Origin of the sequence: Chromobacterium fluminis, from assembly GCF_011602385.1 — a bacterium.
GTDB classification, from domain to species: Bacteria; Pseudomonadota; Gammaproteobacteria; order Burkholderiales; family Chromobacteriaceae; genus Chromobacterium; species Chromobacterium fluminis.
In genome coordinates, this window is sequence record NZ_JAAOMA010000004.1 from 104,226 (window position 1) to 161,896 (window position 57,671).

Sequence of the window (57,671 nt, forward strand, 5' to 3'; positions counted from 1 at the left end):
GATTCATGCTCGTAAGGTTGAAGTGGCAGTGGCAGCAGAAGCGCAAGGCCTCATCGTCAACTGTCTTGCCTCGTCCAATGCCATGCCGGTGAAAGGCGATGGGAGCGTGGCACGCAGGGCAGCACTCCTCCATCACACACTGATGATGCTCACAGACGACGTATAAGGCCAGCCTCCACGGAAGGCGATAGTAGGAGGTGGGGGATTGTGCCAAGCACAACGGGCAGAACTGCATGCCAGGCCGTTTGCGCTTGCGGTGATAGACCCCGACCGGTCGAATCCAGGACCAATGGCCATTGATTGGCGTATCGAATAGCCGTCCTTGGTAAGGAAGCAACGTCAGCGTCTGCAGTTCTGCTACAGCATGGCCGGTATGCTGAGCCAGCAGTGTCAGAAGCGCGATAGATGGATCACGATCGGTATCGCGGTTCCAGATTGGAGCGTGGTAGCCCAATAGCTTGTCGTAAAAGGTATGGAGCATGAAGCCATTGGCAAATGCCAGCCGCACCATCCAGGAGGAGAGGATCTCTCCTGGTTGCGGCTGAGGGTGCATCGGCAGCATGGTTTACACATGCGCGGCCAGGCGGGTGCGATCGCTGGGCGAGACGTAGCCGCAGGCATTCAACGTCTCCGCGGTGAGCTGCTCCTCTCCATGACGCAAGGCATAAATCGCTGCTTGGTTCAGCAGTATCGATAGCTCGCCGATAGTGCCTTCCGACATGGCGAGGATCTTGGCGGCCAGCATCGACTCGTGCAGGTTGGACGGCCGCGGCAGCGGCAGCACGCGCTCGAACGACATCAGCAGCTGGCGGAACGCCTTGTCCATCTGCCACTTCGGCAGTAGCTCCGGCAGGAAACGGTTCTGGATTTGTGGATCGACACTGACCGCGCGCAACAGATCGCCGGTGCCGCAGCCGACAATCGAAATCTGCAGCTCGTTGCCCAGAAACTTGATCATGTTGAGGAACTGCTGCTGTTTCACCGATGAGCCGGCCAGCACGTTGTGTAGCTCGTCGATGATCAGCACCTTCAGCTGAATGCCGCGTAGCACGCGAATCACTTGGGCACGCTTGGCATCGGTGGATGAGGTCGGCACGCTTTCGAACAGTGCATTGAGGATGCCTGAATAAAAGCCGGGCTCACTGGGCGTAGGCGGTGCCTGGACGTAGAGCACCGGCGCAATCATGTATTCGGCGCCGGGGTTTTCTTCCGCGGGGTGGCGTTGGGCGAAGTGTTGGATCAGTCGGGTCTTGCCGTTGTTGCTGCCACCGATCAACAGCATATTAGGCATACGTGCCTCGCGGGGGTGATCGACCAGATCTTCCAGCTTGGCCAGGATATCTTGGGCCCGCGGGTAGCCAATCCAGCGCGGTCGTTTCAGCCAGGTGATACGGCTGGCTGCATCCAGTTCGACCTGCTCGGCCGTGCTGGGATGGAGATGAGGATATTTACTCATGATGGGTCTCCTTAGCCGAGCTGGATGTCGCTGAAAGGTTGGATATCGTCGTCATCGGCTGTTGGCTGCACCGGGAGGAGCGGCGCCGGTACTACCGACGCATGCACGCCGACCCAGCCGTTGCGACGCTCCGCCATGCGACGCTTGCGTTTCTCCGTCGCGCGATGTTGCTTGGCCAGGCGGGTTTTTTCGACGGCCTCGGCCTCGATCTCGCGCATCCGGCGGATGCCCTGGAAGATCATCTCTTCGTCGACGTGGCTGACCGGATCCTGTTTCAGCCGCTGCAGCGTCGCGCGCAGCTCCCACAAGCTGATGGCCGGTCGGGTGTTATTCAGATACGGCACCGGGCTGTAGCAGCGGGTTTCCGGATCCAGGAAATACACCACGCTGATGTCGCGCGGGTCGCGTGCAAACAGAAACTTGCGTCCCTTGCCAGTGGCGCGGACTTCGGACTCGACCCAGCGGCGCAAGATCGGCGCGTAATAGTGGATGTTGTCAATGACCACGCCGTGGCGCTGGATGGTGCGCTCGACATAAGGGGTAAAGTCGAGGCGGAAGTTCTCCTCATCCTCGATCGGTGCCGGCAGGCCGATGCCCGGGCGCTCGGTGGTGCCGTGGACGAATTGGTGATACAGCTTGATCGGCGGCACCTCGTTGATGCCCTTGTGCGCGCGGTGGTGGTAGCAGTAGGCCACGAAGACCGTGAACCACAGTTCCAGCTCGGCCAGCGTCATGCAGGCGCGGCCTTCCGAGTCGTAGTTCATCTTGGCCTGCACGTTCGAGAAGGTCGTGCCGGGCAGACTCTGGCACTCCCCCATGAAGGTGCGGAATGCGCGCTCGATGTGAGGGCCGTAGTTCGGCTGCCCCTTCGGGCGGTGTTCCAGGATGATCCCGTGCTGCTCGCAGGCGCGCTTGAGCATCTTGCCGTGGAACTCCTTGGCATTATCGACGTGAATCTTGCTCATTTTGCCGTAGACCGGCCACTCCGCGACGATGTCGCGTTTTGCCAACCAATGTTCTTTACGCATCACCGCGTGGGCCACACACAAGCCGGCCGACAGCGAGCTGGGCGGATCCAGCGTCATCAGGAAGCCGGAAATCATCTTGGTCGCCACATCCAGGGCCACAGTCAGATAGGGGCGGCCGATCGGCAAGCGGTGTGCTTCATCCACGATCACCACATCGACCTTGGTATGGTCGATTTGTACCACCGCATAGGGGTAGTCGGCGCCGGGAAACTGGCCGCGTAGCGGCTCGAGCTTCTCGCGTGCCAGCCGAGGGCTATAGCGCTTGCTCAGCATCTCCCGCTGGTTGATGGCGTAGGCGCGTGCATAAACCGTGTTTTGATTGGGTGGTTCCTGATCCGCCTCCTGGCATGCCAGCTTGATCAACTTGTATAGCTTGAGAACGGAGGGCCGTTCCTGCTTCAGGTAGTAATGCTGGATCTGCAGAGCAATGATCTGCTCAACCTCCTCGGAAAGGCGGCTGCCGCCTTTGTCCGAACGCGGCGTCCGCAGCAAAGAGGAAACCAGGCCGGTCTCTTCGAAGCGGTTGAGCCAGCGGTAGATGGTGCCCAGGCTCTTGCCGGTGGCGTCGGCCACCCGCTGCACGTCCTGCGTGCTGCGGCCGGGCAGATCCAGCAAGGGACGTATGCACTCGTAGCGTTGTACTGCCAGATCCCAGTCTTTGTCTTTAGCCAGTAGGTGGGGGGCTGTAGGATCGGAGGATGAGACTGGGGCAAGGCTGAGGTCACTGACCGCGGCGATTTCGGTTCGGGAACCGTCGATGGTGCGCAGGATGGCATCTGAGAAGCCTTTCAGCTCTAGCACGATGGCAGCTTGATTGCGCCAATAGACCACTTGGCCTGGGCGGATGGTTTTCATATCAGTGCTCCTCCACTGGCCACAGTCGGGAACGCATGGTCAACGGCACATTCAGGTCGCAGCCGATGGCGCCGATCGCCACCAGATGCCAAAGTGTGGGAATCAGCCGGGCGCGATTGTGGGCATCGCGGCAGAGGGCAAACAGCAACATCTCCGGATCGGTCTCATCGAGGTCCCAGAGCACCTGAAGAATCTGCCGGCGGGCATCAGGAGATGGACTCTGCTCCAGGTAACGCCAGAGGAATTTGGCGTTGTCGAGGTAGGGAGTACGAATTTCGCGCTCGGTGAAAACTTCGAAGCGCCACCCCTGATCCAAAGCATAGGTTTTAGCAGCTCGGAACTTGCGAAGCAGGTTGCGCCAGTCCAGGCGGAAATCAGCCCGGTACTTGACCTCATATAATACGGGTTGCGGGGTCTGCGAAGCTGTTGGCTTGAACTGGATAAGACCATCTGGGGTGTAGGTGCGCAGTTTCCCGAGCGGGTCGACATACCCGATAGTGACCGGCTGAGCGGTGAAGTACTCGACACTGGGATCGAAGCGCAGGATCTCCATGAGATCGCGCTCCAATGTTGACTCGTACTCACCCAGCAGGGGAACCATACCGGTTACACTGCGGCTGTTGTAGACGATGTCCCTGACAGGGGTGTATCGCAGGGGGTGGCCCATTTGCATGCTCCGCTGGAAACTCTATCCATTTTTGCATTTATTTGTAGAAATTACAATGGGCTGGGCCAGCGGCGGCGGGAGTTTGGTGGAGGACAAGCTCTACCACCATCTGAAGAAATACTGGCACTGGCGGGTGGCCACCTCGCCGCGCTTCATGCAGCAGGACTGCATGCAGCAACTGAGCAAGGGCGCCACCCAGCGCAGCGCGCGCGCCGACAAGCAGGACCTGGAAGACATGCGCGCCAGCGAGCAGGATTGGCAAGGCGATCTTGGCAAGGCGGAGGGCGAGGCCGGCGGCGAGGCGGCGGAGCTGGTGCGGCTGCAACTGGCCGCGGCCAAGCTGACGCTGCCCAAGGAGGTGCACGACTTCTTTGACCAGCACGTTCACGATTCCCACGCCTCTTTCTACATGATAGGCCCCACCACCGCCTGGCAGCGGCAAAAGCGGGTGGCCGCCGCACGCAAGGCCAAACGCCAGCAGGGCGGCGGCCCCAGCGGCCTGCCGCTGAGCGGAACCAGCCCGTATCAGCAGAAGGTGCTGGACAGCGCGCCCGGCAGTTCGGAAGACCCAAGCCGCATCGACGCCTCCAATTTCCCGGTGGTGAGCGACGACGACTACTTCAGCCTGGTCAAATCCGACGGCATGCCCGGCGTGATTGCCGCCACCATGACCAATACCCGCCGCGAAGTGGGCGGCCACGGCCACCAGCGCGCCACCTTCGTGGGCAGCAAGGCGCGTTATGGCAAGGCCCAGGGTAAAGCGATAGACTTGATCGCCCAGAACTCCGCCCGCATGCGGCAAGACCAGTTGGCGCTGGACTACGCTGAGCAGGTGCGCAAAAGCAAACTGGTGTTTGAAAACCAGAAGAGCTTCCTGCAACAGCAGGGCCTGCCCACCCATCACCTGGAGCGGCTGCACCAGCAGGATTTGAAGCAGATAGGGGAGCAGTTCCGTAAGCGTATCGGTATCTAGCTCAGGCAGATAGGAATGGCAAGAAATGATATTGCTGAGTGTATTCCAGAGCCGAAGAACAGCAGCAATGAACTGCAGAGCTTGTGAAGCATTCTGGAGGAAATTAGTTTTGTTACGCATTTGACATCCCTCGTGGAGTTGGCCTGTATGGCATAGGCCAGAGGGTGCCGTAGCCACTCAGCGGGGAGTCATGGGGGAATCAGGGCCCAGGCGATCCGGACACTCTTCCACCTGCAATTCCAGAGATATCGCGCGGACCAGTCGGTGCAGTTCGTCAATGTTGACGTGCACAGGGATCAGTGCGACAACAGATTTGATAAAGATATGCAGAGGGCCTGTGTGATCACCATGCTTGTCAGTCCTCCGGCCAAAATTTATGCGTTCGTTGCCGTCATGACATACCAGCCAGGCATGGCGTATTGCATTTGCTAGCGCACGCCTAGCACCACCCTCACTGTATGCCTTCCACCTCAGAGTTTCTTTGATTTTGTTTCGAAGCGCTCTTGCGTTATTGATCCGCTCTACCGATAGCTCCCCTTGGAATTGCCTCATAACTTCTTGTTGTTTTGAGCCATCCGGGAATCCCGTGGCAGCTACCCAGTCGCCTTTAAGTGCCCGATCCTCGCGCCAATACACTTCATCCTCAGGATTGTACTTAGCATCCGGAATACATTTTCTCTTCCGCAAACTGAATTCAGCAAGAGAGCGCGCTAGATAGCGCGTTGCCGCACTGCATTCGCCTGCAGTGCATGTGGAATTGTGCTCTGTAACTGTCTTACGCAATATCTCCTCGACACGTGGGTAAAGGGAGGCTGTCTCATCAGCCATTTCCGGGCTGTGACGTAATTTCATGCGGGTATGGCAGGCTTTTTTTGGTGCAGGCATAACTGATCCATCTAATAAATCTGCCGTTCCTTACCAGGATGGCGGATTAATACCTTATAGGTTTGAGCGAACGGACTCTGGTATGTGCTTCATTGCCTCGTCGTGCCCAACAATCACGTATCTTTGCCCACCACTGATTGCCCATTGCAGCGCAATGGCCGCGGCTTCACCTGCATTCTGAGCGTCCCTTCGGATGTGGCGGGAATTTAACCCAGCCGGACCATGCACCATCCAAAGCCTATTTTGGAATTTTTGAATTGTAAAGACCTCTGGACGTGACATGAAGGGTTCCGGTTTGGGGTTGCTTACACGCCGGCGAGCAGCTTTTGAACTGGCATTGACGCCGACGCCTTCGACGTATACGCGGACAATTTTGTTTTCGTCCAAATCATAGTAGGCCCGGCCCTTGCCAACAATGCAGTACTCCTCCACCTCATCGTACGCCCCCTCTGCAAGCCAGCGATCTTGTAGCACTTTCGCCTCAGCTTGTGATGTACCGCGTGGGAATTTGTGGTGATAGCGGCGTGAGCAGATCACAGTCCCTGTTTCCGCCTTTGCATACTCACTGTCCAGCGAGCATTCAAAAAACAGTTTCCCGTTTTCCGCCACTCCATGCGCAGTACCAATTCGATTGTGAACGAGGCGAGCCATGATCAGGCTTCAACTTTTACGAGTTGATGGAATAGATCATCTCCGGACACCTGTTCTAGTCCCCGCTCTGGTCTAAGATAGAACTCCCGGTAGTAAAGCTCGTCAAGCGCGCTCATCAGGCGCCGGACTAAAGTTTTACGCTCCTCGCCGCCAGCAACAGGTACTGCGTGGTACTCGAAGATAGTCGCGCACTCGACCAACGCATCGTACAACTTGGCGCGTTCTACCTCACCCACTCTACCAATATCAAAGCTTCCTCGTTTTTCGCTGAATTTTTGATTGCTCGCAGCAACATGCAGCGCATCTAAGTAAGGAGTTGCGACTTCTTCCACTGCTAAAACTAGGGTTGTGTCTTCGCTCGCAGGCCAGAGGTGTTCTCCGACTTTTGGATTGCTGCGGCCGCTATAGGGATCCAGCAGCAAAATCCGGTTTTTCAGCGTTGTTTTCAACATAAATCCGCGTTGCATCGAGCCTCCTTATATGGAACAGTTCCCTTATGAACAACTACAGCATGGCCACATGACTGGCTCAAACAGTCGCCTATCAAATCACCTCACAAAATGTACGCGGTCATTTTCTATCATCAGGTTGAGTTGCGGGCCACACTCAATTATGGCAGCCCGTATAACATCAGCGTTAGCCGCTCCAGTAACTGCAAGTTGCCGAGAAAGATTTTCATTTTCTGACAGCTCTGCCAATAGATCAAATATTGCCAGCCCATCTTCGCCAGCATCCTGACGCTTCATTTCTTCTAGTATCCAATCAACAATGTACTTTGAAAGGGCTTCAGTATTTTCCCTATGAATACTCGAGACATTACCTTGCAAGCTATTTCTCAAAACGGCAAGTTCGATTACTAATGATTCCACCCTTGTAGCCAGCGCTCGTCGATCTGAATCAGCGCTTTCAAACTGCCTCTCTAACAACTTGGTCGCCGCTTCAAGCTTGGCCACTTCACGATCTCTATCTGCTATTTTGAGACGATAACTATTCTGTGCAAGTTCTTGTTGCTGTTGAGCTGTCGCAGCGGCGTGATTCGCTGACTCAAGTTGACGACGGTACTCTTCACGTTGATTATTGGTTTCTTCGTACAAAGATTTCCGTACACCTTCAAGCCGCTCATAAGCAAGACGTTCACGTTCAGCCGCATCGACACGCGCTTTGTCAACGGCCATAGCGCATTCAGCTCTAACACCGGCTAGTTCCTCGCGCATCCGTTCTCTCTCTGCCTCAAGCTTAGTCTCAGCACATCGTACGGTTTCCGCTGCGGCCTCACGGACACGCTGACACTCCAGACTCATTTCCTGAGAATGGAATTCAGCAGCCTCCCTTCGGCCTGTTTCAGCATTCAGTGCTTTCAAAACTTCCTGTAGTCGCTGATCGGAGGCCTCGCGAAGACGAACTTGCTCATCCACAATCTGAAAGGCTTGGGCCTTGGCCTGCGTGGCATCATTCAACCTTTCTAATGCTTCATCACGCTCCAATGTTAAAGCCTGGCGAGCGCCATCGAACCCGCGAGAAACATGCTCATAGAGGAGGGAATACAAATTCTCGAACACCTGAATCAATGGTCCGTCCCAAGCAGGTTGTTCTGGAGCTCTCCCGCGAAGCGTCTGCATCACGCCGTCACGCCACCGGTTCAGTTCCTCATTGATAGTCGTGTTCGAGCCCGTTTTGGTGACCTCTCGCACATTCGATTGATTTGGCCAGACCCCTTCTTTGACGAGGTCGCCGATCGCGCTGCGGATCTTGTCCCTGATGTTCATAGATTCCCAAATGCTTAATTTTTAGACAACATGCCCAAAAGACTCTACCAGCGGGGTTTGCGCTAGATATCCACAGACTTATCCGCGTTGGTATGGGGAAAAAAGCCAGCCTCGTTAAGATTGCATGCAAGTCAGAGCGAAACATATCCAGCACGAGGATCAAGAGACTGAAGTAGAAATCCACAGCTTTGACTACCTCACCCGAACCATCACTACGATTGCCGCGCAGTAGAGTCACTATGCTTTATCGACCTATGGGTGCTCTCGCAACGCCTCCAACATCTTCGAAAATAGATGCTTGAATGCCGCAAGGTATACGGCATCAAGTGTAGCCTCAGCCCTCTTGTTGATCTCGTCGACGTCGAACACCGGAACCGTAATCGAGAAGAAAGGGATCTCGTCGATGGTCTCAAATGCCATCACTTGAACCGATTGGTCTTTCAGAAGATTGATTTTAATCTGACCGGTCGGCAAGTTGCTTCCTGCCAAATCTCTCAAGTTCATTTCCTATCCTCTCAAGTTCAAAACCCATGTAGCAGTGGGAGACTGAGACCATTTTACGGGTTTTCATACGCATAATCAGTCATCTAGGGGACTTTGGGTAACATTTCTTGAATCAGAGGGTTGGCAGGGATTCGAATCCCTGTCGTTCCTCAATCAGAAGCAACCTTTCAGCATTGGCATTGGCTTGTTATCCAGGGCTTATTCTCGGTCCCATGCGTGAGCCTCACAAAATTGATTCTTCCTCTACCTGTCGACTCTCAGCCAAGACCCTGATCTTCTGTCAGTTTCGGAGCAAACCATCCCATTGCTACCCAGCCAAGGGCGGCGAGGATACCCTCGCTAAGGGTAAGTTTCACACTACTGAAGTAGAGCGCTCCTACCGCCGCAGCGAGGGCTACTAGAGTAGCCAGCCCTCGCACCGAAACAGTTATTCCTATGACGGTTTTCGACTTTGTGCGAAGCGCCACAACGTGGGCTAGAACAAACACCATTGGTGCAGCCCAGTTAGCCATAGGCACATAGCTCAGAACGTTCATATCTCTCTCCTTTACCTTGGTTGTTTGCATATGCTGCTTTGGGGGCTCTTTCAAAATCAATAAGTTAAATTTTATAGCGCTGAACAAACCCAATAGCTTGCCTTCCACCCTAAGCCCGCGATACAGGGTTTGGGCAGTGCTTTGCATGACGAAAATCTTGTGCATTTTCCGTTCCATTGCTTCCCAAACCTCAAAACTAGCCACAAGAGTGGATTTCTAAAATTTCATTTGTATTTATACACCATTCTGTGATGTAAACAATACAAAATGTGATACATTTTCAACATTAGGATTCTAATGTTGAGTTAATTTGGTTGCATTGGCAGAAGTACGCAAGCGAATCGCAGCAGGGCATGGGTGCTCGCTGGCGAGATGATTGTATGGTGGGCCTTACCGGAGGATTGGTGTCAGCTATACTTGACACTTCGACATCGGCGTATCGCTTACCTTTGTCCCCGCCGGAGTAGGGATGAGCGATGACGCCAAGATCACCTTAGATACTTGAAGGAGCGAATTTGGGATGGGAAGCCTTCTTACCAAGAAGAAGCCTTGCGAGCTGTTAGCACGCCTTGAAAGCCTTGGCTGGCCTGTTGCTGCCGCGGCCGTATTCTTGGACTGCAGCAGGCAACATCTCTACGACATGATCAACGATCGTGCGCGTAAGCGGCATTGGGATATTGCAATCTGGAATCTACCGAAATACACCTCGGCCCTTGCCAAGGAAATTGCTGCCATCAAGCCGCGCAAGAGAACCACGCCGGCGACAACGGCCATCACACCCGGGTATCGATTGTCTGGGGAGTTTGTACCCGGCTTGCTTGTTGTCGCTGAGAAGTATATTGGGGAGGTGGCTGATGAAGGGGCGGAAGGAATAGTCCTGGAGGTGCGGGACAGCGGAGACTCTGAGGAGTACCTGATTCGATTTACGGGCGGGTGCGATTGGTTCGGCCCCGATTTCATTGAGTCTCACATTGCCAGCACCGGTAAGGTTGTGTCGCACTGAACGCAAAGTTAAGCACAATACTGCTCTCAACATACTCCACGTGTTGGGAATTAGCGAATAGTCAGAGCGCCGGGGGATGCATGCCTGGGTCAGTTGTGTAGAACAGGGCCCCTGTTGGGGCGCTCATAGCTGAAGCCCAAGCTTTACGAATATGGGAAATCGCAACCGGATACAGGGCGTTTTCAGCTATGTAATTTGTCATCTGGCGAAGCAACGCCCGAGCGCCTTGTGGTCGAACTCGCCCAAGAAACACATCGTCTATCTGTGGAGATTGCGGCCACCGTCCCTTACCTTCACGCGGTTTCCCAATCCACGTCTCACGGTGGAATGTCTCCATTGTGCAGCGTCCACGCGAATCAACTCTGGCCCATAGCCATCTCCCATCGGCACGGTGGCATTTAATAGTCGCTACCGGACATGATTTTGACAGATCGATTTCAACATAATCGACCTCCCACCCGGCTAAATACATTGTCCGTTGGAGAGCTTGGATACAAAGACCTGATGAAGAAAGTGGCGCCACATGTCCTCCGGCGCTTGAGTATGACTTGGGTGGTAATTGGAAGGTATTCAATTAAGCCTCTATTTCACATAGAACCACGTTTAATAAAAAAACCTCAACTGTAGAGTCCAAATTGCATTCCTAATTGGTGATTCATTTCGGTTGCAACCACAGCACCTTCGCCTTGAAGTTGATGAAGGATACAGTAACATAGACAGATCAAACAAAAAGACACCAAACCATGGACTTCCCCGCCATCCTTAGCGAATGCGCATCACCACCTCTGGAAAGTCGACCAAGCGAGGTTCTCATATCCGCCAAGGATGATGCACAAGCCATCCTAGTGTGGCTTGCTGAGCATGCCGACTCAACCAACACCTTATCGTCCTACCGCAAGGAGTCAGAGCGTTTTTTGCTTTGGCTCCGAAGTAGGGGACTCGGACTCAACAGCTTTTCCCGCGAGGATGTCCTCGATTACCGCAGATTCTTGGCCAACCCACCAGAGCATTGGGTAGGGCGTCGGCGGAAAAGGACTCATCCTGAATGGCGTCCATTCGCTGGTCCGTTGAAAGCAGCATCCATCCAGGCAGCGAACGACGTTCTGTTGGCAATGATGAGATATCTTGTGGACAGCGGGTACGCAAAACGAAACCCTTTTGCCCTTAAAAAGCTGCGTATCAGAAAGGAGAGTTCGTCGATTGAGTATTACCTAACCAAAACGCAGGTGAATGTGCTTTTCGACTCACTAAATGCGATGCCTACGACCACGCATCTCGAACGGGAACATGCCGCTCGTTCCAAATGGGTGTTCAAACTACTCTATTTATCTGGTTTGAGGAGGGAGGAGGCCGTAACAGTTACAATGGCCGATTTTTGGGAGAAAAACGGTCGCTGGTGGCTTTCGGTTCTTGGCAAGGGTAATAAGCGCGCAGATATTCCTATTTCTGAAGCCCTCATTTCGGAACTGATGGCTTTCCGGCAGCACTTGGGACTGCCACAGATGCCTGGCCGGCACGAGTCGGACATTCCATTGATACCTAAAATCCGACGCACTCCTCAATGCTCAAAGATCGCTTCAATGTCTTGCAACGCGCTCCACCGTATCGTTAAGCAGTGCGTTGAAAATGCCGTAGCATATGCGCTGGATCAAGGCGATGAGGAATCTGCATTAGTGATTAAAAGTATGTCTACTCACTGGCTAAGGCACACATCTGCCTCACATCAGTTAGACGCTGGAATGCCGCTGGATATCGTGAGCAAGAATTTGAGGCACAGCAAGTTGCAAACGACAAAGCGCTACCTTCACCGCGAAATGGATGCCTGGCACGACCACGCGAACAAATTCGGAAGTTGAACTATCTTGGAGAAATAGGTAGATTTTAGTGTGATATACCTACTACACCATGTAGAAATTTGATGCAGAATTTCACTGCCAATCACAACCGGCCAAAAGCAGGACAAGAAAGCATTGCCGTGTTTGCAGCGCTTGTGCCCTCTAGAAATTTCGGTCTTTTTTGAGATGATCTGTTCATCAATCAGTGGTGAACATCATGCTTAAAAACCTTGCTTATACCCTGCCGACTGTTGGTCGCGTTGTGATTGGCGAACTCGTCCAGGAGGACGGAAAGCGCCATCGTCCGCAAAAGAACAATCATTTCTCGGTTACCAGCCAAGTCAAGAAAAATGGCGCATGGGTTCCTCACCCAGTCGAATCCAAATTGGCATCAGACAAATCGAAGCTTCGCTCTATTCCAATCAAGGTGGTCTTTAACGAACCCAACCTCAGTATTCGCGACAGCTACGCTGCATTTGATAATGAAGGCCGGCAAGTTTGTGCTGGAGACGGTGCCATCGCCAAAAGACTCAATGAAGATGGTCAGTTTATCGAGGAGCATTGCCCTGGAAGCCAGTATTGCAGCTACGGCAAGCGTCTACATTGTAAAACTCTTGGCCGGTTCGTTTTTGAGATCGCCTTGCATGACAAACCAATGGAGCTATTTATCCTGAGATCCTCCGGTTTCAACACCATACGCGCTCTCCGTTCCCGCCTTGTTGCATACCGGGCATTATTCGGCAGCCTGGTAGGGCTCCCGCTGAATTTGGTAATGCGCGCAAAGTCATCGAAAGGGAGCCATCAATCTACCTTCTACTATTTGGATATTGAGCTGCAGAAAGACCTGGTTTCTTCTGCCAAGGCAGTGCAGGAATACCGCACTCATATGGCTGACGCAGGGCTCAATCAAGATGCGTTTGAAGAGGCTTGTGTCTCATTATTAGAAGGCAACCCCGTTGAAGAACTCTCCGAAGACTCCCTAGAGCTAGAAGAGCTTGGCCTAGGTCAAAATGGGTTTGTTGATCCTCCCTTAGGTGGTAGTGGGCTGGATATGCCATCAATGAGTGAGATGGAATTGCCCCCCCAAACGCGCGGGCCAGGCTGGCTAGATGATACTGAAGCACTTCAAGCAGCGGCCAGAGCCGATCACCATCAAGCTCGACCGCTCAGCGAGGCTGTAATGCTTTGAAAGAAAGGCCGCAGTGCACGCGGCCTTTTTCAAGTAATACCCATCAGCTTCAATTCGTGACGTGCGTAGGCATCCTCCAAGCGTTTGACTAGCTTTGCCGCCTCCGGCATGGCCCGTAGTTCCTCGCAAATCAACTTCACTTCCTCCGGCTGTAGGGTCGTTCTGATTCCTCCACGATTCTTGATGCTCTTTCGGTACTTCTGGGCTCTTTGAACATCAGTCATAGCAGAGGTCGATTTTTTTTTCGGTTGACCGCTCAATTTATGACTCCATATTTCGTGAGGCTCACACAATCATATCAGAACACAAGTGAGGCTCACAACATCACGCCTGTGCTCATGGGCAAAGCACTAAGTGAGCGCCGGCGCCGATAACCGCTGGACCTGGCGAACAATCAATCCGTTCGACTTGGCCTTCTCGACGGCAAGGGCAACAAATCCTGGCGTTGCCTTGCCAAGCTGCAAGAGGTGAGTGCACATACTCACAAGGCACTCGACTCGATGGCCTAAGCTATTTGATTTACCTCGTCCAGCGTCATGACAGAGCTTGGTGGGTATGTACCGAGCCCGCGCCCATGCCTCCACCTTCAACTCAAGATAACGAGGACCTCCAAGAGCAACATAGTCGGGGCGTACTCGGCAAAATGCCTTATCCAGTCCTTCTCGGACCTGTAGTGAGTCTAGGTCCTTTTGCCCGACAACCCCCGCTACAACGTATCCGGAAGCTTTTCTATCGATCAAACGAGCCACTACAGCCTCATACACTCCAAGCAAGTCCACCCTCCCTAAAAATGGCCGTCGTAAGGCATTGCTCACCCTCGACGGCAGACTCACTTCGTTCGCGAGGCCTGGCAACTGATCCAACTGGAATAGGAGACCGCACGTCAAAATTGATGGCAAACGCTCCACATAGCTGGCATCAAGATAATCGCCAAATTTCAAGGCCAACGAATACGCCTCTTTGGGAGAGGGCATATTGAGGATCAAGGCTCTAATGTTAGGGGTACCTCTAAACCCCTCTGCCAGTATCCAATGCATTACGCTCATGCAGAACTCTGGACTGCCATCATCCTTGCGGTACGTGAAGAGGCCACTCTTCATGGCTGGGGCCAACGGGAAATCTGTCCAATTGAGAATAGGGTGAACAACCATGGTTTCCTCCTAAAGCCATGTTGCCCTACTTCCCAAAGAGCGTTTCTCTGTAAATAGCCCAATTTATTGCCCTTTTACGTCAGAAACATACCTCACAAAGCAGGCAAACTTGTAGGAATGGATCACAGTCGACGCACATTTCTCAAAACCATGCTTGTGGCGAGCTTTGCTGTACCAGCGCTCTTTTCCCCACAGGCTCTTGGGAATGATTTCTGGAACAGACCCCGGACTCTCCGGCTACGCCGAGCCGAGACCGGTGAGACTGTATATGAGACCTACTGGGCAGATGGTCGCATCGTTCAACCTGGATACGATCGAATTTGCCATTTGATGAGAGACGTGTCCGCCGGCGTCCAGTGTGGAATGGATGTAGTGCTTCTCGACATTCTGAGAGGTATGCAGGGATGGTTTCTTTCATATGGACAGGACCGAGTTATCACCATCAACAGCGGATATCGAACTGACGCTACAAACAACAGGCTTGAAGGTGCTGCGAGGAACAGTTGGCACAAAAGGGGAGGGGCCGCTGACGTCCGAATAGAGGATGTTCCCGTAGATTACATGGCTCAACTAGCTAGATACCTCCGGGGTGGAGGTGTTGGCATCTACCAACAGAAGAGGTTCTTACACGTGGACCGAGGAAATATCAGAACATGGAGAGGTTAACAATTATCATGCTGCTCACTCTTACGAGCAGCGCTTATGCCCAAGCAGTAACTCCGTCAATCATGAGCACGAGCAAGTCCAGCTCGGTGCCATCTCGACTGGATCCTTCTGGCCAATTAAACACCGAGACAGCACCGGCTCTAGGCCCCAGCACTGTACAGAACCCGATCGCTCCTACCTCTACCCCAAACGACGCTAGAGGCCCGTCTAGCGTACAAAATGGCCCTCAGCAGAGATCAGAGAAGCAAGTTGGCGCACCTAAAGCTTCAAATACAGATAGTGGCTTCAAAGCGCACTATCTTCCAAAGCGCCTTGGCACTCTACGTTATACGGTTCAGGTAGCCAGCCCTCACATACAGATCATGATGTACACGGGTCTTTGCCCAAAAAGCACACTTCCCGAGTTCAGGCAGATGGCAATTGATCGAGGACTTGAAACGAGGCGCCGGAAAGTTGTTCGCGCGGCCATAGCTAACACTGAGAGCGGCCGGTCGCAGGGGTGCTGGTACCACGACCCGAACACCGGCAGTGTACAACTCCAACTTGAGGGAGGATTTGGCGAGGAATTTGCACTTGAGCAAATTGATAGAGTTCGGCCTGGTTATTGATTGCGGCGACGATGTGTAGGCCAAAACCCTTCATCAATTGGAGACTCATAGCCTGGCCACTTATCAGTCGCCAGGCACTCGGCGTACCTGTGGATTGCCTGCCGGTAGCGTCGATGGCCTTCTTCAAGCATTGCTTGAGGAGCGGTGTATATACAAACAGCGTTTGCACATTTTTCCTCAACTGCAATGAAATTGAATGGCAGCTTAAGACCAAGAACTTTTTCGACGCCATCTCGGTACATGGCGGCCTGCACATCATAGTCCATGTCAAAGCAGTGGTACCCGAACGGCACTCTCCTTGCATCCTGACATTTCTTGATGTCGCCAATAAACGCTCTATTGAGGATATCCAGACGGATCTTGCAGGGGACTCCTGTTTCGGCATCCACCCACTCAAGAGTCTTCTCACGCTCGGACATGCTGATGACACAACCAAGGTCAAAGGCGGGGCGGGTGGGGTCTTTAAAGGACAATACAGCATCGCGCATTTTGATAACCTTGCCGTAGTCACTTGCGGTCAAAATCCGCATATGTGGGTGGCTCGCGACAAAGTCTTTGTACTCTTTTGTCCCCCTATCGCCCTTCCCGCGGTAGACCGCATAGAGGACCTTGAAGCGGTCAGGCTCCAAAACTGCAGAATGCAGCGCAGTACCAAGGCGCATCGCATCGGTTTCCTTACGAGGGCTCTCGAGCATATCCTTCAAATGAGCGCCGGACCTAAGAATGGTCTTGAGCTTGGTGCTTGTCGCAGTCCTTTTATCCGCGTGGTACTCGATATCGGAGATCTCCTTAGTCTCGGCAAGTTGTGCCGGCGTCAATCCGCTCCGACTGATGACGACCTTTTCCGGCGCTGCGGACACCTTGGGGATACCAATGGGAACAGTCAGATCATCAAGCCGGAGCACTTCCTGCGCTTGAAAGCGCGACCCACTAAGTATCAATCTGCTCTCAGCGCTTGTGCTAAGGCGCAAGCCAGGTTGGCCGGATGGTACAGACAGCTTAAGCGACCTTGCCTCATTCATGACTCCCATCTCTTCTCTCCAGTATCCCATTCCCTCGACACTACCCGAGGAACTTCGACATTCAAGGGGTGTAAATGACACCGAGCCAATTCACACCAAGCCTCGACAACAGTTACGCTCGTGTTGCCCAGGCCTTGTCAAATGGAGAGTTGCAACTCGCCTTCCAACCTATCTTTTCTGCCAGCTCGCATAGGGTTGTCGCTGCGGAAGCGTTATTGAGATGGGCTCACCCAACGCACGGGACACTTACGCCAGATTCGTTTTTGAAGCACATAGAGAACACTGATATTGAGCTTCCGATTTGTACCCTGGTGTTTGAAAAGGCGTTACAAGCACTTACCTTATGGTCAGCAAAGGGGTTCAATCTTCGGATTGCAGTCAACCTTTCTCCAGCATTGCTTCGCCCTGAACTGATTACAGTTCTCTCTCATCTCAAGGACAAGTATGGCCAGTTGCTCTCGTCTCTTGAACTCGAAATAACAGAAAGGTATACGCTTGAAGATGCGTCGTGTGCCTCGAAGTGTGTCGGCCAAATTCAGGAGAAGGGGCTACGTGTCTCCCTTGACGATTTCGGGACTGGCTACAACGGGTGGGACATCCTCGCCAAACTCAATGTTGACGCGCTGAAGATCGACCGCGCCTTTGTGAGCCAGGTCGAAAATGAACGCGGATTGGAAGTTGTCAGAGCCATGACACTGCTGGCGCAGTGCCTGGGCCTTGAAATTATTGCTGAGGGAGTTGAGAAGGAAAGCCAGCTGGCACTCCTGCAGGGCCTGAAAATTCACTACTGGCAAGGATATCTCGGGTCTAAACCTCAAAGCTATGATGCATTCACATCATGGCTGGAGGATCACCGGCACGGGCGCACGGCATTGCATGGCCAGTTGAACGATACAAGAGACCGGGCGGGTGGATCATCTCATTTGCACTCAGCTTGCACACAAACCCGCTAGTCAAGGTTACTGCAGGAAGGGCTCTGACGAATTTGTAGTGGAGTCCTTCGTCATCGACCAACCAGTCGTGAATCGGCAGGTCCAGAAATCGACCAATCACGGCGCCAAACGTTACTACTCTCGACATAGGATTCATCCATTCTCCAGCACTTAGTAGCCGGCCTGATTAAACGGAAACATTGGAATTAGGCAGAAAAAGGCCCGATTCACAACGAATGTTCTGTTGCGATTTCCGACAAGATACTCCATACCAGACCGCGTTCAAGTCATGACGAAAGGAATTTTTATGTCGCAAGCCGCAATTTCCCCGCGGATCGTTGAGCACGTATTTGATAAAGAATGGCGTAACCGCGTCAATGGGTTCTACCAAGAAAAGCAAGTTGAGTTTGGATCTCCGGTGGTTTCGCAGATGTTCAAGCGAAACTACATTCTGAGCGTGCGCAACATGCACTTCATTTCGATCTTCGCTGAACACCTGATCAAGGATGCAAAGCAGGTCGCTGAACTTGCCAAAATCCTGCAGAACTCTGTCTCAAAAGCAACTTCGCACATCGACAACGCTTTACAGCATGTTCAAGCCATTGCCGCTGATGCAGACATCAGCCTGGCCGGCAACCATACGAGCAAGTTAGCTGCGTCAGCTCCATTTACTTCACCTGTGGCTTACTCCCTCCTCACCATGTTTGAGAAAGCGGATCGCTACCACGACTCTCTAGTAGCGGCCTGGATCCAAGGTGAAGTACCGGACGATGAGAAGCGCAAGGCCGAGGAGGACCTAAAGAAAACCATCCGCCGAGTCTTCGAGACCACCCGTACGGTAATGGGAACAGCTCTTTCCCGTATCAAGAAGGAAAAGGAAAAGGCTGGCGCAGAACTGAGCGATGAAGTTCAAAGCGCGGTTGCCGATATCGAGTTGGAAGCTGTCGTAGCCGGCGACCATGAAGAGGCCGACAGTGTGGCAGTTGCTGAAGCCACATTGGTACTCGGGTCGGCTGAGGCAACCGATGTAGAGCAGCCAATTACCACGCCTACTGAAGAAGTAGTGCTGGCTTAAATGCTAAATCCGGAACAGCAGGCGGCCGTCCTCGAGGATGGCCACACCCTCGTAATCGCCTTGCCTGGCTCCGGCAAGACGAAACTGTCCGTCGATAAAATTGACCGCCTGCTTTCTTTGCACCCGACAGCACGGGTTGGAGCAGTAACATTTACCCGTGATGCCGCCAACGAGCTGCAGAAACGCATCAGCAAGAAGGTTGGTGCCGAACGTGCCAAGCGTGTTGATGTTGACACATTCCACCGACACTCCATCAGCCAATTGCGAGCTGCCAACCGCATGCCCAATTTGTTATCTCCAGCACAACAATTCAACATGGCCTTGCGTGCTCGTGATGCTGCAGGGTTTCCAGATCTTCGGCCCGACCAGGTTTCCCGAATAATCGAGAACGTAAAAAGCTCCATTGATCTGACGGCGGAAACGCTAGCAGATGAGCAGATTTATCGCGAGTACTCAAAACTCCTAGATCGCCATAACCTATGCGACATGCAAGATCTGGTGAGACTTTCCCTAGACGGGATGCGGCAAGGCACTGTCGAACCTTTGAATGTCCAGTTCCTACTAGTCGATGAGTTTCAAGACACTGACCGTGTGCAGTTGGAATGGGTCCTCGAGCATACAAAACGCGGGATCATTGCCACGGTGGTTGGAGATGACGATCAATCCATCTATGGCTGGCGCCATGCTTTAGGCGTTGATGGAATGAGTCACTTCCGCTCCCAGGTGAAAGCCCGCCTTATCACACTATCGACAAATTACCGCTGCCACGAAGAAATTCTTCAGAGAGCGGGAAATATCATTGTCAACAACCCCTCCCGTATTAGTAAAACTTTGCACTCTCATAAGGGGCGAGGTGGCAAGGTTGAGGTAATCAAAACCATGAGCCGAGAAAGGGAGGCAGAGGAAATTGCAAAGCGTATCCTGGCATCTGACGGTAAGTGGGTTACCCAGGGTACTGGCCCTGACGAATGGCAAGAATGGCAAGTTCCACCAGAAAGCTTTGCTGTACTGACGCGGAGCAACATTCTTCTCCGTCTGATCGCTGCAGAGCTTGGAGCCAATTCGATCGCGTTCACGCTTGGCACAAGTGCCAAAGATATCTGGGCAATGCCGCCGTTGTGCCACCTTGTTGGACTCCTCGATTCCTTGGCCAAGGGCACAACTCTCGGGGTAGACAATGCGCTTGCATGGAGAGGAATTTCAGAAGAAGGACTTCAGCAAGTTCACCATGCTGGGGCAGGGTCACTGAACAGATTGCTGGCCAGCCCTGGCCAGATCCATGGGCTGGAGAAAAAAGAGCAAGACTCGGTTATCCAATTCTTGTCCTTACTTCAGGGCTGGAAAGCTCAGCTAGAGCACGGAAGAATCACACTTGTCATTGGAGGTATAAAAAACTGGCTCGAAGCAACCACAAGCAAGAAAGACCTGAATGACCTATGTTACGGTGCCGAACTTCTTGGCAAACGACTTGAAGGTCCCTTGGCCAGCCGACTGCGTGTGATTACAAGGAAGCGAGAGAAGACAGACGGAACACCCGATAGTGCGGTTCAATTGTTGACCATGCATGGTTCCAAAGGACTTGAATTTAATTCTGTCTGGATTGCGGCCGTTGATGACGGAACGATCCCCTCATCATCGAGACAGGGTGATTCACCAATCGACGAAGAGCGACGGTTGATGTACGTTGCCATGACTCGAGCTAGGCAAGGCCTGACAATTTCCTACGCCACAACCCCAAGCTTTTTCCTCAAGGAAGCGGGTCTGATCGTGCGTGATAGATAATCGCTCGGCCCGGGCCAGCCTTGCTGCGTCGCCTCTTGCGTGTTTTTCATGTAGTGCAAGTTCTCGCATGTCTTCATGTGGCCATAGTTTCCTTCTGGTTCCGCGGGCATAGACATTGCGCCCTTTTCTTTGAACAATCCTACCGGGTTCTAAAGCATCAACCCCCGAAGAGAACAACACCTTGAGCTTGAACGTGTGCTGTTGCTTCTCTTTTCCATAGGACTCAGACAAAATCACACCGTATATCCACCGTTTGCCTGTTGGTGTCTGTTTCGGGTAAACGCCCTTATACACAACCTCCTGATACCGGATTTCATCCCCAGCAACACAATCTCCAGTGCAATCGATCGGATAGGACCGTTTGCAGAAAACCTCTGCTGCAGAGGCAGCTATCTCAATGTTGCTCATAGAGTGAAGCCTTTTTTATGGTTTTGTTGCCATCCGGGTGGTTGTTTTTCACTACCGGATGGCTGTTGATGTTAGGAATTTACTGCCCGAAGCAAAGGAATGCCGAATAGTCTCGCCCATGCTTCAATGTGCTGACGCTGGAGTATGTGCTCGTCTTTTGAAGCCCACCAGCCATTTACAATGGAGAGTATGGCGACAGGCTCCTCAAGAGCCATTGTTGTAAGAATTGGCCAAACAAGAAACTCTTCAAAACAGAACACCACAGCAACAGGCTTCATTTTTCCTTCGACAGGGGCTGGAGCGATATTTGTCTTGAACCAGTCAATTGGATAATGCTCACCTTGGGCCCACGGTCGCCACATCGCAACAGGAACAGTTTGCCGGGCGGTTACATACCCAAGTATTTTCCCTTCGGTTGCAACCATCAGAGCATTGGCCACGTTGCCTTCTCCGTCGATAGGCTGTTCGACACCTACCATAAGAACCTGCTTCCCAGACCAGGGCAGCCTCGGCAGCTCACGGCGCCAAAGCTCCACAATGGCCATGTCTTGGTAGCCTCCAACTTGTTCAGGAAACAAAATCAACTTTGCGCCCTGTCCAAATCCCTCCTTGGCTTGCTTGAGGAGTCCAATCTGCCTCTCTACTTGCTTGCCAACCTGGGAGGGATACTTACCCAAGTTGGTATCAACTGCATACCATGTCGCAGGTGTCGGTTTGTTTTTTTCCATCAGATGGGCAGCTACTACAGATGCAATGATCACAACACCCACCACCCCCGTGGTCCAGGCGGGTAATCGGTGTAGGGCCCATGGGCTGATCCAAAGAAAAAGAACAAGCGACAGCCCCCCAAACCCCCAGCCTGGGAAAAGGGATGATGCGGATAGAAGCGGGTTTAACCATCCAATCAGGCCAATGGGTGGAAGAGAAACCAGGAGAAGGGCACCAAACAATCTCCAAGGAAACCGCGATCTACAGTAGGCCTTTGCAGTCCAGAGCCCTCCCCACACAGCGCCTAGGGTAAGGGAAGAAGCAAACCAAAGCACGTAGCCTTGAAGAGCAGTTGCTGCATCACCAAAGAAAGCAGCAGCAGAGTCGGGGATCACCCTTGACCCGACTAAATAGTAAGTAACAGCTGCAAGAAACGCTGCTCGTCTGGTTCCAGCGAACAGCCAGACAAAAGGGAAAGCCACAGCCACCCCTGTAAAACCTGAGATCCAAGTAAAGTAGGCCAAGGCTCCGGCCATCAAAATTGCGGTAAGGTCCGAGAGTTCAACTTTTGGGGGTTGCATTGATTTGGTTTGCCATTGCACGAAGGGAGGTTAACAAAACAGTCTCGCTGACCATCAGCGATTTACATAGAAGCGACTGTAGCACCGCCGAAATCCAGAAACAGTCTGTGAATGCCATCTTTACTGAGACATTTCCACGATTCTTCTGACGAATGCTGATAAAAAGGTGCGAGCTTTGGTTCTCTATTGTGAAACCCTTATCTCTTTGTGGCCCGTGCGCGGCCCCCTCAACCTTGCTCAATAACCCGAGCAACACTCCGAGCAACATTGGTAGCTCAGCGTTGTTCAACTGTATGTTGATCTTACTGTTCCAGTCGTAACTTTGGGCGCTCCCACTTGCCCCTTCAAGGTTGACCCGTAGTCCGTCTTTGTCCAGAGACAGTGAGAAGCACGCAGCGCCAGAAGCCCCATATACATGGTATGACTTGCGTAGCACCGCCTCGGCCTGGCCAACTTCTGGAGACGCAGGCCTTGTGTTCGAGCTACTCCCGGTCACTGGTTCCTCCCCAGCATTCAGTTCAGATTGTCCAGCTGAGCCATGGCCATCTGCCAACACTTCGGATTCTTGTCGAGCTGATTCCGGCAGGCTCTCCTGATTTTCTGGGCTTTCCTCCGCAATGCCATTTTTCAGTGTTTGTAACAGAGTGCACAACTGCGCCTGACTTGCGGCAACCCCACGTAAAGCGGGTTCCAAGCAACTTTTGAACGACCGAAAAGTCCCGTGGCTATCTGCAACCAGGGGCAGCGCATCAATACTTGATTTCATCCCAATCTTCTCTAGCCCGTCGACGGCCAAAGGCGAACAAGCAAAGGTCAGTGCCTTGAGATAGCCCAGGCTGCTAACAGCGGTCTCTTGGCCTTTGTGTTGATACGCAGTCGATATGGTTTTGCGGATTTTGTCGCCGCGGAGGGCCATCATGTTACGAATGATTTTTTTTGACGGCTCGGTTAGCCCCAAAGCCTTGATATAGGCCACCAGCTCAGTCGGCCGGCTTATTACGACGTCTTTCATGAGGTTCCCCTAGGATCATTCTCAGCATACGGTACCCATTGCAAGGCTGATTTCAAGAGGCCATTTATTGACTTTGCCAACCCGAGCCATTAATCTGCAATGGCTTGACAGGCATGTTGGGCCAGCAGCTGGGACTGTCCTTTCCGAGCCGTGATCTAGGGGCAAGAAAAACCCCTCCTGTGACCCACTCCCAACCCGATCTAAAGACAATCCTGACTACCTCATCGTGCGTGATTTTACGGTGAGGTACACAAGGTTGTTTTCCCCAGTCGTCCTTTCGTGGACGTACTGCTGGTCTTTGAATCAGCATTTCAACCCTCTTGTCCTCACTCGAAGCGCTTCTGCTTCATCTCTAATTTATCTACGGGCTTGCCTGTAGTTAATACCGCCCGGTGGGCATCTCCACCCGGGCGTCGCGCACCGGTCTGGAGAATTCGTCATGCGCGTCGTCTGGAGAGTCTCATGAAATTAGCTCTTGTGGCCCTTGTGGTCGTTGGCGTTTTGGCATCTCCGTTTGTTGCAGGCTTTCTAGCCTCCTTCATTCTGATGCCAATCAACGCAGCCCTGAAGGCGATCGTTCGCATTTTCAAGAACGGTGTCACTGTGGTAAACGCTCACACTGAAGCCTCCAAGACTGCTCCGGTTAAACCGGCTGCTGTTGAGGAGTCAGCCGCTGAGCAAGTAAACGAAGCACCTCAAGAGGTCGCTTCTATTGTCACTCGAAAAATCAAGGGAGGTTGTCTTACCCTGTGGATCTACAGTGACTGCATCAAACGTTCTGTTTGGTTAAACAAACGTAAATGCGATCTTGCTAAAGAACAGGAGAAAGCAAAAGCGGAGGCCGATCATGCACGTCGTGCGCTGAGAAAGTCGAATCGTGCTGCAGCTCCAACCGAACGTGTTTCGACTAAGTCCATCAAGGAAAAACAGGTATTAAACCGTAAGCGCTATGCGCTTCCGGACCTGCCGTTGATGTCCAAGGAAGACGCAATTAAGAAATCTTTAGTAGAGATCGAGGATATCCAGGCCAAGCTTGAGGCACGCCAGAGTCCTCGGACAGAGGTGAAATCCACTGTGATGCCTGAACTGCCTGTTGTTACAACCCTCTCGTCCTCTGAAACTTCAGTAGAAGTTGTTCCTGCTACGGAGGTTAAGAAGGTTGATGCTCCAGTAGAACGGGTGGCAAAAGTAGTACCGATAGTTTCCCCAAAGGCGAAGCCAAAGTCGGAATACACCGGATACTTACTTGACGCTCGCCAGGACTACAACACGAATCTGAAGTACCAAGGATTCCGGGTACGCCTCCATACGGATATGGGGGTGGAAGAGGAAGTCTGGGGAAATGATCTCGAACGAGCTTTAGAACAGAGTGGCGCCCAACTTGGAGACAAAGTTGTGGTTTCCTTTCTCGGAAAGCGCCTTGTGCCCATTGCTGCTTCGGATACAGAGGAACCAGTAATGAAGCCGAAGAAAATTTTCGAGGTTCGCATTGCTTAACACATACCGAAACCTGGGCAACCAGGAATAGGTTGCTTGATAAAGGACCCCACATGACTTGTACCAATCAAGTCTCACATTAATTGTACCCACCCCCTGCCGGGATCTTTCCCGGCAGGGGAGGTCTCCGGCTTAACCTGGAGACCCTCATGGTTGGACAAACATGCTTTCGGAGTCTTAAGGTATTTAATGCCCTCCAAACTCCGATCGACCAGGGTTCGCCCTGGCAAATCCCCCCTGATGCTGAAGATCGAATCCGCGCAACCAAGCTACTTAAAGCGGAAAATCGCAAGCGTATCGATGAAAAAATTGACGCCCTGTGGAAAAAATTCCTCAGTCTTCAGCTTGAGCTTGAGTATGACGTTTGGAAAGACCATGAAGTCGACTACATCATCGGCTTTGTCCTGGACCAATCGTTATCGGCTCTATCAACCCGTGACCCTCAAGAAATTGAGCTCGTCATCAACTGGATGTTTGTAGGGGCTGAACGTCTTATGCGGGATGGCTCCGGTGCTATTTACTGGGCCCCTACGAAATTGGTTCCTTTCAGCTTTGAATTCTGCTGCCGGTACATTGGCTATGATCCCGAGACGTTGAGGGAGCAAACGCTGATTGATGCATTGGCCTTCCAGCAAGAACTATGGAAGGAAATTGTATCGACAGGCGGCAACCATACTCCGGTTGGTCGCAGCATCAGCATTATCAAATCTGCTCTCGATCGACTTTAACCCCATGGCGGGCCTCTCCCGTCAGGGGGAGGTCTGCTCCTTAATTAGGAGATGTAAATGACCTTGCAAGCTAATTCCTGCGTTGTTGATGCCGCGGCAACCCAACCATCTACTCCGGTTCGCAAGGACTGGACACTGAAGGAGGCTTTCGGCATTGATGTTCCGTACTCGGTGTCTGGGTTCGCTCAACACGACTGGGCTCCTGTAAAAGACCCCAATTACAAGTTCAATAAGGAGAATTTGTCAGATCTTCTGAACTTTCATGCGAGCGGTGAAACAGCATTTCTTGCTGTTGGCCACAAGGGAACAGGAAAGACCTCGATGGTCGAGCAATTTCATGCCTCTCTTTGTTTGCCTCTTCTGATTGTCTCCTGCAGTCGAAACATGACAGAAGATCAACTGGTCGGTCAGTGGTTGCTTACTGAAGACAAGTCCATGAACTTCAAGCTCACTGGCGTCGCCCTTGCTGCACAGCTGGGGATGTCAGTCTTGCTGGAAGAATATAACTTACTCCCCCCAGGCGTGGCTTCTGTGCTCAACCAGCTCTTGGAAGGGAAACCGTACGACGTTCCACAGACAAGCGAGCGCATCATTCCAGCACCAGGGTTCAAGGTTTTCGCAACCATGAACCCGAATGACGGAATGAACTACCGTGACCGCGAGGATCTGGACTCTGCAAATGAAGACCGATTCTTCATCGTGCAGGTTGGCTACCTACCCGAAGAGGATGAAATCCCAATTGTCGAGGGAGCACTTGCAGCTATCACTGACTCTGAAGTTCGAAAGAACATGGCTAAGGGGATGGTTGATGTTGCAAACAAGATCCGGGCTCAGTTCATGCAGACATCTGCGGCTGCGCTAACAACGGTTATGTCTACACGCACGTTGCGGCGTTGGGCAAAGTTCTCCCTGATCTACCGCTCGGCCGCCAGCAAAGGTAAAAGTCCCTTGCATGTAGCGCTTAGCAAAGTACTCACCAATGCACCCAGTGTGTCGGCTGCCGATCGCCAGGCTATCCATGAGATAGTCGTGAGCGTTTTGGATCAAGAGTACAGGGTCTAATCAGAATGAACAGTCTGGTCACTCCCTCTGATTTGGAGGATTCGACATGTTAAACGGAGAATTTTTCCAGCTCGGTCCATGCCAGGTTTTTCTTGCAAAACCACGTTGCGAATTGCAAGAGTGGAGACAAAAGCAGAATCAACCATGGAAGAAGGAAGATCTCCCGCCCAGCACCAAAGTTCAGACTTTGGAATGCAGGGTAGAGGCTCTTCTTCGCATGGGCTATGAATGGGTTGGTTCAGCGGAGTTTGATGAAACCACATTGCAAGTAATTGCAGTGTTGGCTACATCCGCTTCTGCTGGCCGCTCACCTGTACAGCCAGATTTTTTGGTGGCCTCTAGCATCACGAGTTCAAAACAAGGAGCAATTGACAGGCTAACTCAAGCAGGAATTGAGTTTGCAAAAGCAACCGATAGTATCCTCGTCGGAACAATGACGATTATGGTTGCAGAAGTCGGAGGGGTTTGTTCTCTGACATCCCGGATTAAGGCGTCGAGCACCGAAGCCTTGATTAACGCCCTTGTTGTAGCCAAGTTGCTTGATATGCAAACAACCGAAGTCGACCGACCCGATGCCGTGTTCCCATTCGTTGATACCGGCGCCTGTCGGCAACGATTGTCTCAATGGGCAGAAGACGGGATAGTCAACTCGAACTGCATTGATCTGGCTGAGGAAAAAAATTTGTTGCCGAAACAGATCAACTTTCAAAGGGATATAAGCCTATCTGTCCCGTCCTTTAGCCTTTAGGGCGTGTTCATATTGTTTTACCACCCTGTTTCCACCCCTGCGGGCCTACCTCCCGCAAGGGAGGTGTGCCTCCACTTTGGAGAGCATCATGGAACTACTCATCTCTGACGAAGCATTTTTCTGGTTGTTATTTACAATCCTGATGCTTGGCTGCCTCGTTATTGGAGGGATTTGGGCAGACCACCAAGACCGGAAGCAAGATCAGCAGCAACGCGTTTCCCGTCACCGTCAATTTTAACCCTTGGCCGGGCACTCCCTGCCGGGGGAGCCTGGCGATTACTGGAGATACTCATGATTCCGATCGTCGAACAGGTCTTATCCGAAATTATCTGCATCCAGGTGACATCGCATATCTGGAGCGGTCGAAAGAAGTTGGTTCCTTCTGATTTAAAACTGTCTCAATCAGAGTTGCCACCAGCGGACTTTGCTTCGCTGGGCAGTAAGAAAATCTGCAACCCTGCATCTTTGACCATTTTCAATACGCTTCGTAAGCGTGCTGATACGTTCATGTTCAAGCACGGCGTAAAGTTCTTGGGTGGTTATGCAATCCCGGTAGCCAAGGCCCAAGAAGTTTGCAAAGAGCTCGATAAAATCCGCACCGAGTTTGATGCAAAAACTGATAGCTTTATCAATTCATTTGATAAGGAAATCAATAGCTGGGTCACGAAGCATCCAACATGGGAAAGTTCAATCCAAGCGGCTGTTCCTCAAGCCGAGTCGGTCAGAAAGGCTCTTTCGTTTGATTACCAGGCCTTCCAGATCAAATCGGCGGACGTCGCTTCGGTCAGCGGGCTCGAGCGTGCAGCAACCGGTCTGACGGCTCAGCTCTATCAGGAAATTGCCCAACAGGCTTCCCTGTATTGGGAAAAAAGCCTAGCAGGTAATGACAAGGTAGGGCCGAAGGCCATACGGCCATTGCTTACTATCCGCAGCAAACTTGAAGGTCTAAGTTTTTTGGACACTCGAGTTCTACCGCTGCTGGACAGCATTGACTTCATCCTCTCAAGGATGCCTTCTAGCGGGCCGATCCAGGGGCAAGACCTACATGCTTTGACTGGGATTGCCCTGATTCTTGCCGATGAGGGTCGTATCATTGCCCATGGAGATAAGATTCTTGCAGGGCAGTCGATTGATGGGCTGTTGCTTCCTTCAATTTCCAATTCGTCTACCAACGAGGCTCATGTCACAAGCGAGGCCCTGGTTGATAGCGAATTTGGAAGCAAACAGGAGTCAGTCATGGAACATCAAATCAAAGAGCCGCCGGTCCTTGAAATTGCTGACTTTAGTAATTTCGAGGTTCCGGCCGCAGTACTTAACCCCTTGACCATCGGCATCGCTGCCGGCAGCAATGTTGCCGCGGAATCAACTGCCGAGCAAGAAGCCGCACCTCAACCTGTAGTCAGTTTGGCTCAGGGCAACGTAGGAATTTTCCTCTAACTCTTCAGGCTGCCCCCTACCGGGGGCACGCCTGTTCTTTACTTAGGAACTAACATGCACTCATCTTTAATACAGGCTCTACCAATGGTTGCACAAATGCTGGCGGACGACTTCGGCATTGAAGTAGAAATTGGTGGAAACCAGGCGATGGTTATTGACCGAAAAGTGGTGCTGCCGAGCCTGCCTGCCGATGATCCTGATACGGCGCCATTGGCGTTTGGCTATCTGGTACACAAGACCGGCCACATAAGGCATACAGACACTTCTACATGGGAGGGCATCTCTCCGATTCAACATGAGATGGCCATGATTCTGGAAGATGCTCGCATCGAGCATCGCATGGCTCTTGAATATCCCGGTACTCGTTTGCGTCTGGAGGCTTTGAACCGCAAAGTTCTAGGCACTGATCGGGCGGTCGCAGCACAACCTGCAAAGTTGTTGTCTGACTACCTGCAAACGCAGGTGTTTGCTTTTAATCTGGGGTATGACTGGTTGGTGCCGGATGCTTTAATGCTTCGTGACGCAGTAAGCCGAACTTTCAGCCCTGGCCTTGTCACCTCGATCGAGGGATTGACTGCGGATGTTCATCACCTTCCATCCTCCTACCACGTTCTTCTTGTCGCCAATAGGATTCAACAAGCGCTGTTGGATGAGGGGGAGAAGAAGCGTAATGAAGAAAGCAACCAAGCCCAACAGAATGGAGGCGAGGCAAACCGTGCGGCACACCAGGATGAGTCTTCGGTTAACAAATCCTTGTGCGTAGCTGAGCAGCAGGGTTCCCCTGCTGACCAGCATGGAAATACGACATCGATCGTTATCCAATCGCAGTCTGGCCAAGCGGCTGGCGGTGATTCTGCCGGCGTAGACAACAACAATGCTTTCGAGCAAGCCTTGCAAGCAACAGCTGGCGATTTCGGTGAAAAACACGGAGATAAGGCAGCTCGCCTTCTTTCCCAGGCGGCGAAGGAGTGTCGCTCGGAACGGTTAAGCGTGATGCCACGGAAAGACATCGCTGAAGCAGTCATGCCGTTGTCGAGGGTAGCTGATGTAGCACGTGCAACGAACGCACTCAAAGCTAGGCTTCGTGCCTTGCTGCTTGCCCAAACCAAGATTCGAACGGTTCACACCGATAGAGGCCGTCTCAACCCTAACCGTGCCTATAGGATTAAATTCGGCCAGGTAGATGTTTTTTCCTCCAAGATCAGTAATTCCAGTGTCGAAACTGTCATTGAACTGCTTATCGACACGAGTTCATCGATGAGGAGAAATGACCGACTGAAAGTAGCAATGGACACGGCTCTCGCAGTTGGCGAAGCGCTCAATGGCTTACAAGGTGTTTCTTTTGCAGTCAGCGCCTTTCCACTTGGCACTGCTGCAGGTCTGGGGGTTGTTAAAGACTTCCAGGAACGTTTGATTCACTCGATGAATCGCTTTGCCTCTCTGGGGCCGGCTGGCAGTACGCCACTTAGCCAAGCAATGATGGCTAGTGGGATTCGTCTTTTGCGAAGGAAAGAGCCTAGAAAGCTCCTGCTTGTCACAACGGACGGAGAGCCAGACTCCAATGACCCAACCAGGCTTGCCATTCGAACTTTATCTTCTTATGGCATCGAAATAGTCGGCATTGGCATTGAAACTCGTGCTGTCCACGGGCTCTTCAAGGATGCCATGACTATTGCGGACGTTTCCCAGTTGCCAGGGGAGCTATTCGCCACATTACAACGCCTCTTGACTAACCCACGTCGCGCTGCGTAAGCTAACGACATACCAGTCGCCGGATATTCCGGCGGCTTTCCAATAACGAACCAATCGCTATCGGAAAGCCGCTGGCTTAAACAAACTCTTCGTGCCTTTGTGCGCAAGACGCAGGCTTTACCTGCCTTTCAACCTCCTTACATCTTTTTTCAACCCTCTGGGGCAACCTTGCCCTGAGGCATGGTTGTTCCAATTTTATTGGAGTCCACCATGCTTAGTTCCCTTCTAGCGGTCATTTTGACCACTTTGGCCATCCAGGCGCCCACTGCATTGACTTCACCCAAGGATTCACGTGTTGAGATGCCCTGTGTCACGAACACCTGGCACTCCTCTCAAGCACGTCCTTTGGCGATTCATCACTCGTGTGTGTATCAATTGCGCGCACGCAGCATTTTCAACCGGGCCTAGCCCACTGTTCACAGCCATCTGACCTCCCGCAGCGGGGGCCCCCCTAACGGCCAACCGTTAGGCGGGCTCCTGCGCGGGGCATTCTTCATAAAGGAGTGTGTATGAGTACCTTGGTCGATGTTAAGGACTTAGCCCGTGGCAAGTGGGACCAAATCCTAGTTGCCATCGGGATTGGACCTGACTTGTTGGACGGTAAACACCACGCTTGTCCTATATGTGGCGGCAAAGATCGTTTTCGATTTAACGACAAGTTCGGCAATGGCGAGTGGACGTGCCACTCACATGGATTTCGTCCTGGTAAAAAAGTCGGAAACGGAAACGGCATTGAGCTCTTCATGGATTTCATGCGGATATCGAAATTCCAAGATGCTGCGAATGAGGTCCGGAGGCTGCTTGGGGCTGGCCTTCCAGAAATACCTGAGTCAACACGGAAACCCAAAGACCACCAGAAGAGTTCTGAAGAGAATCAGAAGTGGATAAACTGGTTACTGAAAACCTCCAGGCCGGCAAAACCAAAAGGATTTGTCGAACGTTACTTACGTAGCCGTGGATTGGCTGTCCAAGTTCCACAATGCCTTCGTTTCAAGCCTGACCTGAACTACTACCATGATGACGAAACAAGAGAGAGGATGCGGGCTATGCTCGCACCTATAACCGATGTTCATGGAAATACTCTTGGAGTCCATCGAACCTACCTTCGTCATGACTGTGCCGGCAAAGCAGATGTGCGTGTTCCAAAACGCATCGCTGGAAACGGTATTTCAGGTGGTTCAATCAAGCTCTACGAACCCGTAAACGGCTTCATTGCCCTTACCGAGGGGATTGAGACCGCGATCGCGGTTCATGAGCTCTATGGCTACCCTACTTGGGCAACCATAGCTACAGGATTCATGATTGATGTGGTGCTGCCCGAGGATGTTACTCAGGTTGTCATCATGGCCGACCATGACCCTATAGACCCCCAAAGGGGCGTTAAGCCTGGCCTCGATGCGGCGCTTACCCTAGGAAAGCGTCTCAGAGAGGAGGGGAAAACGGTCAAGATCCAGATGCCGACGAAAGAAGGCTATGACTACCTTGACGTTCTTCTTGAAATTAAGGGCCTTAAATAAACAAGGCCAGCGCTAGACGCTGGCCTTGTTCTCTATCCTACACCATCTGATTCCCTCTTGAATTCCGTCTAGGAAATGCAAGAATCGCGTACGAAATGAAACCTATCAGAAGAATAGGTTTTTTACTCGAAATCAAACAGGCAATACATGGGTCAGAAATGCTCTGACTCGCCCTTGAAGCTCTCCATAGTCCGGGATTTTTCGCACAAATGTCGGGATTTCGTGTTGGTTGTTTTCATCGTCTATCAGGATTACTCCTCCTGCAGGATTAAGCTCCATTTTGACGAGCTCATATATGCCGTGTCGAATGATGACATGGATCGATTCATGCACTAGGTACTGGCTGTACTCAGATGGGTCCACTAGACAGAGGCACTCATCTGGGAGGGCAAAGATAAATTGACAAGTGCCCTCTGTCTTTAGGTAGTAGCTCAGACAATGATCAGAATCGAAAGTGTCGCTTACTAGAGAATTAAGACACTCAGAAAGAACTGGCTGACCCAGGATGCCACTGTCGTCAGAAAGCAACTCCTGGGGGCTCGGGTCCAGCAGCCAGAACTCTACTTCTTCCTGGGTGCCGACGAAATCGGCCACTGTACGTAGGGCTAGAAAATGTTTCATAGTGCGCTTTTGATGAAACAAAGTTGCGTTTTTACCACATAATTAGCATATACAATCACTAAATCTGGGCCAAGAGGGGGGGGACAACATTTGATTCTATGGTGTGTCGTAGCTTCCGCATAGATGATAAGTAAATTTACGTATTACTAGACAACTAGCATTTGATTAATATTTTTTACAAATCGAGGGAAAAAACAACGTGGACGCACCAATCTGCCAATTTGACGGCGACATTGCAAGACTCAACCGGCTGTTCTTGGTACTGGCAAAAGAGACGCTCCGGGTGAGTGGGCCGGCTGTGGCACAAGACATCTTTGGACTTGATGGCGGGGACATCGAGTTCCTGAACGATGCTGATTTGAGCCAGTTAGACCTAATGTCGGAATCCAAGTCTCTGCTCTTTAAGCCCGTAGTGTCATTGTCTATTCTGAGTGACTCGATTGCAGAAGGAACCCACCATTGGCTAATGAATTTAGCCGCTGACCAATAATAAACAGGCCCAAAAATGGCTTTAAAAGAAACTGGACAAGGCGCCCAGTCCGCGCGCTACAGTAAAGATGTAATGGATGGCATTGTTGATTTGCTTTCCATTGGCATACGCAACACGATGGTTCCGGAAATCATGATGCACCATGACGGCCGGTTCAACGTCAGCGAAGGGCTTGTGAAGCAGATTGGTGAGGCAAATGGGCTCACCAATTCGAAAAAGGGTGCTCATCCATTCTCTTCATTCAAAGATAAGGTCCGCCGAGCAGAAGCTACCATTTTCCTCAGGAAGTTCGATGCTCTTAAAAAACGCCACCCCGACACTCCAGACTGGCGTAACTTTATCAATGCATATCAGCTTTATGAGCGGGTCGCCTCGCAATCCCGTTTCATGCTTAGCTCTGAAGTGTGCTGGTGCGTCGCAAAAATGTTTGCTCATCGCTCCAAAGCCGTTCTTCTTGACAAGTGCCGCGAAGGACACATTGTTGCCCGTTTCAACGATGAGATTATCGAAGGTAATTGCCCTTTATGCCATCGCACGCGTCTCAGCAAGCAACGTTTGGCGCTCCCCCAGCCTGCCGAACTGCCTAAGATGGCAAAGGTGATTTCCCTCAGTCCCGCTACCGCCTCTAACGTGCCCCTTGCCTTACCTCATAAGAGTGGGACTGCCTAGACTTCTGAATTAGCCATAAAACAGGGCGATAAGCGAGGAGTCTGTTTTACCAAGTTCATGCAAAATTTGCACATGAACTGGAAAATTCTCCTTCGCAATATGCTGGGTACACGACCTACGCCTGCTGTACCTGAGGAACCTAGCAGTCCGATACCTCCGGCCAAGCCGCCAAAAGCGCCGCGGCCTGCTGCTATTACACACCGCTATCCAGCCATTGATGCTGGCCTTGATGCAACGTTAACGATCGATGAGCTGCTCGAAGGTCAGAAGGATCTCCTTAGCGGCATCAAGTTGGGAGCGGGAGGCGGTCAAGCATTTCATTCCCTTTTCTATCCAGCGATAGTTGATCTGACTTCCTGGATTCATGCACTTCCAGCAAATGAGTCAGGCAACCACTTCGGTGCAGGGGGCTTGTTACGGCTCTCTCTTGAATTGGCATTCCATTGTCTGCAAGTTGCGGATCAATCCTTGTTTGCTAGGTCTGAGCCTACGGAACGGCGCCGGCAAGTGGAGCCATGTTGGAGATTTGCTGCGTTCTTGGCTGGGCTGTATTCGGAGCTTCATGTCATCCCAATAAGGATGCATATTACTGCTGACAATGGGACTGTTTGGCCATGCCATACTACCCCCTTGATAGAATTCATTGAGCAGCAAAAAACTCACGCATACTTTGTGAGGTTCAAACCGGCGGATCACTCAAACCGAGAAATGTCTGCTTTGTTTGCTCACCGCCTGATCAGCCAAAGTGCATTGCAATATTTGCAAGATGGCCATCACATGATTGTACCTACTCTGATGGCGGCACTTGGCGGCAAAACCATAAGCTCTGAACACCAAAAGCTCCAGGAAATTCTAGAGAGTGTACGCCTGAAAGTGATTAGAGCTGACTTGGCTCGCCAACCGTCTAGCTATGGGAAAGTCAAAGTAGGGGTCCACCTCGAACCATATCTGCTCGACGCCATGCGTAGCTTGGTTAGAGAAGGAGTGTGGCGGATCAACGAGCCTAAGGAACGCCTCTGGTATACACAGGAAGGGCTTTTCCTGTTTTGGAAGACCGGCTTTCAGGAGTTGCTCACCCAACTACAAACCCAAAAAATTCCAGGCGCCCCAATCAATCCCGAAACAGTCGCTGAAATCCTCCTGGCTGAAAGAATCATCGTACCGGGCCCGGATGGCCGGGCATACTGGCCGATTTCTGCACCAGGTTCAGACCGGGTATTTGACGGACTAAAGTTTGCAGATCCCCTAAGCCTGCTCGGCGATACCGAGATACAGCCGATCAAAGAATCAGTAACTGGGCAGAGAAAGCCCGCGCCCAGGAAAAAAAAGGAAGAAAAGCCAAAGTCGGCAGATCTGTTCAGCGAAGATCCGGCAAGCAGCCCATTAATGCCGGCGGTGGAAAGCACATCAAAAACAGGCTCTGTTGCTTCTGGAGCCCTCCCACATGACGATGACTCATCGATTGTTTCTGAAGAGCCACTCCAGGGGGAGTTAGTTGAAAGGGACGCCGTAGTAGATGAGTCAGATCTGACATTTCGAGCTGCCGAGTGTTCTATTTCCGAAGAGCTACCGACTACGAGTGAGGAAACTTTCTCCCAAAACCACTCTGGTCAGGTAAATGAACCTCAGTCTTCAATAGAGAGTTTGCCCGTCGTAATGAACCCTAGTGTGACCGCTCCCTCCGGTTTCACTGCAGCGGCGTCTGCCTCACCAGTCTCGCTATCTGTATCAGAGCATGCCGAAAAACTTCTCCGCCAACTTGGCGATGAGACGATAAGCGACTTCTTGCGAGCCACGATCATTGACATCGAGAAGGGTACTATATCTGACTCTGTTCAAAATTCATTTGGTGTAGGGATTAAACGCAGTCTCATCCCCATGTACGGAGTAGAGGAAAGTACTGTGCTTTCGTGCCTTTCATCTGTTGGTTGGTTGGCAGTAAATCCTGAAAAGCCAAACGCCAAATATCACAAAATAGAGATTAACGGTACTTCGACAATGTTCCTTCTACTGTATCCAAAAGTTGCTGCTGGCTTGGGCCTGAAAGGGCATATCAATGTCTGATCGCGGTGTCAAACGTTTTGAAATGCCCTGGCGTCCAACTTTTGAACTTTACAGTGCATTGGGCTGGGCGGGGTCACTAGTAAGCACTTTAGGAGTAGGCGCAGCAGCAGCTGTACCCTCGAGCTATACGGCGTATATGGCCGGCCTATCCCTTGCGGGACTGGCCTACCGTGGTTGGCAAACAAAAAAGCACCTGGAATTCAGAGTAGCACTAGCTGGTACTGAGTTTTTTACTATCCCCATGCAAGATGTCAAGGAAGTCATGGAGGAAGGACAGTTGTGGATGGGCCGCGGTTGGGAGTGGCAGCCCATGCATACGCAGCGATACTATGAAGCCTCTAAACGGGTTGTCGGTGACATGCTGCCGCCGGCATGGTATCTAAAGCTCAAAAAAATTCCACCATATAGGGACGTTGTTGGCGCCCCTTGGATCCACGGTCTTGACGCAGAAGAGGGTGACATCCAACTGCCCTTAACCGCACTTGAGGGTCATACAGGTGTGTATGGGACAACTGGCTCAGGCAAAACTCGCTTCCTAGAGACACTATGCACACAAATCATATCTGACCCCAAAAACGTCATTATCATCATCGATCCCAAAGGGGATAAGGAACTCAAGAACATCGCAAAAGAAGCCTGCGTGCGAGCCGGGCGCCCAGATGCATTTGTTATGTTCCACCCAGCATTTCCTGCCGATTCGATTCGACTTGACCCCCTCAAGAACTGGACTCGCCGGACGCAGTTGGCTTCTCGCATCTCTATGCTGCAGTCCACTGACGGGGGTGGCGACACTTTTCAACAGTTTGCATGGCGGACTATCAATACCGTAAACGAAGGCCTGCTGTATATAGGTATCCGACCAAACCTAAAGAGCATAAAAAAACACACGGAGTCCGGTATGGATTCCTTGATGGAAAAGGTACTAGTACGGTTCTTTGAAGAGAACATTGATGGGTGGGAGTCAGAGGTAACCGCACTAATTGCTCAAGCCAAAAAGATCGAACACTCGCTCAACAAAACGGCCAGTAAAGAACTGATTGCCTACGTCGAATTCTATGAGAAACATATTCCGGAAGAGGTGAAGAAGAGGGAAGAGTTCATCGATAAGATGCTCGCCCAGACCAAACACAGTCGAGAACACTATGGAAAAATGATTCTCAACATCCAACCTCTGCTGGACATGCTGACAGCAGATGATTTGGGCAAAATGTTGTGTCCTGACGCGGAGGACATGTCCGATACCAGACCCATCTTTGATTCAGGAAAAATCATTGAAGGTGGCTACGTTCTCTACGTCGGGCTTGACTCATTATCAGATGCTACTGTTGGTAGTGCCCTAGCCGGCATCCTGTTAGCAGATCTAGCGGCAAAAACAGGCGAGATCTACAACTATTCGGATAAAGCTAGGGTTCATCTCATCGTGGATGAAGCGGCCGAGGCTGTTAACGATCCACTGATCCAGCTACTCAACAAAGGTCGCGGTGCCGGCGTGATCTGTTGGCTCCTTACCCAAACCTTCCCTGACTTCGTCGCAAAAATGGGGAGCGAGGCAAAGGCACGTCAAATCCTTGGCAACCTCAATAATCTAATCGCTTTACGAAGCGTCTGCCCAGTAACACAAAAATACATTTCGGAACAGTTTGGAGAAACAGACATCAGCCAAGCGTCCATGTCCTTCTCCGCGGGTTCTCGATCCGAAGACTCTGGATTGAATCAGCAGGGTTCCGTCTCACAATCTCTCTCCGAGAAAACCGTGCCGCTGATTCCACCATCCCTGCTAGGGGCCCTTCCGAACCTTCATTACATTGCTCGGATGGCCGGTGGCCGCGCCATCAAAGGCCGCCTTCCGAAAATTCTATAAGAAGAAGACACCACATGACTGTCCTGACTTTACCTGTAAACAAAACACTTCGATTTCAAATGGATCCCCAGGAGATACGTCGGCTGGACAAGAAGCGCGCGCTGAAACTAGTTCTACGACAATGCAAAGAGCAAGAATTCATCCGAAAAGTGTTCAAGCGCTTCGACCGTCTTGAGAGTGCTGCGGCAACTTTCGCATTCTTGTTAACAGAGCATTTTCCTCATGATGAGGATGGCAGCCTGGTTGCATTTACTTTGGACCAGGCAGCTGCGGCATGTGGACAAGCGATTAACACTGGGCATGACCCAGATGCTAAAGAGCGTGCTTTTTTGTTGAAGCTAATCGAATCAGCCGAACATCTAAACCGCTGGAAAATTATTGGCAGCAGCATCATCGGAGGAAGAAAAATGGCCTGGCCCGGCATCGACATCCCAATCATTGCATGGATGAAATTGCATGGCCTCGACATGCTTGAATTCCATCCACAGACGCACATCAGGCCCAAAGAACTTGACATGTCTGCCATCATGGCTTTCAAGCTACTCGCGTTGCCTGAAATAGATCTTCTTGCTAACCAGCTTAAAGGAAGACTTCTCCATGAAATTACTTCCACCAGTGGTGCGAAGGAAGACTGATGAAACACCAAACTCACTTCAAGGGATGGTTCATCATCATCATCATTGGCTTCTGGCTTCTTCCAATCTTCATAAGTGAGGAATCGGCTAAGACAAGAGTACTAGAAGAGATCGGCAAGGTACAAAGCCAATTTGGTGAGGTTGCTTCCAATCATGTTGTAGAAGGAGCAAATTCAACCTTTGACTTCATGGTAGTAAGAACTGGACTCCTCGAATGGGCTATGCGCGGAGAAGTCTCGAGGGAGGCTCAAACACAAACCGAGCGGGTCATGGGAAGGGTGGTCTCCACCGGTACCAGCTTCACAAACCGATATGTTCGTGGTGCCATCGCAAACGTCTATGGTCTGTTCTTCCGTCTGCAAATGCTTTTGGTGTGGATGCCTCTGATGATTCCATTCCTCATAGCTATTGTTATTGACGGGTATGTCGCCAGAAAAATGAAAATGTCCAGTTTTGGCTACTTCTCGCCTGCGGCCTTTCAGTTGGCAAACCATACCCTTATCTTCATGATTATGCTGCCGGCCGCCTACTTGGTATTGCCATTCGTTATGAGCCCTATGTGGGTCCCATTTTTAGCGATTGCAGCAGGCTTTGCGATGCGTCTTGCGATCAAGCACGCCCAGCGCATGATTGGCTGAGCCCCCCCCGCACACCGAAATTTTTTGCGTGTGTGCGGGAATTAGCCAGAAAAACCCCTTATTCATCGCGAACCTCCGTGCTTCCGATTCGTTATCCTGACTTCGTTAAAAATGGATTCAGGAGAGATAGGTGGCCACCCCCAATCAAGTCCATACCCTCGCTTCATTACGGTCCCTACTGAGCGACATCTGGCGCATCCTTGATGAAGAAGGTGTCCAAGAAGTGATGATCAACCGGGAGAACGAAGTCTGGGTTGAGCGGCACGGGGTGACGCGAAGAGAATCCATCTGTATTTCCAATAGGCAAATCGAGTCGGCCATTCACCTTATGGGCCGGTTGAACAGCCGGGATGCCAAACCCAACACCAAGGACTCGCTCATTGATGCCAGGTTGGATGGCATTCGTATCGCAGCAGCTCTCTCCCCAATTTCGGTATTTGGATCCAGTATTTGCATCCGTAAGCACAATCCTTTGCTGCTCACTCTTGACGACTATGTCGCTTCTGGAACGCTGACCGAGGAAGCAAAGATAGTAGTCGAGGAACTCATTGATAGTCATCAGAATATTTTAGTGGTGGGTGGCACTTCCTCTGGTAAAACGACGTTCTTAAATGCAATGGTAGATCGAATTGATCCAACCGAACGGATTCTCACCATTGAAGACACTCAGGAACTAAAAGTTTCCGCTCCCAACTGGGTGGCATTCGAAGCAAATAAACAAGTTGGAGTGAATTGTGGCGATCTCCTGAAACTCTGCCTACGGTATCGACCGGATCGCATTCTCGTAGGTGAGGTGCGAGCCGCGGAAGCCTACGACCTCATGCAAGCGGCTAACAGTGGTCATGATGGAGTGATGGCCTCACTCCATGCAAGTTCGGCAAAAAAAGGGCTGACTCGCATGGAAAACTTAGTTCTTCAGTCAGATGTCAACCTACCTCACCAAGCAGTCCGCCAGTCAATTAGTGAAACATTTCACGCAGTAATTTTTCTTGCCCGGCGCCGCGGTATCAGGCGCGTGGAGCAAATTGTCTTAATCGACGACTACGACATCGTCAATCACCAGTATGTCTTTAAACAACTGTATCAAGCTAAGGAGTTAAGTAATGCAAAAATTGAAGTCGCGAGCGCTGAATCTGTGGAAGAACGAGAAATTGCGTAAAGATACTGCAGACTGGGTCAAGGCCATTGGTTTGACCGCATTTTTGGCAGCGCTGTCACCTGCGGCCCTGGCATTTAAACTCCCTGTCGAAGGAATCGTTTGTGATGTGGCGTCATCCCTTTCGGGACCTGTTGCCACGGGTGGGGCGGTGATTCTTATCGTGGTAGGTGGCCTATCCATTGGCTTCGGCGAGGCCGCATTGTGGAAGTGGTGTGGTGGTGCAGTTGCAGGTTTGTCTATTGCTTTGCTGGCCGGCCAATGGCTTGGAATGTTTAACCGCGCAAGCGCCTGCATCGGGGTGTGACGTGCAAGAGTACACCCCTCGAATCAACACACTCCATCGAAGTCTAAACGAGGTAAAGATGATCGGAGGGGTGCCTCGGGCTCTTTTCATTCTGAATATGATTGCAGGCACAACAGCGGTGCTTGCACTTCATTTTCTGCCGATGATTTTACTTACGTTTATGGTCCATCGGTATTTGAAATACGTGGCCAGCATTGATCCGCTTGAGGATGTGACATTTCGGAAGCGCATCAAGCAGGGCGATTACTACGACCCTTGGGTCAGGGTCTCAGACAATGTTGGTCCCGTGTATCTACGTCCTGGACGTAGACCTATTGGGTATGGCAGGGGAGTTTTATGTTAGATCTCAAAAGCAGAACCAAGAAATATCAAGAAGAACGTTCGCTATCAGAGTTGCTCCCCTGGCTTTGCGAATTTGGCGACAACCTCACTCTCGACAAGGATGGGGCAATGCTCGCCTGCTACGAACTAGAGGGCGTCGATGCGGAAGGTCGAACTCAGATAGATATCGACACTTACGCGCGTCAAGCTGAGCTTGGCTTTAGGGAAATGGGAGCACAAGCCACTGTCTGGTCGATAGCGCACAGGCGCAAGACAAAAGTCTATTTAGATGGAGCGCATTTTACAGACTCTATCAGCCAATTTGTTGATGCAGAGTGGAAAGAGGCTCTCGAGGAGAGCCAGCAATATGAGAACAAACATTACGTCTGCCTCCTGCTAAGCCCCAACACTGGCACTTACGGGTACTTCGATCGGGTCGGCCAATTACAAAAGCAAGGCTTAACAATGCCGAAGGCTTTGATAGAGGCAGCTAGATCGATGCTCGACAAAAACAGCTCGTTTTTGTACGAGGCAGAGCAGCTTCAAAGTTCGGTAGAGGTAATGAACCGATATCTTGGAATGCTCGAAACAGGGCTGGCCGAGTTCAATATCAATCGGCTTAAGGGCGATGCCTTGCGTCGTTTTCTCCACGATTGCTGTTCACCGGCTTCAGAAGGCCAAGACGTAAAATCCTCAAGGGTTAGTACCTACCTTGACACTTACCTCGCAGATAATCAATTAAGCGTGTTCAAAGACGCGCTTCATTTTAGCCATGTAGGTGATCGGTGGGTTGCTGCCCTTTCGATAAAAGACTGGCCCGCGGCGACTATGCCCGGAGCAATCGATAGTATCCTCTCAATTCCTGGGGAAATAACTGTTTCCCAAATCTTCCGCTTCGTGGATGACTCAGAAGCAGAGGCATTTATTACAAAGGCGGAGAAACACCACAGGTCGCAAGTAAAATCCCTTACCACTCTTGTAAGAGAACAATTCACCAAGCAGGAGTCCGATCAGGTCAACACCGGTAAGCTAGAACTAGCTGATGACGCCGGCGACGCGCTTCGCGAGTTGACTGCGGAGAGGAAAAGGTACGGCTACTTTAACTTGACCGTACTGTGTTATGGAGATACGCGCACGGAACTTGAAGAGTGCGTCCAAATGACGGCCCAAGCGCTAAAGAACTGCCAATACATCTCCATTCGTGAACGAACACACTTGCAGTCGGCTTGGGCAGGGACCATCCCCGGTCAGTGGGGGGCTCTCGTACGCTGGCATTTCGTGAACACCGCCAATCTTGCTGACCTGGCCCAATTCCGTACATTTCTCACTGGCCCGAGGCAAAACAACCATCTGACGGAAGAGATGGGCTCTCATCACCCATCTGTAACAGTTCTACCAACAGAACTTGCAACACCATATTTTTTCAATTTCCACGTTGGTGACCTCGGACACTCCTTTGTTATCGGTCCCTCCGGAAATGGTAAATCAGTCTTCACCAATTTCCTAGTCAGCCAATTTAGGAAGTACCCGAAGAGTAACGTTTACATTTTCGACAAGGATTACTCTTGTCTTATCCCAACAACTCTCCAGGGTGGAAGGTTTATTGACCTACTAGGCAGTAATAATTTTGAGCTTCGCCTTAATCCACTTCGATTCTTGGACTCTGAGAAAAATTGGGCATGGATTAAATCTTGGGTCGAGATTCTACTTTCATTTCGAAACATTGAGCTTACCTCAGACGATGATGAATTAATTTGGGAAGCTATCAAGAGAACTGCAGATCTTCCTAGGACTCAATGGCGCCTTCTGACCTTAGTAGACTTCCTTGATGAGCGCTTAGCAAAGGAACTCAGAATCTGGGTTGAGGGCGGTCAATATGCTCGCTATTTCGATAACGTAGATGATGATTTTCAATTGTCGGATTTTGTTGCGATCGAGATGGGGGGGCTATTTGACACTCCGACGTTAGCCGTAGCATTTCTTGAATATGCATTTTATTCGATCCTGTTGCGGCTTGACGGTACACCGACATTGATTGAAATCGAAGAGTTCCGGTTCATGCTAACCTTCCCTCATTTCGTTAAAAAGATTCAGGACTGGTTAACCACCTTCCGAAAGAAAAATGCACTGGTTGTGTTTGCAACGCAGTCCCTCGACGAACTGGCTAAGTCGACAATATTTGCAACTATTATCGACAACATGCCAACCAGAATATATTTACCCAACCCCAATGCCTTGGCTCACTACAATCTATACAAATCATCATTCGGTTTAAACGACGAACAAATTGAGCGCATACGACTTGGGATTCCTAAACGAAACTATTACATCGTTCAGCCTAACCGAAGCCGAATGATTGACTGCGTTTTTCCGAAATCAATTCTGGCGGTTATGCGCTCAAGCGCAGACGCCATCAATCGCTTTTGGAAGCACCAGAAATCTGGAAACCCTGACTGGAAAATTAACTATATTGAGGAGATTTGCGATGCGTAAACTTCACTTTAAGCACGTGATTGCTTTAGCGATTTTTGCAATGTCGTTCCAATCGCCTGCGGGTAGTGTTGGCGGAACGGGAGGTTCAACTGAAGTCACTCAGCTTTTAAACAACCTTGAGTTGGTTCAGAACACAATCAATACAACCAAAACTGTGATGCAAGAGATTCGACAAGTTGAAATCTTGGTTCAACAGGCAAAAAGCCTCTCCATTGATGACTTAAAAAACATAGGCCGCGATGCTGCAATTGATGCGGTCGGTCTTACTGGTTTCAAAAATAGTGTGACGACCCTTATGGGAGATCTTCAGAACTCGAAGCAAGCCGCAGAAAATATCTTCCGAGACATGAGTCTGAAAGGGCTAACACCAACTCAGTATGTTGATCAAATAGCCAGAAATCATGGTAAGGCAAGGCAGAACATCCAGTCACTCTTGCAAGACGTCAATCAGAGCATCTCTTCTGTAGGGGATACCTATAAGCAAGTCCAAGCTTACCAAGACCGGATACCCGCTACCGAAGGCGTTCAGCAATCCATGCAGCTGCTTAATAGCCAAATAAACACCATGCTCGTTCAAAACGCCAAAATGCAGCAATCAGTCGCTGCGAACTTAAACAGCACCGCTGCTGTTGAAGCACAGAAGAATGTCAATAAGGAGGCATCCGATGACGCATACGCTCGCTTTGTTGACCAGCGTCGTCGAGATGCTGACACGTTCAAGAATAGCCTGAGCAACTAATCCGTCCGCTAATAAACAATAGGAATACGAATGCCGGCGCCCTCCACCGTACCTGCTACCGATCTTCTGTCACAGCTTATCGATGGCATGAATACAGCAGCAGGCTCCATGACTGGAGCCTTGATACCCGCAGGCACGTCCCTGATGGCCACGCTGTTAGCTGCAGTGATTGCTTATCAGGGACTGATGATGATGCTTCAATACACATCTGCGATGGAGGTTGTGGCAAGCTTTATTCATAAATCAATTTTCTTCTCCATTGCGGTCTTGCTATTCGATAACTATGAGACTCTATTTGGTGTACATGGAGCACTCATGCAAACCTTTGACTCTATCAGCGGTCAGTTAAATAACGGTCTCATTTTCCGGAATCAACTTAGCAATGTTGGTGTAAAAGTCATTGAAACAATTATGGCTCTTTTCAATGACCCCCCCGAAAAAACTTCCGCCGCTGATAGTGGCTTTTGGGACTCTCTTACTCAAGCATTCGACACCATTAAAGTTCTTCCTCTTATTACAGGCTTAGTGGCATTCATTTTTAAACTTGTTGCAGCATTTTTCATGATTATTGCAGGTGTGGTGTTGCTGGGGCAGATGATCTTGGCCAATATAATGATTACATTGGGTGCAGCCCTTGGCCCAGTGCTGATCCCCTGGATAGTCTGGGAGCCTGCCGCCTTCTTGTTCAGCGGCTGGATACGCTTCATGATCATCGCAGGGATGTGGCAAGTCGTAGGTTCCGCCATGTTCACGATAGTCCAGGGGGTCTTCACAAAGTCCGCCACAATGATGAGCACTGCTGTAGCCTCAGGGGAGCTGATGACTATCTACTCGGTTGGTAGCGCCATCATTTTGATGGCGATGATCTCAGCTTACTTGATGATGAAGATTCCCGACCTGGCACAGGCAATCATTGGGGGAGGAGGAGCTGAAGGCCTCTCAATGCGCTCATTCCATCCTGCTTCCGCGGCCGCCGGCAAAGGATGGGGAGCAGCCAAAGCGACTGCTGGTGGCAGCAAAGCCGCAGCAGGCTCCACATATCGAAGCGCATTTAATGGATATGCTGCAGGAAATAGGGGATTTAATGCTGGCATGAATATGGGCAAATCTGCCATGGCCGGAGTACAGAAAAGTGTAGCTGCTGGTCAGTTGATCGGGGCAGCAAGCGGTGGCGGTGTGCGAGGAAAATTGATTGGGGCAGGCGCCAGTGCCGCGATCGCAGGGGAAAAGGCGGGCAGGGTAGTGGGCTCCGCCGCAAAGTCAGCAGCAGTTTCGTCCGGTCAAAAGGCGGTCAGTAAAGTGCGTGCTTTCCATAACAACATGATGAACCCGGGCAGCGGCAAGAGCTAAAGCCTGTCCGCATAGGAAATCAAGTGATGGCCAATCCTTTCCAACTACGAATCGGCCCCCAAGATAAGAAGGAACTGAGGGAGGCCCTTCTTCGTCGGGGGAAGGTTCATGAATCTCTCCGCGGCCGTTTCGTTCCACCTATCATTGTAGATAGGCACCTTGGTGCTGCATTCTGGTGGATGTTTCATGTAATCAATCAAGATCGCCCCAAAGCAGTAACTATCCAGCTGATTATCCTTCTTCTCTTGCTTTCTTTTAGTATTGGGAAACGAATCTTTGGATAGTAGACCCCCTTAGCGGGGGTTCTACTAAATTGGCATACTTCACAAAACCGTATCAATCGCAGCAGCTACATCCTCCAGCAAGATCACCGGACTACCACCAGTAACCTTTCGATTGATCACAACGTTGACAACCTGCTGCAAGACAGCCTCAATGTTTGCTACCGAGAGTCCTACAAGTGCTTCCGACAGCACGCTATCGGTTACATTACCGGCGACTGGCAGCTTAAGATTTTCCCGCCACCGTTTTATAACAGTTCCAGCCTGAAGCTCATCAGCCAGCAAGAACTCAACCTTCTCTGTAAACCGGCCACCACGGAGAGCTGCTGGATCTATTTTCTCAGGAAAGTTGGTTGCGGCGACTGTGAGCACATCACTGCTCTTTCCTCTGGCGCCATCCATTTCCGTCAAAAATTTGTTTGTAATTGACGCATGGTTTGAATAACTCCGGTCCGCCAACACATCATCTGCTTCATCAATGAATAGAACGCAGGGCCGGAGATCAGCAGCCTCTTTGAATACTTTTTCAATCCTTTCTGGATTCTTCAGGAGGTCCATGCCTGTGACTGAGAGGAAGGCCCAACCTGCAGTCTTAGCTAGCGCGATAGCAGCAGTTGTTTTACCAGTGCCCGCAGGCCCTTTGAACAAAACGCCGGCCGGAACTGTCCCCCCCAACTCTTCAATCTCTACAATCTGTTGCATACGGGTAGCAATCCCTAGCAGGGCCTCCCGAACTGTTTCCGGCTGTGAAAGCTGGGCCAAAGTCAACGCATCTGCGCGGAGCTTGCCTGATCTACCCTGCGTGAGTCTCAACGCTTCCATGGCCAGCTCGAAAGTTAGCTCCCTTTGCTCTTTGCCCTTGAGCATACGGACAAGCTCTTTACCCACTGCATCGATTCGTGCCGCGGAGAATCCATCCCAGCGTTTCGCAACAACATTAAGCACCTGCATGTCCACATGAACTCCGGTTGATCCGGAAACGCGGGTGACACGTTCATTCTTATTGTTGATCCCACGCATGCCTTTAGTGATTGCAGCGCTAAGGATTGCCACTCGTGCTTCTAGATCAGGGCTGAGCACCTCCACCCGGAAGTCAAACCTACCTTCTCTGATTACTGCCGAGTCAAGCACTTCAAGATGATTGGTTGCAGCAACCACAACCACACCCGACTTACGAATATTAACCAACTCAGTCAGGATGGTGTTAGTCGTACCAACGGTCTCACTGTCACTACTCGAAGCCTTGCTGCGGTCCCTTGCAAGACTATCAATTTCGTCAATAAAAAGAAGGCAAGGAGCTTGTGCTTTTGCTTCCGCAAATAAGCGAACAACCTGCTCTGTCGTTTGGTTAACCCACTTGCTGGCAACATCCCCGAAAGAGGCTTTAATAAATGGAAGCTGCAGTTCACCAGCCAGCGCTTCTGCGAACATGGTTTTGCCATTGCCTGGGTCACCAGATAACAAAATACCGTTACGTCCGTCGCCTGAGTCATCGACGATCTGAACAGCAGCCTCTTTCAAACGGCTTTTCAGTTCAGACATGCCAACCACATCTTTGAAGCAAATTCTCGCCTGTTCAGCTTGATACATGACAGACTGAATCTCTCGCGTGGCAGTAGAACTGCCAACTGTTGTTGGTACTTGTCCTTGTGCTTTCAGCTGCTCGTCTTGCTGTTGCACACGCTTGACCATCTGCCAATGCACATCCGGCTCTCTGAGTCTGAATGCGGTATTGTAGATCGTGTTGTACAGCCAGTAGCTCATCAGGTAGATCACCGGCACCATGGCCGCCACTGTAAAGTAATTCCAGCCTCCCGCCTTCCAGAGGAGGTAGGGTGCAAGCAACAGAGGTGTACGGAATAGGGTGGCCAGTGCGCCAGTCAAAATGTCTGATTGTCCAGCCGCCTCAATGCACATGATTGACAACGGGTACAGCATCAAGATGAGTAGACAAGAGTAGTAGTTCCCAAATGGAGAGAGCCCCCCCCAAGCCCAGAGAGCTATGCTCAAATAGATACTGAGCAAAACGGCCGCAGCAAGACGTTTTCCGCGAAGCCATAGGTCAAAGCGGGAATACTGAACCACGAAGTCAGGTGCCTTCATCATGCGCCCTTTTTCTTAGGAGTAGAAACCACCAGGTTGACCACCGGCGGTTCGACCATCAAGACAAGCTTCTGAAGCTTGTCAAACCGTTTATCTGCCAAGCTCTGCAATTCCACCCCAACACCTTGGGGGGAGTGTCCTGCTCTTTGGGCTTCCTTGACGTCAACATCAACTTGCCAAGCTTGCCGGAAGTGCAGGCCATCTTCAGTCACATCTCTTCGCTTAGTTACCGTCACTTTTTGGCAGCCAACAATCCCCTTGCAATATTCGTCAACTGGATAGTCAACCAGATGCGGCGCCGAAAGTGGGATAGCCATCAATACCATCGTGAGTAAGCCAACCAGGTACTCAACTCTTATGCCAGCAACTCGCTGGGGTAATGGTCTCATGTTTGTGCACTCCCTTTTGATGAGTAGAGCTTACCGAAGAGATCCCTTTTAGCAAGTCCTTTGAAATAGCCATTTTTTCCCCCGATTCGCGAAGAACGCTGACTGCCTGAACGTGGTTTCATCTTAGGTATGTGTCAATTCATCAATGGCGACAGAAATGCTCCAGTTCTGGAAACGTAAGAAGACCACTAAAGGTGGGGCGGCCCAGGTGCCATCCGCATCGCCTCCTCCAGCTTTCCTTAAGGATCTCTCCCAGCAACGGGCCTGGTTCGAGCGATATGGCCACCACTACGTCGAGAAAAACAAATACTTCACCCTATTGGTGCTCATGAGCGGAATTGCCCTCAGTGAAGGGGTAGCTATTAATCTGATGCTGCCATTGAAAGAGACTATCCCATATGTCTTGATCGTGAATAAAACGACTGGGGAGGTGGAGGCAAACAGAGTTTCAGCCCAGCGATACCGCCCAGGTGATCCAGAAAAGATGTTCTTCCTTGGGCAATATGGTCAGAAGTTGATGGAAATCGACAAGTCCAAGTCAGAGGACAACATGTACTATTTGGCCGATCGGAGCATTGACAATTGTGCACAGGAGTTGAGCGATTTCAGGCGAACAACCAACCTCTTTGGCAGGCTTGCTGAAGATGAAACTCTTACCAGAGTACCTGAGTTGAACACGGTTACTCCGCTGAAGGACTCTACAGCTCTGGTTCGAATCAATACTGTCGAGCGTTCGAAAACCTCAACAATTCCGACCAACAAGTCCTGGCTTATCACTATTCATTACAAAGTGATTCCACCAGTCGACGAAAAAGAAATGCTGAAGAACCCGCTGGGGCTTTACTGCACACACTTCGGCCTCCAGGAGGAAACCGCGAAATGATTACACGTGTTTTGGGCCTCCTCTTGGCAGGTTCTGCCCTATGGGCTACTCAATGCTTGGCTGCTGCTCCTGTGGTTGGACAGGCGCCGATATCAATGCCAGCGGATACTCGTCTGGTGGTCTTTCCTTTCGATCCGAACAATAGCTTTACCATCATTTCTCGCCCTAATGCGATCACAGACATACAACTTGGCCCTGATGAGCAATTAGTGGCTTTAGCTGCAGGGGACTCCACACAGTGGACGTTCCATAAAACTGATGGCCATATCTTTGTCAAACCGATTCGAGCCGATCTTTTTACCTCGGCCACGCTTGTTACTTCCAAGCGGACTTACCAGCTAACTCTCCGCAGCGTTTCAGACCGGGCAAAATGGTACCAGCGCGTAAGCTGGCAGTACCCCGATTTAGTCTTACTCGGTGACCCAAATTTTAAGGCACCGAGTAGAGCCATGCCCCCCGATATAGATTTTCAATCTAACAGCTCGGGATCTATTGGCTCGTTTGGTCAGTATTCTTCAGCTCCTTCTCAAGGGGGAATGTATGGAGAAAAGCTTAACTTCAACTATGCAGTCAAGGGCTCAGCTGACTTCGCGCCGAAGCAAGTATTCGATGATGGTAAATTCACCTGGTTTCGCATTGTAGGTTCTCAGGAGTTTCCTGCTGTTTTCATGATCAATGCTGATAGTGACATTGAAAGGGTAAATTGGCTTGTTAAAGGAGAGTTTTTGATAGTACAGCGCTTAGCTCCTGCTTTTCTCTTGAAAATCGGCAAAGAAGAAGTGCGTATCGTGAGAAAGGGCTAAGAAGATGAGAAAAAAAATTCTGGGCCTTTTGCAACGTCAAACGAGAACGGTTCCTGAGAGCTCCGTGCCTGAAATAGGGGAGTCCCAAGCAGGCATCCAAGTTAAGGAGTCCATCTCATTTGAAAAACCGCCTCGCAGCATCCTTATCATCCTGATCTTGGTTGTGACTTTGGGCTTAGCTCTGGCAGCTGCATTCCGAACCTCCCAAACCCAAGCAAAACAAGCCGAGCAATCGGAAGCCAAGAAAAAATCGGGAACTACTTTAGACGAAATTGAACGCAAACGAAGGGCCGCGGCGGAGTCTGCTCGTGCTGACATCGCAAAACAGAAAGAAGATACCGAAAGGAAGCGTTTAGCCAAGGAAAAAGCAGATAGAGAAGCCTCAGCAGCAGCCGGAGAAGTTAAAAAGGATGCAGATGCAGCACGTGGCCAGCGTCCTGCCGGCGGCCCCTCCCAACAAGTCGCCTACTCGGTTGGTCAACCCGTACAGGGTGTACCCCCTACCTACTCGCAACCGGGAGGTATGAAATCTGTGGATGGCAAGGACCAGAGTCTTCCCCCTCCACCTCCGCTACCTGGCACACCATACAAGCCTACCCCTGTTACCCAAACACACATCACCCAGGGGGCAGACAGTGTCAAGGTCCGCTCAAGCGATTTGATCGTGCTCGAGGGAGATAAGGATGTTGCCAAGTCGAATAGCAAGTCGCAGCCTCAAGACGCTTCAATCAATTCCTTTGGGCTAACCACCCTCAAAGGAGGTGTGTACCCTGCTAATATTCAAAGTGACTTACTCGATGAAAAGATGCAGCAGCTATTGAAAACACAGCAGATGTTGAACAAACAACTCAGTCAGCAACAGCAGGTGAGCCAACCGTTTAATGCAACTCAGCTATCCCCGGCTATGACTGGCTCTGTTCCACAAGAGCGAGACGCTCGACTGACACAAGTTCAGCCAGATAATAAAATTCTTCTGCTACAAGGCAGGATAATTCCTGTCGTTTTGCAGGATGGCATAAATACTGATCTTAAAAGTGACCTGCAGGGTGTAGTCAGTGAAAATGTTTACGACTCTATTCGTGGAGACATTTTACTGATCCCTCAAGGATCTACTGTTATTGCCAAGGTTGACTCCGATGTTGTGATGGGCCAGGAAAGGGTTCTGATTCTGTTCTCACGACTCATTCTTCCCAATGGTTCCTACGTGAACCTCAAAGATATGCGAGGGGTGGATGGTCAGGGCTATAGCGGCGTCGGCGCTGATGTAGATAACCATTTCTTCAAACAGTTTGGCGCCGGTCTTCTCATGGCAGTTGTCACATACGGCGCAGAACGTGAAGCATCTAAGAACGTAACTGTCAATGTTAATGGCTCAGGCAACACGAACCTTTCGACTGCAGTAGGTGATGTCCTGAAAGATGTTACTGGCCGCATCCTCGATCGGTATAAGAACCTTAAGCCAACCCTACTTGTCGCTCCAGGTGAAAAAATTAAGGTAAAGGTCAACCAAGACATGATCATGACACCTTATCAAATGTGATGAAATGCCCCCCTCGCAGGGCTGAGCCTTGCTTGAAAGTGCTTCGTGAGTCAGGACCTTCCGTAAATAGCCCAAAAACACCCTGATTCGCGAAGCATTTTCTTTCCCTATTCGCGGTTAAATGTACCAAGAACCAATCCATGGAATCTTGGGATCCGCGCATGAAAATGACTCTTCTCTCCCGGTTGCTGAGCCAAGCGATGGCTGTCGTTGTTGCGGCCCAGCCAGCTCTGGCGGCATCAACCAAATTCACGTTTGACTACAAAGTCACCGGTCAGACTGTTCTGCAGGCTTTCGATGACGGCAACATGACGTACCTACAGCCTGCTCGCGGGAAATCTATTCAGAGTGTTTACATCTTCCAGCAGGATGGAACCCGCCTTCCAGCATCCATAAATGCTGCGACCCCATATGTGACTGTCTCCGGTGTTTTCCCCGCCATTGAGGTTGTGTCTGAGGGAAAGTCAGAGCGTATCGAATACGTGGGTAAAGCACGGATCTCTGTCCAACCGCAGTTGCCAGCAGCGCTCAGCTATGCATCTCAACAAGCTGCCCAAGTACCAGCAACACCACAGTACATTTCGGATGGGGGTGTGGCTGGTCCTATCGCCGAGCTGAAACCGTACTCCCTGGACGAATCCTCGGCACCAAAGAGTCAAGCATTGGCGCTGGAGTCATCCATGGAGCGGCGACTGGCTCCGATTCCATTTGTTGCCGGGAAAACTACTCTTGGACCTAAGGGCCGTCGCGTCGTCAAGCAAATAGCAGAGACATCCAAAGGCAACCCACTCAAGATTGTTGTCCAATTCGACAAAGGCTCCACTATTGAACAGGCACGTGAGCGGGGCCGAGTTCTCAAAAGTGAGTTCCTTAAATATGGCATCACCAATATCTCTTGGCTGAATGGAGGGGAGCGATCGAGTAAAGGGCCGATATTAGAAGTTGCAGTCTCTATTGGTGGGAAGCCTTCATATAGCGAGCCGAAGCCCCCTATCGTGCAAGCCCGCAGAGAATCGTTAGCAGATCCTATCAATCCGCCGCTTTCAGCACCATCCGGGGTCCAGAAAACGGACCCTGTCTCCGTAATGCCTCCCACAGGTGTTCAAGTCAGCCGTGAGACGGCAATCGAGGTGGAGCTTGCGAAGGTCGACTCCGAACACGCGCTGGCAGTAAAACGAGTCAGGGACCTTTTCGATCAAGGCCTTCTCTCGGCCAACGAATTTGACAATGCCAAAGCCCGTCTTGAACAAAAGCGTGTGAGTGGTCGAGCGCAATTGGTTACTGAACGAGAGAAACTGCGTAATGAAAGGGTTTCTGCAGAAGCCAAAGCACGTGCCGACGCTAGCCTTCTTGCGGCAGCGCCTATGTCAACACCGGCCAGTAGCGATACCACCTTGCCTCAGCCTAAGCCAAAGCTGGCGATCAATACGACACCGACATGGATTATCAGTAACTCAGATCGCTCTTTGAAGGCTCTCTTTGGTAAATGGACCGCGGCTGCCAACATTCGCTTGGCCTGGGATTTGCCAGTCGACTTCGAATTGAATGCAGAAGCCAGCATTCAAGGCGATCTTCAGTTGGCCGTAAATACAGTTCTATCTAGCTTAACCTCGGCGGAAACCCCTGTTGTTGCTCGCTTGTATGAGGGTAACCGCGTTCTCCGTATAACGACCAAGGACGCCCTCAAATGAAGAATGCAGTAGTTTCCCTGCTCGCGCTCACTCTTGCTCTACAGGGGTGTGCCTTACCACAGCGTGGTGCAACGGGAATTCAAAAGAATATCAGTGAGGCTACCGCCTATTCCGGTAATACGCGGAGTCCATCTGCGCTTTCTCATGTTGAGCGAACCAAAGGTATTTATCTTGGCGATCGGCCTGTGTCCCCCAATTCTGGCCTTCAACCCGGCCAACCAGGATCGATGTCGTCAACTTTGAACGATACCCGCAACGCTGTCGGCAGGAAAACTAGCCTTGAAGCCAAAAGCCGTGAGGTGCTGACACTTCGCGTGGCGGATGGGCAATGGCTACCTGATGCAATCAGCGCCTACCTGGCCAATCAAGCGCAGCCGATGGATCTCGAATGGAATGCTCCTTCGCAATTCCGTTTGGAACGGGGGCTTGCCGTGTATTCCGAGAAGCCGCAGAAAGCGGTGTTCGACATCGTGCGTAATTACGGACTCTCTGTATGCGTGCATCTAGGCAATGTGAAGCCGGTCTTGGAGGTATACCCAGCCAGCTCTGATGAGGAAAAATGCCGTGAATAGGACCCTTCCAGTTTCTGCCATAGTGGTGTCTCTGATGCTTACCGGCTGCGTGGCACCCGCTGAGCTTGTCAAACGGCGGGTCAATACAGGCATAGCCGAAGCCAGTCGCGCAAAGTCCGAACCAGTTCTGCAGGAAACCAATAGTCCATATCTGCGTGCCCAAGCCAGTGATTACTCTCGTCCGGCGGGCGGTGGCGTAACACTGAGTGTTGAACGGGCTCCGTTGTTGGCCACTGTCCGTTCGTTGGCTCAGCAAGCGGGGTACGAAGTCACGGTAGTCGGCAATGTCGACACTCGAGTACCAGTATCTGTCAGCTTCCGACAATTGGACGCGGAGTCGGCAATCCGAGAAGTTGCATTCGCCGGCGGCGTCGTTCCGATCATTGACCGTACCCGTCACATCGTGTCGCTTGCTAATGAAGGTGTGTACACCTTCCGCATCCCGGTTGGGGTACTCAAATCCAAAAATGTCGATGCCAGCGTGTCGAACTCTTTAGGAACTAGCGCCGGCGGCGGTGCAGGAGGAGGAAGTAGCAACGGCGGAGGAGGGCAGGGAGGAGGCTCGGGCGGCAGTAGTGACGGTAGCGACAATGCCACCGTCTCCGTTCAAGCCAAGCACGAATACAAAGTCGACACGGTTGTTGAGCACTTGAAGTCTGTTCTTTCATATCAGGCTGCGGGTCGGGTTAAAGCCAACACAGAGACAGGCATGATCTCAGTTGCGGGGTCGGCGAACGATCTGCGCCGTGCACGAGACTTCATCGAAACCTGGCTTCGTGATGCATTGACTGTTGTCGACATCGAGGCAACTGTGCTCGACATCGGTCTGACAGATCAATTCCAAATGGGGTTTGACTGGACCAAGGTGTTGAGTGGCACAACGAATGGCTCCGTCAAGATCCTTAACTCAGCCTCTTCCATTGTCGATTCCCCTTCGTTTGACACCGCGATCACGCGCAATTCCGTTAGCGGTGTTATTAAAGCACTACGCAAAATCACTGATGTCAACGTGCTGGTCCGCTACCACGGGCGCCCAAACAATCATGCGCCGGCCATCCTGACCAATGCGGAACAAGTACCGTATCTGCCGAGCGTAACCACAAATACTACCAGCGGCTCCGGAAGCGCGACCGTACAGGCCAGTGGCTCATTGGCGTTCGCGATGCAAGGCTTGTCGTTTGCCACCATACCTCATGTGATTTCGAACCAATACGTCGACGTTACTTTGGTTCCGCTCATCGCGCGCATTGATGGCTTTTCGAAATTCAACCTGCCGGGGGGAACTCAGCTCGTTGGCCCTCTGCGCCCTGTCACTGATGGCTATCTGAATACAACAGTGGAAAGTGGGAAGACGACCGTTATTGCAGGTTCAAACACGGGCACGGTCTCAAAGATGCAACAGGGCGTTCCAGGGTTGATGGATATTCCAGGCCTCGGCGAATTGGTGAAAGGCCGTGCCAATAAAGACGAGCAGCGTGGCACCGTTATTCTGGTTCACGCCAATGTGATCCCGGCCCCCCGAATCGATGCCCTAATTGGGGAGTCCCTGTAATGCTGGGCAAAAAAACTACCTCACCAGAGCGGATCGGTTTGATTGCAGACATCAATGCGTTGGGGCGCAGATACTTTGTAGTTGAAGGCAATGAATTACACCCTGTTGACGCCCTCCCGCCCGAGACCGATTGGATCATCGCTTTCGAGAAAGCGGATCTACGTTTTGTCGCGCCTAAGAAGCAAACTCCGAAGGAGGCCCTTGCCCTGGTTATGGCTTCACCACTTGTCGACGAACAGTCACGCATTCTCAACTTGAGCGGTGAGCCCTATCACGCAATATATGCGCGTAGCATTGACACGGTTTTGGACGAACCGGCCCCGATTACACCTGGTGTCGCACTGTTAGACCTTCTCCGTTCTCAAAAAGGGCTGCCTCCGCCCACAGAGCCCGAGATGACTGGCTTCATGCTTGGCCAACTAGGGGCACGTTGTGTAGCTGTTCTGATCGCTCTATTCCCTGATGGCTCGGTTAGAACCCAAATCCAGATCGACCCCGATAAAGAGCGTCTCCCTGGCGTTGTGCGGTATTTTGCAGAAACGCTTCGGATCAATCAGCCGGAAAATATCGAACTCTTCGACTTGGACAAGATCCGGGAGGTCGCCGCAACGTTGCCGACCTATGATCGCGAGGATCGAATCGCCGGTATGCGGCGTAGCCAAGTTGAAAAGGCCGTAATCGGAATACTCGTGCTCGGGCTCTTGTCTCTCGGGGGTACGGCCGCATGGAGATTAGGTTCCGCTGTTGTTGACGAGAGAGCAAGTCAGGAGGCTGAGGCACGCACTCAAGCCATCTTGCGCAGCAATGCTACCACTATTCGTCAGGCCCCCTTGCGCGTCAGCGAGCATCTTTCCCTCCCCCTTACTCAATTGTTCGCGGCATCCGAGCAACTGTGGCATCCCGAAACTACGATCCGTTTCAGTGCCACAAATGGAAGTGCCATTTACACCGTCACCGTTGCTGCCAAAGGGGGGGCGGGCAGCAATACAAGCTCACTTCCATTCTTGTCACGAGCCGCCTCTTCTGCCGCAGTGCAAGCAGCCCTTACAGCACAACCTCCGGCGGGTTTGATCCGGAGCGGAATTAAAGTATATGGAGATCTCAATGCCATCGATGTCGATTACACGCAAGCACTTCCTAGTCGTCTTGGCGGCCTTATTAATAACTAGCATCTACGTGCTGCGCTCCGGGACCGAACGAGCCGCAGAGGCCGCGGGTCGGCGAGCTCAATCAGAACAGCAACTGAAACAAGCGGAAACCGTCCAGAAAGGGCTTCGCCATGCAGTTGCTGGCGCCCATGAAAAGCCGCTGCTGAGTCTTGATCGTGAGCTGGCCGAAACGCTGCTCATGCTTGAGCAGAATCGTGCCGTCAACATGCTCGAATTCAGCAGCCTCAACACCACAAAAGCGCAAGCCTCACGTGATGCGATACCACTCGATGGCATTTCATCGCCGCTCGGCCAAACCGACAACTCGGTACGCTCGGTTGATCTGTTTATCAAGGCAAATTACCACGACTACATAGGGTTGAAGCGCTTTCTTAGTTCAATCAGCAAGCGGCCCGTTGCAATCCGCAAGCTCAAAGTGAATACAACTAGCGTTGAGATGAATCTATTGGTCCTAGGAATTTGAATATGTTCTCAGTTGAAATGAATGTAAAAAGCCACAGCCAAAGTGATGTTGTTCATCAGGATTCCGTTCTCAATTTAGTTGATGAACTCCCGACTAGCGCCACCGTGATTACGCTGCCAGTTATTCGCGAGCCGATTGCAACTAACAGCATGGAGGCCAAAACGGAGGATTCCTTGCGCGTTCAACTGGGAGAAGTTCTCTTAGAAAAGGGGTGGATTACAACGTCGCAGCTTCACAGCGCTCTTCAGCTCCAGCTGGAATCGGGCCTGCAACTCGGTGATCACCTTGTTTCGGAAGGCAGCTTGACTCAGGATCAACTGAAACAGGCTCTTGCTGAGCAAGAGGCGCAGAACCGCGACCTGGCTAACCTTTTCCGCCGAGCGGGTCTAATGCCCTTGCAAATTCGCCAGCTTCAAATGCGCCTTGAACGCAACGAAGAGCTCGTCGATATCGTCAGTGACCTCGGGTATGCGACTGACGATGTAGTTGTACGGGTTCAAGCAGCCTACTTCAATCAAGAGCCATTAACGAGTGACATGGCGAGCGAACTTGATCTGAGCGACTACGTGGCTCTTGGACTCCCTTTCCCAAATCCGAAACCGTTTGTCCCAGTCGGATACAACCCTGCAACGCACAAACTCTCGGTCGCGATTAGTCGTATCGATCAGCGTAACGATGCGGAGAACTATTTTTATGACCTCTTCCGAACTCGAAATTTGCAGGTTCATATTCATTTCAAATTCGCATCAGCAACAACCGTCCAGGGCGTGTTTTTTCGTTGGTTCAGCAATACTGAGCAAGCGTTGCTCCAACGCATTCGCGAATGCGATGAAACCAACGCCAAGAC

General features: G+C 51.3%; 53 protein-coding genes (2 of these 53 cut by a window edge). 36 read left to right on the top strand and 17 right to left on the bottom strand.

Annotated elements, in window-relative coordinates:
* The 4 genes in view from HA052_RS04715 to HA052_RS04730 are tightly spaced (at most 11 nt apart) and all read right to left on the bottom strand, a layout consistent with a single transcriptional unit that may run on beyond the window.
* Positions 1–562, bottom strand: partial view of a TniQ family protein gene (locus HA052_RS04715; RefSeq protein WP_166451003.1) — the 5' end (the start) only. Its footprint begins 593 nt before the window's first position; 562 of the gene's 1,155 nt are visible here — the first part of the coding sequence; its start codon is at positions 560–562; its stop codon lies off the left edge, out of view.
* 3 nt (positions 563–565) lie between these two features.
* Entirely contained in the window at positions 566–1,456 is an 891-nt protein-coding gene (locus tag HA052_RS04720; protein WP_166451004.1) for a TniB family NTP-binding protein, read from the bottom strand.
* An 11-nt stretch (positions 1,457–1,467) separates the two neighbouring features.
* Positions 1,468–3,339 carry a TnsB C-terminal domain-containing protein gene (locus tag HA052_RS04725; RefSeq protein ID WP_166451005.1) on the bottom strand — a complete coding sequence of 624 codons (1,872 nt, stop codon included), beginning with the start codon at positions 3,337–3,339 and terminating at the stop codon, positions 1,468–1,470.
* Position 3,340: 1 nt separating this feature from the next.
* Positions 3,341–4,006, bottom strand: coding sequence for a heteromeric transposase endonuclease subunit TnsA (locus tag HA052_RS04730; RefSeq protein WP_043611864.1), 666 nt, complete (start codon positions 4,004–4,006; stop codon positions 3,341–3,343).
* 55 nt (positions 4,007–4,061) lie between these two features.
* Here HA052_RS04730 and HA052_RS04735 point away from each other — a divergent pair, with 55 nt between their 5' ends.
* On the top strand, positions 4,062–4,979 hold the full coding sequence (locus HA052_RS04735) for a hypothetical protein (RefSeq protein ID WP_166451006.1): 918 nt from the start codon (positions 4,062–4,064) through the stop codon (positions 4,977–4,979).
* Between the two features lie 177 nt (positions 4,980–5,156).
* On the opposite strand, the gene HA052_RS04740 is transcribed toward HA052_RS04735, so the two are convergent.
* The 6 genes from HA052_RS04740 to HA052_RS04765 all read right to left on the bottom strand — a co-directional run bounded on the left by HA052_RS04740 (position 5,157) and on the right by HA052_RS04765 (position 9,486).
* Positions 5,157–5,864 carry a hypothetical protein gene (locus tag HA052_RS04740; protein WP_166451007.1) on the bottom strand — a complete coding sequence of 236 codons (708 nt, stop codon included), beginning with the start codon at positions 5,862–5,864 and terminating at the stop codon, positions 5,157–5,159.
* 54 nt (positions 5,865–5,918) lie between these two features.
* Complete coding sequence (locus tag HA052_RS04745; protein WP_166451008.1) at positions 5,919–6,515, bottom strand: hypothetical protein; 597 nt, start codon at positions 6,513–6,515, stop codon at positions 5,919–5,921.
* Positions 6,516–6,517: 2 nt separating this feature from the next.
* A complete protein-coding gene (locus HA052_RS04750; protein WP_166451009.1) occupies positions 6,518–6,982 on the bottom strand; it encodes a hypothetical protein in 465 nt (154 codons plus the stop codon).
* An 81-nt stretch (positions 6,983–7,063) separates the two neighbouring features.
* On the bottom strand, positions 7,064–8,281 hold the full coding sequence (locus tag HA052_RS04755) for a DNA-binding protein (protein ID WP_166451010.1): 1,218 nt from the start codon (positions 8,279–8,281) through the stop codon (positions 7,064–7,066).
* A gap of 252 nt (positions 8,282–8,533) precedes the next feature.
* Positions 8,534–8,785: a hypothetical protein gene (locus HA052_RS04760; RefSeq protein ID WP_166451011.1), complete on the bottom strand. Its 252-nt coding sequence runs from the start codon at positions 8,783–8,785 to the stop codon at positions 8,534–8,536.
* Positions 8,786–9,042: 257 nt separating this feature from the next.
* Positions 9,043–9,486, bottom strand: coding sequence for a hypothetical protein (locus tag HA052_RS04765; protein ID WP_166451012.1), 444 nt, complete (start codon positions 9,484–9,486; stop codon positions 9,043–9,045).
* A 355-nt stretch (positions 9,487–9,841) separates the two neighbouring features.
* Here HA052_RS04765 and HA052_RS04770 point away from each other — a divergent pair, with 355 nt between their 5' ends.
* The 3 genes from HA052_RS04770 (at position 9,842) to HA052_RS04780 (ending at position 13,348) form a co-directional block, all read left to right on the top strand.
* The gene (locus HA052_RS04770) at positions 9,842–10,324 is read left to right on the top strand and encodes a hypothetical protein (RefSeq protein WP_166451013.1); all 483 of its coding nucleotides are present in this window, start codon (positions 9,842–9,844) and stop codon (positions 10,322–10,324) included.
* 743 nt (positions 10,325–11,067) lie between these two features.
* Positions 11,068–12,180 carry a tyrosine-type recombinase/integrase gene (locus tag HA052_RS04775; RefSeq protein WP_166451014.1) on the top strand — a complete coding sequence of 371 codons (1,113 nt, stop codon included), beginning with the start codon at positions 11,068–11,070 and terminating at the stop codon, positions 12,178–12,180.
* Between the two features lie 196 nt (positions 12,181–12,376).
* Positions 12,377–13,348, top strand: coding sequence for a recombination directionality factor (locus HA052_RS04780; protein ID WP_166451015.1), 972 nt, complete (start codon positions 12,377–12,379; stop codon positions 13,346–13,348).
* A gap of 29 nt (positions 13,349–13,377) precedes the next feature.
* On the opposite strand, the gene HA052_RS04785 is transcribed toward HA052_RS04780, so the two are convergent.
* Positions 13,378–13,608, bottom strand: coding sequence for a hypothetical protein (locus tag HA052_RS04785; RefSeq protein ID WP_166451016.1), 231 nt, complete (start codon positions 13,606–13,608; stop codon positions 13,378–13,380).
* Positions 13,609–14,649: 1,041 nt separating this feature from the next.
* Between HA052_RS04785 and HA052_RS28215 the strand changes: the two genes are divergently transcribed.
* Positions 14,650–15,165, top strand: coding sequence for a YcbK family protein (locus tag HA052_RS28215; RefSeq protein ID WP_369598566.1), 516 nt, complete (start codon positions 14,650–14,652; stop codon positions 15,163–15,165).
* Between the two features lie 601 nt (positions 15,166–15,766).
* Here HA052_RS28215 and HA052_RS04795 read toward each other — a convergent pair.
* The gene (locus HA052_RS04795) at positions 15,767–16,804 is read right to left on the bottom strand and encodes a PD-(D/E)XK nuclease-like domain-containing protein (RefSeq protein WP_166451018.1); all 1,038 of its coding nucleotides are present in this window, start codon (positions 16,802–16,804) and stop codon (positions 15,767–15,769) included.
* Positions 16,805–16,869: 65 nt separating this feature from the next.
* On the opposite strand from HA052_RS04795, the gene HA052_RS04800 reads away from it, so the two are divergent.
* The 3 genes from HA052_RS04800 (at position 16,870) to HA052_RS04810 (ending at position 20,584) form a co-directional block, all read left to right on the top strand.
* Complete coding sequence (locus tag HA052_RS04800; protein ID WP_166451019.1) at positions 16,870–17,748, top strand: EAL domain-containing protein; 879 nt, start codon at positions 16,870–16,872, stop codon at positions 17,746–17,748.
* Positions 17,749–18,034: 286 nt separating this feature from the next.
* Entirely contained in the window at positions 18,035–18,802 is a 768-nt protein-coding gene (locus HA052_RS04805; RefSeq protein ID WP_166451020.1) for an AcaB family transcriptional regulator, read from the top strand.
* Positions 18,803–20,584: an ATP-dependent helicase gene (locus HA052_RS04810; RefSeq protein WP_166451021.1), complete on the top strand. Its 1,782-nt coding sequence runs from the start codon at positions 18,803–18,805 to the stop codon at positions 20,582–20,584.
* 479 nt (positions 20,585–21,063) lie between these two features.
* On the opposite strand, the gene HA052_RS04815 is transcribed toward HA052_RS04810, so the two are convergent.
* Positions 21,064–22,281, bottom strand: coding sequence for a carbon-nitrogen hydrolase family protein (locus HA052_RS04815; protein ID WP_166451022.1), 1,218 nt, complete (start codon positions 22,279–22,281; stop codon positions 21,064–21,066).
* The gene (locus HA052_RS04820) at positions 22,262–23,293 is read right to left on the bottom strand and encodes a hypothetical protein (protein ID WP_166451023.1); all 1,032 of its coding nucleotides are present in this window, start codon (positions 23,291–23,293) and stop codon (positions 22,262–22,264) included. Before HA052_RS04820 ends, HA052_RS04815 begins: the two co-directional genes overlap by 20 nt.
* Before the next feature lie 462 nt (positions 23,294–23,755).
* Between HA052_RS04820 and HA052_RS04825 the strand changes: the two genes are divergently transcribed.
* From HA052_RS04825 to HA052_RS04860, 8 genes are all read left to right on the top strand, one after another.
* Positions 23,756–24,790 (top strand): hypothetical protein, encoded by a 1,035-nt coding sequence (locus tag HA052_RS04825; RefSeq protein WP_166451024.1) that lies wholly within the window; start codon positions 23,756–23,758, stop codon positions 24,788–24,790.
* Between the two features lie 149 nt (positions 24,791–24,939).
* Complete coding sequence (locus HA052_RS04830) at positions 24,940–25,518, top strand: hypothetical protein (RefSeq protein WP_166451025.1); 579 nt, start codon at positions 24,940–24,942, stop codon at positions 25,516–25,518.
* 57 nt (positions 25,519–25,575) lie between these two features.
* Positions 25,576–26,580 (top strand): AAA family ATPase, encoded by a 1,005-nt coding sequence (locus HA052_RS04835; protein WP_166451026.1) that lies wholly within the window; start codon positions 25,576–25,578, stop codon positions 26,578–26,580.
* 46 nt (positions 26,581–26,626) lie between these two features.
* Positions 26,627–27,328 (top strand): hypothetical protein, encoded by a 702-nt coding sequence (locus HA052_RS04840; protein WP_166451027.1) that lies wholly within the window; start codon positions 26,627–26,629, stop codon positions 27,326–27,328.
* A gap of 88 nt (positions 27,329–27,416) precedes the next feature.
* On the top strand, positions 27,417–27,566 hold the full coding sequence (locus tag HA052_RS04845) for a hypothetical protein (protein ID WP_166451028.1): 150 nt from the start codon (positions 27,417–27,419) through the stop codon (positions 27,564–27,566).
* Positions 27,567–27,619: 53 nt separating this feature from the next.
* Positions 27,620–28,765, top strand: coding sequence for a DUF3150 domain-containing protein (locus HA052_RS04850; RefSeq protein ID WP_166451029.1), 1,146 nt, complete (start codon positions 27,620–27,622; stop codon positions 28,763–28,765).
* A gap of 84 nt (positions 28,766–28,849) precedes the next feature.
* The gene (locus HA052_RS04855; RefSeq protein ID WP_166451030.1) at positions 28,850–30,517 is read left to right on the top strand and encodes a hypothetical protein; all 1,668 of its coding nucleotides are present in this window, start codon (positions 28,850–28,852) and stop codon (positions 30,515–30,517) included.
* A 509-nt stretch (positions 30,518–31,026) separates the two neighbouring features.
* Positions 31,027–32,034: a DUF7146 domain-containing protein gene (locus HA052_RS04860; RefSeq protein WP_166451031.1), complete on the top strand. Its 1,008-nt coding sequence runs from the start codon at positions 31,027–31,029 to the stop codon at positions 32,032–32,034.
* A gap of 132 nt (positions 32,035–32,166) precedes the next feature.
* On the opposite strand, the gene HA052_RS04865 is transcribed toward HA052_RS04860, so the two are convergent.
* Positions 32,167–32,655, bottom strand: a complete 489-nt coding sequence (locus HA052_RS04865; protein ID WP_166451032.1) for a hypothetical protein — start codon at positions 32,653–32,655, stop codon at positions 32,167–32,169.
* Positions 32,656–32,854: 199 nt separating this feature from the next.
* Between HA052_RS04865 and HA052_RS04870 the strand changes: the two genes are divergently transcribed.
* From HA052_RS04870 to HA052_RS04925, 11 genes are all read left to right on the top strand, one after another.
* Complete coding sequence (locus HA052_RS04870; RefSeq protein ID WP_166451033.1) at positions 32,855–33,145, top strand: hypothetical protein; 291 nt, start codon at positions 32,855–32,857, stop codon at positions 33,143–33,145.
* Between the two features lie 15 nt (positions 33,146–33,160).
* The gene (locus tag HA052_RS04875; RefSeq protein WP_166451034.1) at positions 33,161–33,814 is read left to right on the top strand and encodes a FlhC family transcriptional regulator; all 654 of its coding nucleotides are present in this window, start codon (positions 33,161–33,163) and stop codon (positions 33,812–33,814) included.
* Between the two features lie 72 nt (positions 33,815–33,886).
* Positions 33,887–35,878 carry a MobH family relaxase gene (gene mobH, locus HA052_RS04880; protein ID WP_166451035.1) on the top strand — a complete coding sequence of 664 codons (1,992 nt, stop codon included), beginning with the start codon at positions 33,887–33,889 and terminating at the stop codon, positions 35,876–35,878.
* Positions 35,871–37,739: a conjugative transfer system coupling protein TraD gene (gene traD, locus HA052_RS04885; RefSeq protein WP_166451036.1), complete on the top strand. Its 1,869-nt coding sequence runs from the start codon at positions 35,871–35,873 to the stop codon at positions 37,737–37,739. Before mobH ends, traD begins: the two co-directional genes overlap by 8 nt.
* Before the next feature lie 14 nt (positions 37,740–37,753).
* Positions 37,754–38,374, top strand: a complete 621-nt coding sequence (locus HA052_RS04890) for a hypothetical protein (protein ID WP_166451037.1) — start codon at positions 37,754–37,756, stop codon at positions 38,372–38,374.
* Positions 38,374–39,012: an IncC plasmid conjugative DNA transfer DtrJ family protein gene (locus tag HA052_RS04895; RefSeq protein ID WP_166451038.1), complete on the top strand. Its 639-nt coding sequence runs from the start codon at positions 38,374–38,376 to the stop codon at positions 39,010–39,012. The genes HA052_RS04890 and HA052_RS04895 overlap by 1 nt, the downstream gene beginning before the upstream one ends.
* A 130-nt stretch (positions 39,013–39,142) precedes the next feature.
* The gene (locus HA052_RS04900) at positions 39,143–40,171 is read left to right on the top strand and encodes an ATPase, T2SS/T4P/T4SS family (protein ID WP_166451039.1); all 1,029 of its coding nucleotides are present in this window, start codon (positions 39,143–39,145) and stop codon (positions 40,169–40,171) included.
* Positions 40,116–40,475, top strand: a complete 360-nt coding sequence (locus HA052_RS04905) for a TrbC/VirB2 family protein (protein WP_166451040.1) — start codon at positions 40,116–40,118, stop codon at positions 40,473–40,475. The genes HA052_RS04900 and HA052_RS04905 overlap by 56 nt, the downstream gene beginning before the upstream one ends.
* 336 nt (positions 40,476–40,811) lie before the next feature.
* On the top strand, positions 40,812–43,289 hold the full coding sequence (locus tag HA052_RS04915; protein WP_166451042.1) for a VirB4 family type IV secretion system protein: 2,478 nt from the start codon (positions 40,812–40,814) through the stop codon (positions 43,287–43,289).
* On the top strand, positions 43,282–44,028 hold the full coding sequence (locus tag HA052_RS04920; RefSeq protein WP_166451043.1) for a hypothetical protein: 747 nt from the start codon (positions 43,282–43,284) through the stop codon (positions 44,026–44,028). Before HA052_RS04915 ends, HA052_RS04920 begins: the two co-directional genes overlap by 8 nt.
* Positions 44,029–44,058: 30 nt before the next feature.
* Entirely contained in the window at positions 44,059–45,378 is a 1,320-nt protein-coding gene (locus HA052_RS04925) for a type IV secretion system protein (RefSeq protein WP_166451044.1), read from the top strand.
* Between the two features lie 323 nt (positions 45,379–45,701).
* Here HA052_RS04925 and HA052_RS04930 read toward each other — a convergent pair whose 3' ends face one another.
* Together HA052_RS04930 and HA052_RS04935 are read right to left on the bottom strand one after the other, a co-directional pair.
* Positions 45,702–47,765 carry an AAA family ATPase gene (locus HA052_RS04930; protein ID WP_166451045.1) on the bottom strand — a complete coding sequence of 688 codons (2,064 nt, stop codon included), beginning with the start codon at positions 47,763–47,765 and terminating at the stop codon, positions 45,702–45,704.
* Entirely contained in the window at positions 47,762–48,079 is a 318-nt protein-coding gene (locus tag HA052_RS04935) for a hypothetical protein (protein WP_166451046.1), read from the bottom strand. The genes HA052_RS04930 and HA052_RS04935 overlap by 4 nt, the downstream gene beginning before the upstream one ends.
* Positions 48,080–48,308: 229 nt before the next feature.
* On the opposite strand from HA052_RS04935, the gene HA052_RS04940 reads away from it, so the two are divergent.
* From HA052_RS04940 to HA052_RS04980, 9 genes are all read left to right on the top strand, one after another.
* Positions 48,309–49,034, top strand: a complete 726-nt coding sequence (locus HA052_RS04940; protein WP_166451047.1) for a VirB8 family type IV secretion system protein — start codon at positions 48,309–48,311, stop codon at positions 49,032–49,034.
* A complete protein-coding gene (locus HA052_RS04945; RefSeq protein WP_166451048.1) occupies positions 49,031–49,837 on the top strand; it encodes a TrbG/VirB9 family P-type conjugative transfer protein in 807 nt (268 codons plus the stop codon). The genes HA052_RS04940 and HA052_RS04945 overlap by 4 nt, the downstream gene beginning before the upstream one ends.
* Positions 49,838–49,841: 4 nt before the next feature.
* Positions 49,842–51,377: a TraB/TrbI/VirB10 family type IV secretion system protein gene (locus HA052_RS04950; protein WP_166451049.1), complete on the top strand. Its 1,536-nt coding sequence runs from the start codon at positions 49,842–49,844 to the stop codon at positions 51,375–51,377.
* Positions 51,378–51,517: 140 nt separating this feature from the next.
* A complete protein-coding gene (locus HA052_RS04955; RefSeq protein WP_166451050.1) occupies positions 51,518–53,068 on the top strand; it encodes a TcpQ domain-containing protein in 1,551 nt (516 codons plus the stop codon).
* A complete protein-coding gene (locus tag HA052_RS04960) occupies positions 53,065–53,640 on the top strand; it encodes a hypothetical protein (protein ID WP_166451051.1) in 576 nt (191 codons plus the stop codon). The genes HA052_RS04955 and HA052_RS04960 overlap by 4 nt, the downstream gene beginning before the upstream one ends.
* Positions 53,633–55,192, top strand: coding sequence for a secretin GspD/PilQ domain-containing protein (locus tag HA052_RS28125; RefSeq protein ID WP_166451052.1), 1,560 nt, complete (start codon positions 53,633–53,635; stop codon positions 55,190–55,192). Before HA052_RS04960 ends, HA052_RS28125 begins: the two co-directional genes overlap by 8 nt.
* The gene (locus HA052_RS04970) at positions 55,192–56,361 is read left to right on the top strand and encodes a hypothetical protein (protein ID WP_166451053.1); all 1,170 of its coding nucleotides are present in this window, start codon (positions 55,192–55,194) and stop codon (positions 56,359–56,361) included. The genes HA052_RS28125 and HA052_RS04970 overlap by 1 nt, the downstream gene beginning before the upstream one ends.
* Positions 56,297–56,824, top strand: coding sequence for a hypothetical protein (locus tag HA052_RS04975; protein WP_166451054.1), 528 nt, complete (start codon positions 56,297–56,299; stop codon positions 56,822–56,824). The genes HA052_RS04970 and HA052_RS04975 overlap by 65 nt, the downstream gene beginning before the upstream one ends.
* A gap of 2 nt (positions 56,825–56,826) precedes the next feature.
* On the top strand, positions 56,827–57,671 hold the 5' portion of the coding sequence (locus tag HA052_RS04980) for a GspE/PulE family protein (RefSeq protein WP_166451055.1). The gene runs 1,243 nt beyond the window's last position; the window shows 845 of its 2,088 coding nt (coding positions 1–845); its start codon is at positions 56,827–56,829; its stop codon lies beyond the right edge, outside the window.

What these genes read in the sequence shown, in the direction of transcription:
- HA052_RS04720 (WP_166451004.1), bottom strand. Translation starts at nt 1,456, where the DNA reads ATGAGTAAATATCCTCATCTCCATCCCAGCACGGCCGAGCAGGTCGAA.
- HA052_RS04725 (WP_166451005.1), bottom strand. Translation starts at nt 3,339, where the DNA reads ATGAAAACCATCCGCCCAGGCCAAGTGGTCTATTGGCGCAATCAAGCT.
- HA052_RS04730 (WP_043611864.1), bottom strand. Translation starts at nt 4,006, where the DNA reads ATGGGCCACCCCCTGCGATACACCCCTGTCAGGGACATCGTCTACAAC.
- HA052_RS04735 (WP_166451006.1), top strand. Translation starts at nt 4,062, where the DNA reads ATGGGCTGGGCCAGCGGCGGCGGGAGTTTGGTGGAGGACAAGCTCTAC.
- HA052_RS04740 (WP_166451007.1), bottom strand. Translation starts at nt 5,864, where the DNA reads ATGCCTGCACCAAAAAAAGCCTGCCATACCCGCATGAAATTACGTCAC.
- HA052_RS04745 (WP_166451008.1), bottom strand. Translation starts at nt 6,515, where the DNA reads ATGGCTCGCCTCGTTCACAATCGAATTGGTACTGCGCATGGAGTGGCG.
- HA052_RS04750 (WP_166451009.1), bottom strand. Translation starts at nt 6,982, where the DNA reads ATGCAACGCGGATTTATGTTGAAAACAACGCTGAAAAACCGGATTTTG.
- HA052_RS04755 (WP_166451010.1), bottom strand. Translation starts at nt 8,281, where the DNA reads ATGAACATCAGGGACAAGATCCGCAGCGCGATCGGCGACCTCGTCAAA.
- HA052_RS04760 (WP_166451011.1), bottom strand. Translation starts at nt 8,785, where the DNA reads ATGAACTTGAGAGATTTGGCAGGAAGCAACTTGCCGACCGGTCAGATT.
- HA052_RS04765 (WP_166451012.1), bottom strand. Translation starts at nt 9,486, where the DNA reads ATGCACAAGATTTTCGTCATGCAAAGCACTGCCCAAACCCTGTATCGC.
- HA052_RS04770 (WP_166451013.1), top strand. Translation starts at nt 9,842, where the DNA reads ATGGGAAGCCTTCTTACCAAGAAGAAGCCTTGCGAGCTGTTAGCACGC.
- HA052_RS04775 (WP_166451014.1), top strand. Translation starts at nt 11,068, where the DNA reads ATGGACTTCCCCGCCATCCTTAGCGAATGCGCATCACCACCTCTGGAA.
- HA052_RS04780 (WP_166451015.1), top strand. Translation starts at nt 12,377, where the DNA reads ATGCTTAAAAACCTTGCTTATACCCTGCCGACTGTTGGTCGCGTTGTG.
- HA052_RS28215 (WP_369598566.1), top strand. Translation starts at nt 14,650, where the DNA reads ATGCTTGTGGCGAGCTTTGCTGTACCAGCGCTCTTTTCCCCACAGGCT.
- HA052_RS04795 (WP_166451018.1), bottom strand. Translation starts at nt 16,804, where the DNA reads ATGGGAGTCATGAATGAGGCAAGGTCGCTTAAGCTGTCTGTACCATCC.
- HA052_RS04800 (WP_166451019.1), top strand. Translation starts at nt 16,870, where the DNA reads ATGACACCGAGCCAATTCACACCAAGCCTCGACAACAGTTACGCTCGT.
- HA052_RS04805 (WP_166451020.1), top strand. Translation starts at nt 18,035, where the DNA reads ATGTCGCAAGCCGCAATTTCCCCGCGGATCGTTGAGCACGTATTTGAT.
- HA052_RS04810 (WP_166451021.1), top strand. Translation starts at nt 18,803, where the DNA reads ATGCTAAATCCGGAACAGCAGGCGGCCGTCCTCGAGGATGGCCACACC.
- HA052_RS04815 (WP_166451022.1), bottom strand. Translation starts at nt 22,281, where the DNA reads ATGCAACCCCCAAAAGTTGAACTCTCGGACCTTACCGCAATTTTGATG.
- HA052_RS04820 (WP_166451023.1), bottom strand. Translation starts at nt 23,293, where the DNA reads ATGAAAGACGTCGTAATAAGCCGGCCGACTGAGCTGGTGGCCTATATC.
- HA052_RS04825 (WP_166451024.1), top strand. Translation starts at nt 23,756, where the DNA reads ATGAAATTAGCTCTTGTGGCCCTTGTGGTCGTTGGCGTTTTGGCATCT.
- HA052_RS04830 (WP_166451025.1), top strand. Translation starts at nt 24,940, where the DNA reads ATGGTTGGACAAACATGCTTTCGGAGTCTTAAGGTATTTAATGCCCTC.
- HA052_RS04835 (WP_166451026.1), top strand. Translation starts at nt 25,576, where the DNA reads ATGACCTTGCAAGCTAATTCCTGCGTTGTTGATGCCGCGGCAACCCAA.
- HA052_RS04840 (WP_166451027.1), top strand. Translation starts at nt 26,627, where the DNA reads ATGTTAAACGGAGAATTTTTCCAGCTCGGTCCATGCCAGGTTTTTCTT.
- HA052_RS04845 (WP_166451028.1), top strand. Translation starts at nt 27,417, where the DNA reads ATGGAACTACTCATCTCTGACGAAGCATTTTTCTGGTTGTTATTTACA.
- HA052_RS04850 (WP_166451029.1), top strand. Translation starts at nt 27,620, where the DNA reads ATGATTCCGATCGTCGAACAGGTCTTATCCGAAATTATCTGCATCCAG.
- HA052_RS04855 (WP_166451030.1), top strand. Translation starts at nt 28,850, where the DNA reads ATGGTTGCACAAATGCTGGCGGACGACTTCGGCATTGAAGTAGAAATT.
- HA052_RS04860 (WP_166451031.1), top strand. Translation starts at nt 31,027, where the DNA reads ATGAGTACCTTGGTCGATGTTAAGGACTTAGCCCGTGGCAAGTGGGAC.
- HA052_RS04865 (WP_166451032.1), bottom strand. Translation starts at nt 32,655, where the DNA reads ATGAAACATTTTCTAGCCCTACGTACAGTGGCCGATTTCGTCGGCACC.
- HA052_RS04875 (WP_166451034.1), top strand. Translation starts at nt 33,161, where the DNA reads ATGGCTTTAAAAGAAACTGGACAAGGCGCCCAGTCCGCGCGCTACAGT.
- mobH (WP_166451035.1), top strand. Translation starts at nt 33,887, where the DNA reads ATGAACTGGAAAATTCTCCTTCGCAATATGCTGGGTACACGACCTACG.
- traD (WP_166451036.1), top strand. Translation starts at nt 35,871, where the DNA reads ATGTCTGATCGCGGTGTCAAACGTTTTGAAATGCCCTGGCGTCCAACT.
- HA052_RS04890 (WP_166451037.1), top strand. Translation starts at nt 37,754, where the DNA reads ATGACTGTCCTGACTTTACCTGTAAACAAAACACTTCGATTTCAAATG.
- HA052_RS04895 (WP_166451038.1), top strand. Translation starts at nt 38,374, where the DNA reads ATGAAACACCAAACTCACTTCAAGGGATGGTTCATCATCATCATCATT.
- HA052_RS04905 (WP_166451040.1), top strand. Translation starts at nt 40,116, where the DNA reads ATGCAAAAATTGAAGTCGCGAGCGCTGAATCTGTGGAAGAACGAGAAA.
- HA052_RS04915 (WP_166451042.1), top strand. Translation starts at nt 40,812, where the DNA reads ATGTTAGATCTCAAAAGCAGAACCAAGAAATATCAAGAAGAACGTTCG.
- HA052_RS04920 (WP_166451043.1), top strand. Translation starts at nt 43,282, where the DNA reads ATGCGTAAACTTCACTTTAAGCACGTGATTGCTTTAGCGATTTTTGCA.
- HA052_RS04925 (WP_166451044.1), top strand. Translation starts at nt 44,059, where the DNA reads ATGCCGGCGCCCTCCACCGTACCTGCTACCGATCTTCTGTCACAGCTT.
- HA052_RS04930 (WP_166451045.1), bottom strand. Translation starts at nt 47,765, where the DNA reads ATGATGAAGGCACCTGACTTCGTGGTTCAGTATTCCCGCTTTGACCTA.
- HA052_RS04935 (WP_166451046.1), bottom strand. Translation starts at nt 48,079, where the DNA reads ATGGCTATCCCACTTTCGGCGCCGCATCTGGTTGACTATCCAGTTGAC.
- HA052_RS04940 (WP_166451047.1), top strand. Translation starts at nt 48,309, where the DNA reads ATGCTCCAGTTCTGGAAACGTAAGAAGACCACTAAAGGTGGGGCGGCC.
- HA052_RS04945 (WP_166451048.1), top strand. Translation starts at nt 49,031, where the DNA reads ATGATTACACGTGTTTTGGGCCTCCTCTTGGCAGGTTCTGCCCTATGG.
- HA052_RS04950 (WP_166451049.1), top strand. Translation starts at nt 49,842, where the DNA reads ATGAGAAAAAAAATTCTGGGCCTTTTGCAACGTCAAACGAGAACGGTT.
- HA052_RS04955 (WP_166451050.1), top strand. Translation starts at nt 51,518, where the DNA reads ATGGAATCTTGGGATCCGCGCATGAAAATGACTCTTCTCTCCCGGTTG.
- HA052_RS04960 (WP_166451051.1), top strand. Translation starts at nt 53,065, where the DNA reads ATGAAGAATGCAGTAGTTTCCCTGCTCGCGCTCACTCTTGCTCTACAG.
- HA052_RS04970 (WP_166451053.1), top strand. Translation starts at nt 55,192, where the DNA reads ATGCTGGGCAAAAAAACTACCTCACCAGAGCGGATCGGTTTGATTGCA.
- HA052_RS04975 (WP_166451054.1), top strand. Translation starts at nt 56,297, where the DNA reads ATGCCATCGATGTCGATTACACGCAAGCACTTCCTAGTCGTCTTGGCG.